Below are 57,671 nucleotides of genomic sequence, written 5' to 3'. Positions count from 1 at the left end.
CATCTTTTTCTGTAATGGCATCGCTTAAGAAACTTTTTAATTGTTCAATTCTTGGACGTAACTGCTCAAGATTTGCACCTGCAGATTTTTCAAAACCTGTGTTCATAGCTTTTGTCAATTTGTTTGAAGAAACCATAGAAGAAGTAATTTCTATTCGAACAGCCATTTCAGTATCACTGTCAATAATGAATTGTGGGTCTTGAGTCAATTGAGATAAGTACAATGCCTGAACATAAACTTCCAACCACATTTTTGATCTTCCGCCTGCTCCGTTTAATTGTAATGACTTACCTTGAAATTCTATTTTTCTTGGTACAGTTACACCATTAACATCAATTTGCGTTTGCGCTGAAACAGTCGAAAATTGCAAGCTTAAAAGCATTGTCAGCAAAAGTAAAATCTTTTTCATGTTCTATCAATTATTTATTTTTTGGTCAAAAATAATGTTAATTTCTTAATATTTGGCTCATATTGGTAATGTTTTTTTCTTCTCAATTTGATGTTTAATTTTTGTATTACATTAGAAATCACTTTAGTAAGACTAAGTTTACGTAGTTTTACTCATTTTAAGAATTGTTTAATTTTTTTTAGATTTAATTGCCTTCATTTTTTAAATTAATAATGAAAATTCAAGCTAATTCGAATCTTAAATTTTAGAAAATTTGTTGCTAAATTGACGCTCTTTTGAAAAAAAAGCTAAACAATAGCGAAAACGTTATCGTAATCTTTGCTGATCTACTAATTTTATATGCGTGCATTGTAATTTACACATTTAAAAAGTATCTTTGGAAGCCTTTGAACTGAAAAGTTTAGGCACTGAAAAAAACAAAAACATAAAAAACCATCAACTAAAAAGCTCTGTTTGAAATTTGGTTGAAAAAACTTTAAAGAATACTACTATGGATTTTAATCTTACCGAGGAACATTTAATGATTCAGCAGGCAGCAAGAGATTTTGCTCAAAATGAATTATTGCCGGGAGTTATTGAACGAGACGAAAAACAAATTTTTCCAACTGAGCAAGTCAAAAAAATGGGCGAGCTTGGGTTTATGGGAATGATGGTTGATCCTAAATACGGAGGAAGTGGTTTAGACGCCATTTCTTACGTTATTGCAATGGAAGAAATTTCTAAAGTAGATGCTTCCGCTTCTGTTGTCATGTCGGTAAACAATTCACTAGTTTGCTGGGGATTACAAGAATATGGTACTGAAGAGCAAAAACAAAAATACTTGCCAGGTTTAGCTTCTGGAGAAATTCACGGAGCATTCTGTTTAAGTGAACCTGAAGCAGGAAGTGATGCTACTTCGCAAAAAACTACTGCAATTGATATGGGAGACCATTATTTAGTGAACGGTACCAAAAACTGGATTACAAACGGAAACACAGCTTCTGTATATTTAGTAATTGCACAAACTCATCCAGAATTAAAGCATAAAGGAATCAATGCTTTGATTATGACGAAAGATATGCCAGGTTTCTCAGTTGGCCCGAAAGAACAAAAAATGGGAATTCGTGGTTCTGATACACATTCTTTAATGTTTTCTGATGTTAAAGTTCCAAAAGAAAACAGAATCGGAGAAGATGGTTTCGGATTTAAATTTGCTATGAAAACTTTGGCTGGCGGTAGAATAGGAATTGCATCTCAAGCATTAGGAATTGCTTCTGGAGCTTATGAAATGGCTTTGAAATATTCTAAAGAGCGTAAAGCTTTTGGAACTGAAATCTGCAATCATCAGGCAATTGCTTTTAAATTGGCAGATATGGCTGTAAACATCGAAGCGGCGCGTCATTTATGTATGAAAGCAGCTTGGGATAAAGACAATCATAAAAATTACGATGTGAGTGGTGCAATGGCAAAATTATTTGCTTCGCAAGTTGCTATGGATACTTCAGTTGAAGCTGTCCAAATTCACGGAGGAAATGGATACGTGAAAGAATACCATGTAGAGCGTTTAATGCGTGATGCTAAAATCACTCAGATCTACGAAGGAACTTCTGAAATTCAAAAAATTGTAATTTCTAGAGCAGTTATTGCAGGATAAATAAATTTCAAAATAAATTTTAAAACCCTTTCAGCTTTTAGTTTGAAAGGGTTTTTTTATGAATATTCTATTACTTTTCATAAGTTTATGCCTTCAAGTAAATTTTTGTTTTTTACTCAGTATTAAATCAAACCAAACATTATGAAAAAGCTATACTTTCTGCTTCCTCTTGTTTTTCTAGCATGCAAATCGGGAACTTCAACAACAAAAGAGAATGAAATAAAAGGAGTTTCAAAACCCATAGAAATCAGTTATAAAGTAAAGGAATCTGAAATTTCAGATTTTCTAAAATATCTTTCTTCTGATGAATTAGAAGGACGTGAGACTGGAACGAAAGGAATTGAAAAAGCGGCCGTTTTCTTGGAAGACTTTTTAAAGAAAAATAAAATTAAACCGTATTTTAAAACTTATCGTGATACTTTAACCAATTTCGAAAAACCAGCGTTTAATATTGTTGGAGTTATTGAGGGAACAGATCCCGAACTAAAAAAAGAATTTGTTGTATTGAGCGCGCATTACGATCATATTGGTTTGGAGACAAAAGATCAGGCTGATAAAATTAATAATGGTGCCAATGATGATGCTTCGGGAGTAACTTCTGTAGCTGCAATGGCAAAATATTTTAGCACAACTAAAGCTAATAAACGAAGTATATTAATTGTATTTTTTGCTGGAGAAGAAAAAGGATTATTAGGGTCTAAAAGTTTAGTTGAGAAATTGAAAAAGCAAAATTTCAATCTTTACACGCAATTAAATATCGAAATGATCGGTGTTCCAATGAAACGCGATTATCTAGCTTATATAACAGGTTTTGATAAATCGAACATGGCGCAAAAAATAAATGAATATACAGGGAAAAACACCATAGGATTTTTACCGAAAGAAGCAGAGTATAAGCTGTTTTATAGATCTGATAATTATTCATTTTTTCAAGCTTTCGGAAAACCATGTCAATCTCTAAGTACTTTTGATTTTGAAAATTTTGATTTTTATCATCATGTTTCAGATGAATTCAAATTAATGGACATTCCACATATTACGGCTTTCACGCAGGAATTATTGCCAGCGGTAACAAAAATTGCCGATTCTCCAACGCAAGAAATAACCATGAACAAATAAGAGGCTGTTTTACACCATTTGATTATTTTTGCTCCATGAAAAATATTATTGTTACCGGAACGAGTAGAGGAATTGGTTATGAATTGGCATTGCAGTTTGCAAATGCAGGAAATCAAGTATTGGCCATTTCGAGAAAAATACCAAAAACACTTTTACAACATCAAAATGTAACTTGTCTGTCGGTTGATTTAGCAGACGAAACCGCTTTGCATGAAGTAGAAAGTTTTCTTTCTTCAACATGGAAAAAAGTAGATGCAGTAGTTCATAATGCAGGTGCATTACTTTTAAAACCTTTTGCAGAAACTACACAGGCAGATTTTGAAAGCATTTATAAAGTGAATGTTTTTGCTGTTGCTAATTTGACTAGAATTTGTCTTCCGTATTTAGGAAAAGGAAGTCACGTAGTTACAATTAGTTCGATTGGTGGAGTTCGCGGAAGTTTGAAGTTTGCTGGATTGGCAGCGTATAGTTCGAGTAAAGGAGCTGTAATTACTTTAACTGAATTATTAGCAGAAGAATATAAAGAAAAAGGAATCTCATTTAATGTTTTGGCTTTGGGTTCTGTTCAAACAGAAATGCTAAACGAAGCATTTCCAGGATATCAAGCACCGATTTCAGCGGAAGGAATGGCAAATTATATTTATGATTTTACGCTTAACGGTAATAAATACTTTAACGGAAAGGTACTTGAAGTTTCATCAACTAATCCGTAAGTTAAATTTCAAATTCCAATTTTAAAACGTTTAACATCTAACAAATAACATTTAACTTAAAATTGAGCGATACTTTAGCTAAATATATTCCAGAACATGCGGTAAAACCCGTTTTTGATTTGATAGTGGCCAATCAGGTTCACTTGAAGATTGTAAACGAACGTCAGACGCGTCACGGTGATTATAGACGCGGACCAAGCGGTAAGCATGAAATTACGGTTAATGCAAGTTTAAATAAATACAGATTTTTAATTACACTGATTCACGAAATTGCACATTTAGTTGCTTTTGAAAAGTTTGGACGAAATATAAAGCCACATGGAAATGAATGGAAGTATACTTTTCAGCGTTTAATGGTTCCGTTTATTCGACCAGAAATATTTCCGGGTCATATTTTACCTTTGTTAGCAAGACATTTTAAAAATCCTTCTGCAAGTAGTGATACAGATACTACTTTGTCTTTGGCATTAAAGCAATACGATAAAGAAAATGATAAAAATTACGTTTTCGAAATTCCTTACGGAAGTATTTTTAGAATTAAGAATGGCAAGGTCTTTAAAAAAATAGCCGTTAGAACAAAGCGCTTTGAGTGCTTAGAAATCAGTTCTGGGAAAACGTATCTTTTTAATCCGAATGCTGAGGTTGAATTAATTACTTTAAAAAATTCCAATACCTAAATTCCAATATCTAAATTCCAAATTCCGATTACTGGAGAAGTCAATAAAAAAATCCCAAATTCCAATAAGCAACTTGGAGTTTGGGATTTTTAATATTTTCGAATTTAAAGTCTATAATCCTTTCAGATATGCTTCACGTACTTTCTTAAATAGGTTAGAAGAATATACGAATTTAACTATTGCTTCATTATCGGTTTTAAAGATTTCTTCTTTAGTTCCCTGCCAAGCTTTTAAGCCTTTCTTTAGAAAAACAATATTTTCGCCGATTTCCATCACAGAGTTCATATCGTGTGTGTTGATTACGGTTGTAATATTATATTCTTTTGTAATTTCCTGAATCAGGTTATCAATCAAAGTCGAAGTATTTGGATCTAATCCAGAGTTTGGTTCATCACAAAACAAATATTTCGGATTGTTTACAATAGCTCGTGCAATAGCCACACGTTTTTGCATACCTCCAGAAATCTCAGAAGGTAATTTTTTGTGAGCATCAACAAGATTTACTCTTTCTAAAACAAAGTCAACTCTTTCTTTAATTTGTGCTTTGCTATTATTGGTGAACATTTTTAGCGGAAAAGCTACATTTTCTTCAACTGTCATCGAGTCAAATAAAGCAGAACCCTGAAATACCATTCCGATTTCAGTTCTTAATTCACGTTTTTCATCTTTATCTAAATCAGAATAAACTCTACCGTCAAATTCGATTGTTCCTGAATCTGGCGTATGAATTCCCAATAACGTTTTTAATAAAACTGTTTTTCCAGATCCACTTTGTCCAATAATCAAGTTGGTTTTTCCAGTTTCAAATACCGTCGAAACGCCTTTTAAAACTTTACTGTCGCCAAATGATTTTTCTATATTTTTTACTTCTATCATTATCCTAATAATAATTGAGTTAATATATAATTTAGAAGGATAATAGTAACAGATGTCCATACAAACGATGTTGTACTTGCCTTACCAACTTCTAATGCACCACCTTTCATATAATAACCATGAAAAGATGGAATTGTTGCCAATAACATCGCAAATATTAAAGTCTTGATAAATGCATAAGTAATATGAAACGGTATGAAATCTTTTTGAGCTCCCATAATAAAATCTGCACCAGTTGAAAATCCTCCATAAGCACAAGCAAGCCATCCTCCAAAAATTCCTAAAAACATACTAATTCCAATAACAAAAGGGTACATTAATAAAGCTATAATTTTTGGGAAAACAAGATAGTTAACAGAATTAACTCCCATAACTTCTAACGCATCAATTTGCTCTGTAACGCGCATTGTTCCGATACTTGAAGTGATGTAAGATCCCATTTTACCAGCCATAATTACCGAAATAAAAGTCGGAGCAAATTCCAAAACTACAGATTGACGTGTAGCAAAACCAATAAGATATTTAGGAATTAATGGGTTAGTTAAGTTTAAAGCTGTTTGAATGGCAACAACTCCTCCAATGAAAAAAGATATAAAGCAGACAATTCCAAGGGAGTCAATAATCAAATCATCGATTTCTTTGAAAATTAAATTTTTCATAACAGGCCATTTGGTCTGTTTATTGAAAATTTCTTTCAGCATTAAAAAATATTTTCCTATTTGGGATAAATAACGAATTAGCATCATAAGTTTTAAATATTGGCTAAGGTAAAAAGAAGTTATGAGTTATGAGTTATGAGTTCAGTTTTTTCGAGTGTTTTACTGATCAAATTAACTTTTCTTTCATTTTTTTTAAACGATAATTTCTAATAAACTTAGCTTGTTCGGGAGTTACTAATAAAGGAGTTTTGGCGCTTTTCGCTTTCATAAATCCTTTAATGTAATCTAAAAATAGAAATGGTTTTTTCTTCATCATTGCTAGTTTTGCCGAAGCAATCGCCGTGATCCAAAAACCATAACCTAAAGTATAAAAAGCTTCGCCTTGTTTGTAACGAGCTGTTTTGTTATAGTTTGCACCTGTCGGTTTTAGATGTTTTACATGTAAAGATTCGTCGGTAACTATTTTCCAATCGTAATACTTGCAAAGCAATTCGTCTACAGTATCCCATCCCATTGCAGGTCGCAAACCTCCAATTTGCTGAAAAGTTTCTTTTCGATACGCTTTCAAAGCACCACGAATATGATCTTTATCGGTTAGGTTTTCTAAAACCCATTCGCCGTTTTTATCAATATAGCAGAATCCGCCAGCCATTCCGATTTTAGGATCGGATTCAAAATGTTTGATTATGGTTTCAAAATAGTTTGGAGGAAAAATTAAGTCGCCGTCTATTTTCACAATAATATCATAATCAGAATCCAGAGTTTCAAAGCCTTTCTGAAAAGCCTGAATTACTTTACTTCCTGGTAAATGAATCGCATCTGAAGTCTTGTTTACAACAGAGATGTATGGGTTTTCTTTTGCAAAACCCAGTACAACTTCTTCTGTTTTATCTGTAGAATTGTCATTTACAACCACAACTTTTGTAGGCACAACAGTTTGAGTAATTAGAGACTGCAATGTCAATCCAATTAAATCTTGTTCGTTATGTGCGGGAATGACGATGTAATATTTCATTTTAAGAATTTTAGATTTTAGATTTTAGATTTTAGATTGTATGGAAATCATCTAAAAATCAAAAATCAAAAATCGTTAATCTGCAATCTTAGTTCTTAACTTTTTCCGCGACAACAATATAATATCTCGGAGTGAAGTATCTTAATAATGGTCTGATTCCAAGTTTTTTTACTGGATGTGTAAATTGAAGACGATCTGTGATTTTCCATCCTGTTTTTTCTAAAAGCCAGTCCAATTGCCAATCTTCAAATTCATGATAATGTCTGTCCCACATATCGGTTTTAGAACGATAAGCAGGCGAAAACCATAAACGTAACGGAATTGAAATTAACAATTTATCACACTTTACATTTTGCAAAATAGTGTACGGATTTAGTAAATGTTCGAAAATTTCAAAAGCTGTAAAAACGGTATAATCTTCTGTTTGTAAAGCCGTTTGGTCGTTGTCTAAATCTTCTCCTTTTGTATTTTTTACAGTATAACCGTTTTCTTCCATTATTTTTGAAAATGGATTTGGAACACCAAAATCAAAAATGGTTTCAGATGTGCTAACGTGCTTTTTTAAAAACTCTAAAGTAAGTTTGAATCTTTTATTCGGAAACGTTTTTTCGTACATATTCATTGTGAACGAATTAATCTCTCGTTCATGATTTGTTAATTAGGTCGCAAATATACTAAAAAAGTCCGCATCTTATAGTGCGGACTTTTTTAGTTTTCAGTCTCAATCACAGTTTACAGTTAGTTAAACTGAATACTGTAAACTGCGACTAGTATCGGTAAACAAAGGCATTAATATTCATTCCGGCTCCAACTGAAGCAAAAATAAGAACATCACCTTTATTTATTTCATGATTTTCAACTTTTCCCTGAAGTATTAAATCATATAATGTAGGAACAGTTGCAACACTACTATTTCCTAAATCGTGAATACTCATTGGCATGATATCTTTAGGAGCCGTTTTGTCGTATAGTTTGTAGAAACGTTCGATGATTGCTTCGTCCATTTTTTCGTTTGCTTGATGAATCAGGATTTTTTTCACTTCATCTATTGCAATTCCGCTTTTATCTAAACAGCTTTTCATCGCACACGGTACATTGCTTAAAGCAAATTCGTAGATTTTGCGTCCATACATTTTAATATATTTCGTATCTGGATCTAAATCTTTATTGTATGATTTTCCGAAGAAAAGGTAATTGGCTTCATCAGTTGCATAAGTCGCGCTTTCATAAGCTAATAATCCAGCTTCATCAGTTGAGGCTTCTAAAATTGAAGCACCAGCACCATCAGAATAAATCATTGAATCACGATCGTGATCATCAACAACTCTTGATAGCGTTTCAGCTCCAATGACCATAACCCTTTTTGCCATTCCAGATTTGATGAAAGCATTGGCTTGTAAAACACCTTCGATCCATCCTGGACATCCAAAAATAATATCGTAAGCCACACACTTAGGATTTTTGATGCCTAGTTTGTTTTTAACACGTGTTGCTAAACTCGGTAAAATATCTGATTGAGTAGTTCCTGGTTTTACATCTCCAAAATTATGAGCGATGATAATATAGTCTAAAGTTTCTGCATCAATGGCAGCATTTGCAATGGCTTTTTCAGCAGCAAAGAAAGCTAAATCAGAAGCATTGTATTGCGGTTCAGCATAACGACGATTTTCAATTCCCGTAATACCTTTAAATTTTTTAATAACAACTTCGTTCGGATAACCAAAAGGAGTTCCATCCTCATTTAAAAAAACATGTTTATCAAAATCTGTGTTTTTTACTTCTAGATTAGGAATATAGCTCCCAATACCAATAATTTTTATTTTCATTTTTCCCTTTAATTATCCGATAAATTTAATGCTAATGTATAAATAATATTATGATAACTATCATAAAAAATACTATGCACGCATATAATTGTCAAAAAACGATTTTTCGGTTGATATATTGTTTTTTTTCTAATGATTTTTTAATATTTCCTAGATTTCAAACGATTGAAGACGATTTGGAGATCAATGTTTTTTGACTATTATTTCAATTTTATTGAAATAATTTCACAAAAGATTAGCAGAAAGTTATGTTTCTTTAAATCAGATTTCTTCTTTGCTATTTGGTTTAAAAAAGTTTCAGGTTTCGGGTTTCAAGTTATGCTGAAACCTGAAACTTGAAACTTGAAACCTGAAACAAAAATAAAACCCGACAAGTTTTTAAATCTGTCGGGTTTGGATATTTATAAGAAAACTAAATTTTAGCTTTCCATGTAAGCTTCAATAGGAGCACAGCTACAAACTAAGTTTCTGTCACCATAAGCATCGTCAACACGACGAACTGATGGCCAGAATTTATTGTCAGCGATATAATCTAAAGGATAAGCCGCCGTTTCTCTTGAATAAGGGAAATCCCAAGAATCAGCAGTTAACATTGCTAATGTATGAGGTGCATTTTTCAATACGTTGTTTTTGTCATCAGCAGTTGCTGCTTCAATCTCTTTTCTGATTGAGATAAGCGCATCACAAAAACGATCTAATTCTGCTAAATCTTCAGATTCAGTCGGTTCGATCATTAAAGTTCCAGCTACTGGGAAAGAAACCGTTGGAGCGTGGAAACCGTAATCCATTAAACGTTTTGCGATATCACCTACTTCAATTCCGTTTTCTTTAAATGAACGGCAATCTAAGATCATTTCGTGAGCCGCTCTTCCACATTCTCCAGTATAAAGAATTGGGTAGTGGCCTTCAAAACGAGATTTCATATAGTTCGCATTCAAGATTGCGTGTTCTGTAGCGCTTTTTAATCCTTCAGCACCCATCATTGTGATGTAACCATAAGAGATCAAACATACTAAAGCAGATCCGTAAGGTGCAGATGAAATAGCAGTAATTGCTTGTTCGCCTCCAACTTTTAAGATTGGATTTGTTGGCAAGAACGGAACTAATTTTTCATTCACACAGATTGGTCCAACTCCAGGTCCACCGCCACCGTGAGGAATAGCGAATGTTTTGTGCAAGTTCAAGTGACAAACGTCAGCGCCAATTGTAGCAGGATTTGTTAATCCAACTTGTGCGTTCATGTTTGCACCATCCATATATACTAATCCGCCGTTATCGTGGATTAATTTAGTGATTTCAATAATTGAAGATTCGAAAACTCCGTGAGTAGAAGGATACGTTACCATTAAGCAAGATAAATCATCTTTGTGCTCAATCGCTTTTTCTCTTAAATCTTCTACGTCAATATTTCCTTCTGGAGTCGTTTTCGTAACAATGATTTTCATTCCCGCCATCGCTGCAGAAGCAGGATTTGTTCCGTGAGCTGATGAAGGAATCAAACATACATTACGGTGACCTTCGTTTCTTGACATGTGGTAAGCACGAATCGCCATTAATCCAGCATATTCTCCTTGCGCTCCTGAGTTTGGCTGTAAAGTTGTTCCAGCAAATCCAGTAATTACATTTAACTGCTGCTCTAATTTTTTAAGCATTGTTAGGTAGCCTTCAACTTGGTCAACTGGTGCAAACGGGTGAATGCTGTTCCAGTTTGGCATTGAAAGAGGCAACATTTCAGAAGCTGCGTTTAATTTCATCGTACAAGAACCTAATGAAATCATCGAGTGATTCAATGATAAATCTTTACGCTCTAATTTTTTGATGTAACGCATCAACTGACTTTCTGAATGATGATTGTTGAATACATCATGAGTCAAGAAAGAAGAAGTTCTTTCTAATGAAGCCGGTAATTGACTTGCAGCAGTTAATTCAGAAACTGTCACAGCTTCTTTTCCTAAAGCTTCAGCAAAAATCGCAACGATTTGGTTGATGTCTGCAACTGAAGTAGTTTCGTTTAACGAAATTGAAACTGATTCAGCATCAGGGTAGAAGAAGTTTACTTTGTTGTTTTCTGCAACTGTTTTTACTTTTTGAGCATCAGCTTTTACTAAAATCGTGTCAAAGTAAGCAGTATTTGTTTGGTAAACTCCTAATTTATTTAAAGCTTCGGCAGTAGTGACTGCAGAGGCGTGAACTTTTTTTGCAATGTATTTTAATCCTTCTGGACCGTGGTAAACGGCATACATTCCAGCCATAACAGCCAATAAAACCTGAGCAGTACAAATGTTAGAAGTTGCTTTTTCGCGTTTAATGTGCTGCTCACGAGTTCCTAAAGCCATACGTAAAGCACGGTTTCCATTAACATCAATAGAAACTCCGATGATACGGCCCGGCATAGAACGTTTGTATTCTTCTTTAGTTGCAAAAAAAGCAGCGTGAGGACCACCATAACCCATTGGTACACCAAAACGTTGTGAAGTTCCAACCACTACTGCAGCGCCCATTTCTCCTGGAGAAGTTAAGGTTGCTAATGATAAAATATCAGCAGCAAAGGCAACTTTGATTTCATTTTCTTTTGCTTTAGCAACAAAAGCACTGTAATCATTTACTTGACCATATTTCCCTGGATATTGTAAAATCGCTCCAAAAAACTCATTTGAAAAATCAAATGTTTCGTGGTTTCCAACAACTAATTCAATTCCAATTGGAGTCGAACGCGTTTGTAAAACAGATAAAGTTTGAGGTAAAATTTCTTCAGAAACGAAGAATTTATGTGTATTGTTTTTCTTTTGATCTCTCGTACGAACGTCAAATAATAACGCCATAGCTTCTGCAGCAGCAGTTCCTTCATCTAGTAAAGAGGCATTGGCAATTTCCATTCCTGTTAACTCAATAACAGTAGTCTGAAAATTTAAAATAGCTTCTAGACGACCTTGAGCAATTTCTGCTTGGTAAGGCGTGTAAGCTGTATACCATCCTGGGTTTTCGAAAATATTTCTCTGAATTGGAGCCGGAACGATAGTTGGGTGATAACCCAAACCAATGTATGATTTAAATGTTCTGTTTTTCTTTCCTAATTCGCGAATATGATTTGCATATTCGAATTCTGTCATAGCAGGATCTAAATTCAAAGGTGCTTTTAAACGAATGTCATCTGGAAGGGTTTCGTAAACAAGTCGCTCGATTGAGTCAACTCCAATAGTTTTCAGCATATGCTGAAGATCAGTTTCTCTTGGACCAATGTGTCTTAAAGCAAAAGCATCTGTTTTCATGTAGCTATCTAAGTTTTTTTAATTAATGTGTTCGTACACCATTTTATGGTACGAATCACATTTAAAAGTAAATGTGTTGTTTTTTTGTGGCGCAAAATTAAGTATTATTACTAATTTAATAGGTATTTTTAACTTCATTTTTTATCAAATTTATAATCAAAGACTTGGTTTGTTAATAAAATATTAGATTTGAGGTATGATAGTATCAAAACGCATCTTAGATTTTTATCTAAATAGCAGTATTCATGTGGCTTTATCGTGTTACGCTCTTGTGCGAATTACGTTTCATGTATTTCATATTCAATATGATGAGCCGATGGCACTTTTTGTTTTTTTTGGCACAATTGTAGGATATAATTTCGTAAAATATGATGCCCTGGTTCGCGTAAAGAAAAATCAAATAGGAACGCAGCTAAAAATTATAGCCGTTTTGAGTTTTATTTCGCTGATTTTGGTTGGGTATTATTTTTTCCATTTAAAGCGAATTACGCAAATTGTCTCCGTTGGAATTTTTGCCATAACGGCGCTTTATACATTACCATTTTTTCCAAACCGAAAAAATGCCAGGAATTGGGCTGGTGTAAAAATTTACATTGTAGCGCTTTGTTGGGTTGGTGCAACTTTGGTTTTGCCTCTCATAAATGCCGAAATTCCATTTACAACAGATTTCTTTATCAAATGTATTCAGCGATTTATATTGGTTTTTGTGTTGATTTTGGTTTTTGAGATTCTGGATCTCGCAAATGATGATCCGCATCTTCAAACCGTTCCGCAGACAATTGGCGTTAAGAAAACCAAACTTTTAGGATTTCTATTATTGATTCCGTTTTGGTTTTTAGAAGTTTTTATTACAACATTCAATTATCACGATGCAATTATAAATCTTATCATGGTTATTATGCTGATGTTGTTTATTGCATTTGCCAATCCAAATCGGTCCAAATATTATACTTCTTTTTGGGTAGAAAGTGTACCGATTTTTTGGTGGCTGATGATTCTTTTTTTATAAAAATATTTAGGGCGTGCCCCCGATAATACAGGCGTGCAAAATTACTTTGCGCTTATTCGCCCGCCTGCATTATCGGGGTCGGGCTATCCGCGCTACTTCGGTAGCCAGCTCCTATCCCTCACGCAACCGTAAAACGAGGAAAATTCATTTTTAAAATATATTTAGAGAAACAACATATTAAGAATATTGCAAATAATTTTAACCATTGAAACCACGGGCTATGTTTAAAATCAGAATTTGAAAAATAAATTTTAATTTAATTGTTTTGAATTGCCTCCAGCTTTAGCTGGAGGTAAAAGAAGTTTTTAAACTGGGCTTTAGCCAAATGACAAAGTTCGGCTAAAGCCAAGACAATCTATCATAATTTATCCTCCAGCTAAAGCGGTAGGCAATTGAAATTAGCTTTTTTTATCTGCCCAATCTGTTAAATCTGCAAGAGAAAACTATTTCGTTTTCTGTTCTGCCAAAGCTTTATTCAAATCAGCTTTCGCTTCATTTAGTTTTTTCCTTTTTTTGTCGATTTTTTCTTTGCTTTCATTGTCTTTAATAGCTTTGTTCAACTCGGCTGTTCTTTCATTTACTTTTTGCTGTTTCTCTTGTACCTTTTTGTCAAGATCTTTATTTACTGTTTTAGTAGTGCAGTTTTTCTTGGTTTGCGCAATAGCCTCTTCAAGACCTTTTATCTGATTTTGATTTCCGGCTTTTTTCGCAGCAGCTAATTTTGTGTTTAATTCACATAATTTTCTTTCGCATCCTTTTAAAGCGGCGCAATTACTTTGAGAAAATCCAACAAAAGAAATGGTAAAAAGAAGTATAATTAATATCGTTTTCACTTTCATAAGTATATTTTTTGATTTGTAATTAATTCTTTTTGAGAATAATACTTATAAAGTTAAATAAATTATCTAAACGTACTTCTCTGAAACCAATTTTAAAATTTTATTTCTTTCCAAAAGAAAATTCGTCAAATGTTTTTTCAAAAACAAAACATCAAACAATTTTCCAAATATCCCAAACGGAGTTTCATATTGCAATTTATCTTTCATGATTGTAATGCCATTTTCTTCTTCAAAAAAATGTTCATGTTTGAAGGTTTTGAATTTGCCTTTTTCCATTTCATCTACAAAACAATCATAAAAATTCATTGCAGTAATTCGGCTTTCGTGAATGATGTAAAATCCAAAATGTTTGCCGCGCCAAGTTACCGTTTCTCCAAAATTTATTAAACCAGATGTTATTCCAGCAATCGCTTTTTCTTTTGAAGGACTAGCAGATTGCTGGTGAACATCGATATTTCGAGATGCATCAAAAACGATTTTTTTTGATGCTTTTATTTTGGTTGTGAGGTTTATTGTTGTCATGATTTTCTTGTTTGTGCGTTGTTTTGTCATTTCGACGAAGGAGAAATCCTCGCAAGAAGCTCGACAAAGATTGGCTTATTGGCGCGGAGTTACTTGTGAAGATTTGCTTCGCCTATTCGCTATCGCTCGTGTCTCCTTCGTCGAAATGACAAAACTATGTGAATTTGGGTTTTAAATTAAATCTCGAAAAGCCTCATCAATATCCCCAAACTTAAATAGAAACCCATTTTCTAAAAGTCGTTTCGGAATCACATTTCTGCTTTTTAAAACCAATTCAGTTTCTGTTCGAATAAAGAAAGATCCAATTTCAAGAAAGAATTTGTTCAACGGAATTCCAAAAGGAAAACCAACAGCTTTTCGAAGTTTTTCCATGAAATCAACATTTCTAATTGGAGTAGGAGAAACGATATTGATAACGCCAATAATTTCTTTTTCAATTATAAAATCAACAGCATTCGCAAAATCTTCTTCGTGAATCCAGCTTACAAACTGATTGCCACTTCCTTGTTTTCCTCCAAAACCTATTTTTGTCAAAGTCTTTAACGGAACAAAAGCACCGCCATTTTTACCTAAAACAATTGAAGTTCGCAAAGCTGTTTTTAAAGTCTTTGGAGTTTCGGTTTTAAAGAATGCTTTTTCCCAAGAAAGCGCCACATTTATAGAAAAATCATTTCCAATTTCGCCGTCTATTTCATTCATTTGTTTGTCAAGTGAAAAGCGGTAAATAGTTGCTGTTGAAGAATTCAGCCAATGTTTAGGAGGATTTTTACAATTCAAAACCGCTTTATTTAAGACTTTTGTACTGTCAATTCGTGACCAAAGAATCTCTTTTTTGTTCTCTTTCGTATAACGGCAATCAACAGATTTTCCTGCGAGATTGATTAAAACGGTTGCATTTTCTAATTCCTTTTCCCAACCAGTAAAAGTTCTGGCATTCCAGTTTACATATTTAATTCCGTTTAAGGTTTGAGATTTTCCTCGAGTCAGAATTACAATTTCTTCAAATTTATCTTTGAAATGATTCACTAAAACTTGTCCTAAAAAACCTGTTCCGGCCGCGATTATGAGTTTTTTCATTTGAGTTTTTTTTTTAGCCACGAATCACACGAATTTTCACGAATTTAAAAATGTATAAAAGCAATTTGAAAATTAATTCGTGAAAATTTGTGTAATTCGTGGCAAACTATTTTAAGCTTTAAAAACCAATCTTTCTTCTCTTTGAGCTTCTTTTGCTTTTCTTTTTCCTCTAAAAAAGAAATACAAATTAAAGAACAACATAATACCAAGATAAATAGAAAATCCGCCGATTTTATAACTCAGTCTTTCAATTAATTCCTGATAGCTATCTTGATTTAATTGAAGTTCCAAAATCATTAATGCAAAACCAATATTTAAAAGATAGAATCCAGTTTCAAAAAGTTTGTTCGTCGCTTCAGCAATTTCTTCACGGCCTTTAAATATGTCGAGCATAAAGATTTTTCCATTTTTGAAAAGGGTTTTAGAAACGTAATAAGTTAAAAATAAAGCGACTGGTAAATAAATTCCGTAACCGATTAAGATTTTTGTAGTTTCCATAATATTTGAATTTTAGTTGTTGTGAATTAGTTTTTGAACGTATTTGGTTATAATCAAAATGTTGAGGTAATGCAGAATTGAGATAATAAAAATTATAACAGATGTTTTGATACAGAGTATTTCGACCAATTGAGATGAAGAAATAATTTTTTGCCAGGAAATTAAAGTCATTGCACAATAGCCAATGTTTAAAAGGCAATAGGCTAAAAGTAAAACCTGATTAATTTTTTGGCAGAGATCGGCGTGATTTGGAATTAGTTCTAAAACAAAAATATTCCCGTTTTTGTAGCAGATTTTCCCAACTTTTAGGATAATGAAAATGGTTATGCTGAGGTAAACAAAATACCCAATGATATTAAAATTCATGATTTCCCAATTTATGAGGTTAATACATCTCTTTCAGAGCAGGAAGCATTTGCAATTTTCTTTTGTTATTCACTGTAATTTTTGAGCCTTGAGCTAAGAAAACCGAAGTTGGTTTTTGAGTTTGAAGGAATCCAAAATCACTTCCATAATTTTTTTCGAAATCAATATCAATTTTATGATTTACAACTTCAAATTGTTCCCATCTCGGATGTGTCACTTCATATTCAAAAGTGGTTTCTTCATCGATTTTTGTATACCCGAAGTAATGCTCTGTAATGAATTCAGCTTCAGAATCGATTTCGATTTTGCTTAAGTCTTTTTTGGTTTCAATTTCAATTGTATTCCATTCCTTGTCATTCTTCCATTGATATATAAAAGTATTCGTGTTTTGATTTTCTATTATTTCATGTCTCATTTTCTGAGTTTCATAATGTTCTTGATACAAAGTATTGGCGATAAAAGTGATGGCTTTTTTAGGAACAATTTCTTTAATGAAAACTACACCACGTTTCCATTCACCGTTTTCAAAACGTTTTACATAAAATCTCAGATTCACTTCTTCAAAATCGATATGAAACGGAACTTTCAATCCTAAAACTCTGGTATTTTTAAACATAAATCCAACTAGACTGACATAACATTTGTTGTCCCAAATATCGATATCAGTTCCTGCAGGAAGATATTTTTCTAAGATTTCAGCATCAATTTCATAATTGGCAAGTGCTAAGTTTTTCCATTCTGCTTTTAAGAAGTTCATATCAATTGTTTTTAAGATTTTAAACTTTCAGAAAAAAATGAAAGTTTAGGTTAAATTTTTTTACTTCATCATTTTCATGACCAATTTACCTAACCAGTTATCATTGAATTCAGTCATTTTGTCTAACATATTATCTGCTTTCAAAACAAAATCGTATAATTTGGTGGTTTGATCTACAAAGTGTTTTTCTTCTGCTGAATCTTTCGCTTCAATTGTCGAAACTTCTTTTAAGATTTTAAGCGTTGGTTTAATTTCTCTTTTACTTCTTTCTCTGGAAATTTTAACTGCTAATTCGTCTAAATCTTTTTCTGCGGTGAAAAATTCTTTTCTTTCTCCTGCTTTAAATTCTTTATAGACAATTCCCCAATCCATTAAACTTCTTAAATTCATGCTTGCATTTCCGCGAGAAATTTGCAATTCTTCCATAATGTCTTCCATAGAAATAGGTTCGTTTGAAACCATCAATAAAGCGTGGATCTGTGCCATTGTTTTATTAATGCCCCATTGAGAACCTAATGCTCCCCAAGTTTGAACGAACTTATTTTTTGCTTCTTTGAATTCCATGAAACAAATGTATGTAAAAGTTTTTAAACTTTCAAAAATAATTGAAACATATTTAACGAATAATAAAGTTATGTTAATTCAACGCAAGAAATTTTTGATTAAATAATGGTACAGTTATTTTTGTAAAAATCACAATTTATGGAATTATACTACACATTTTCGGTGCTAATTGTATTGGCATCTTTCTTCGCCTATTTGAATTTAAGATTTTTAAAACTTCCTGGAACCATCGGAATCATGATTATTGCCATGTTGGTTTCAGTCGGAATTCGTCTTTTGGGAGATTCTTATTTTCCCGCAACTACCAAGCATTTTTTCGATCTGATAAAAGAATTCGACTTCAACGAAATCCTAATGGGAGCCATGTTGAATTTTCTTTTATTCGCTGGAGCATTGCACGTAAATATGGCTGATCTGAAAGAACAAAAAGTGCCTATTATGATTTATTCTACAGTAAGTGTTGTCTTATCAGCTTTGATAATTTCGATGCTTCTTTTTTATATCGCGCCACTTTTAGGGATAAAAATACCTTACATATTTTGTTTAGTTTTTGGAACTCTAATTTCTCCAACTGATCCAATTGTGGTTTTAGGAGTTTTAAAAGAAGCGAAAGTTCCAAAAAGAATAGAAACTAAAATTGTTGGTGAGTCATTGTTTAATGATGGAGTGGCAGTAGTAATGTTTGCTGTTGTTCTAAAAATGGCAACCGATCCAACATTTGATGCGACTTTTGGCTCAATCTCTTTGCTGTTTATAGAAGAAGGAGTCGGCGGACTTTTATTAGGAGCGGTTTTTGGATTCACAGCTTCAAGAGTCATGAAAAAAGTTGATGACTATAAAGTTTCGGTTTTAATTACTCTCTCTATAGTAACGGGCGGATTTTTAGTTGCCCAAGCATTACACGTTTCTAGTCCGCTGGCGATGGTAGTTGCAGGATTGATTATTGGAAATTACGGTAAAAAAGTTGCTATGAGCGAAGTCACTAAAGATTATCTTGGGAAGTTTTGGGAGCTTATCGACGAAATCTTAAATGCGGTTTTATTCCTGTTTATTGGTTTTGAATTGTTGTTGCTGCCAGATTTAAACAAACAATTATTAACAGGTTTTGTAGCTATTTTTATCGTTCTTTTTTCAAGATTAACGGCTATCGTTTTACCTTGGAAGTTCTTTGATATCTTTAAGTTTTTCGGAATAAGGTCTGCATATAACAAAGGTTCTCTTATGGTTTTGGTTTGGGGCGGAATTCGCGGAGGAGTTTCTATTGCATTAGTACTTTCTATGCCCGAAGGAGAATACAAAAACCTTTTACTTGAAGTAACTTATATCGTAGTATTATTTTCAATTGTAGTGCAAGGTTTGACAGTTGGAAAGCTTGCAAAACGAGTTTTGGAGAAAGAGTAGAGAAAAAATATAGAATAAAGAGTAAAGAAAATAGATGCTAGAATAAAGATTTTATTTTTAAACTATTTAAAAAAAAGACTTGCAAATATTCTTGCAAGTCTTTTTTTATGAATTGTTTTCGTTAGATATTTTAACTTTAGGATATTTCGGTTTTGAAAGGCATTTCTTATTTTTGTAGCATGATTCGATTTGCGACTAAATTATAGTTGCAAATTAAAGATATAATGATAAATTTGTATGAGTAAGGTTGAAAAACTTATTGAAAGATTAAAATCAAAACCAAAAGATTTTTCTTGGGATGAAATGCTGAAAGTTTTAAATCACTTTGGTTATAAACAAATCTCACAAGGAAAAACTGGTGGTTCAAGAAGAAAATTTGTGAATGAAAATAAACAGATTATTAGCTTGCACGAACCACATCCGCAAAAAGTCTTGAAAGGATATCAACTTGATATAATTATTGAATATTTAGAATTGTAAGATGAAAAACTACTTAGAATATAATGGGTATATTGGTACATTAGAATTTTCTGCAGATGATAAAATGTTCTTTGGAAAAATTCAAGGTATAAACGATTTAATAACTTTTGAAGGTTCTTCGGTTATAGAATTGGAAGAAGCTTTTAAAGAAGCAATTGATGATTATTTGGAGACATGCAAATTATTGAATAAAGCCCCGGATAAAACTTATAAAGGTTCTTTTAATGTGAGGGTGTCTCAAGAGTTACATCAAAAAATAGCACTTTTAGCCTCCAGAAAAGGATTAAACTTAAATGAAATTGTAAAAGAAGCATTGTCTTACGTTGTCAAACATGAAGAAATTTTAAATTAAGAAAACCCGAAACATTTCTGTTTCGGGTTTTCTTTATCGCTTATCTTCTTTAGAATAATTAGATTCTCCATTAATATTAATTTCTCCGCCTAGAAAATGAGGTTCACGATTTCGCAAAACATCAAAAAAGGATTTGAAAGTCGAAAGATATTCTCTAAAACGAACATAATTATATCCAAGATATTCTCCTTTATTGGCAGAATATCCAGAAGATTTAATGCCTAGTTTTTGTCCAATATAAATGGCGCGATTTAAATGATATTCTTGTGAAATTAAAGTTGCTTTTTTAATCTTAAAAATATGTTTGGCACGATACATTGTTGAATACGTATCAAATCCTGCGTAATCAATAAAAATTTTTGTGGTGTCAACGCCATGATTGTAACAATAATTTTTCATTACTGTCAATTCATCGTATTCGTCACGGCCATTATCTCCAGAAAGCAGAATTTTATTGATGCGTTTTGCTTTCCAAAGCATAATTCCTGCATCTAAACGATCTTTTAAATATTTGCTTGGCTGATTTCCATTAATTCCTGCGCCAAAAATAATTCCGACATCATTTTTAGGAAATTTTTTTATGGAATAATAAATGTTCTTTTTAGTCGAAGATTTAACATAATAGTTTACCGAAACAATGGCAATCAATCCGATAATTGAAAGATAAAGCACTATTTTAAAATATTTTTTCATGGCTTGTATTTGTAAGATAAGATTTAAAAATACGAAGGTAGTTAAAGTAAAATCAAATAAAAAACCGAAGTATTTCTACTTCGGTTTTAAAATTTAATTCTGTAAGAAGCTTAGCAACTTAGGAGCTTAGTATCTTAGAAGCTTTATAACAATCCAGCTCTTTTCAATAAAGCCTCTGGTTTCGGTTCTTGACCTCTAAAGCGTTTGTATAAAATCATTGGGTGTTCTGTTCCTCCTTTTGAAAGAACGTTATCTTTAAATTTCTTAGCAATATCTTCGTTAAAGATTCCATTTTCATGGAAATATTCAAAAGCATCTGCATCTAAAACTTCAGCCCATTTGTAGCTGTAATATCCAGAAGAATATCCACCTTGAAAAATATGAGAAAATGCTGTACTCATTGCATTTTCTTTTACATCAGGATATAGTTGTGTATTAGCAAATTGTTCGGTTTCAAAATCTTTAAGATTTGTGATATTTGTTGGATCTTGTCCGTGCCAAGCCATGTCTAATAATCCAAAACTTAACTGACGCAATGTTGCTAAACCTTCTTGGAAACTAGCACTTTCTTTAATTTTCTGAACATACTCAATCGGAATAATTTCTCCCGTTTCATAATGATTCGCAAACAAAGCCAAAGCTTCTGGTTCGTAACACCAGTTTTCCATAATCTGACTTGGTAATTCTACAAAATCCCAATAAACTGAAGTTCCAGATAAACTTGGGTAAACTGTGTCAGCCAACATTCCGTGCAAACCGTGCCCGAATTCGTGGAATAAAGTTGTTACTTCATTAAAAGTCAATAATGAAGGTTTTGTTTCGGTTGGTTTTGTAAAATTACAAACGTTTGAAATGTGTGGTCTTTCGTTTACGCCGTCTTTTACATATTGTGATTTGAATGAAGTCATCCATGCACCGTTTCTTTTTCCTTTTCTTGGGAAGAAATCAGCGTAGAAAATCGAAACTAGATTATTATCAGCATCTCGAACTTCATATGTGGTTACTTCTTCGTGGTATTTATCTATGTCAAAAACCTCTGTAAAAGTTAAACCGTATAATTTTTTGGCAACTGTGAATGCACCGTCTAAAACTTTTTCTAATTGAAAATAAGGTTTCAATTTTTCATCATCTAAATTAAAAAGTTGTTGTTTTAATTTTTCAGAATAATACGCGCCGTCCCATTTTTCTAATTGCTCAATTCCGTCTAGTTCTTTCGCGAAAGCAGTTAATTCAGCAAACTCTTTTTGCGCGGCTGGTTTTGCTTTTGCCAATAAATCATTCAAGAAAGAGAAAACTTTCTCCGGACTTTCGGCCATTCTTTCTTCCAGAACAAAATGTGCGTGCGTTTTGTAGCCTAATAAATTGGCTCTTTCATGACGAAGTTTAGCAATTTTCAGAACGTTTTCTTCATTGTTGAATTCGTTTTTCTGAAAACCTTTTGCGCCAAAAGCAATTGCCATTTTTTTACGCAATTCGCGATTGTCAGCATAAGTTAAAAATGGAATATAACTTGGATAATCTAAAGTAAAAATCCAGCCTTCTTTTTCCTGATTTTTTGCCAATAATCTTGCCGCTTCAATTGTGCCTTCTGGTAAACCGGCTAAATCTTTTTCATCAGTTAAATGCAATTCGAAGTTGTTGGTTTCAGCCAAAACATTTTCGCCAAATTGTAAACTCAATTTCGATAATTCTTTGTCGATTTCTCTTAACTGATTTTTCTTGTCTTCTGGCAAATTGGCTCCGTTTCTCGAAAAGCTTTTGTATTTTTTATCTAATAAAGTAGTTTGTTCCGGATTCAGATTTAAACTTTCTTTCTGGTCATAAACCGCTTTTACTTTTGCAAATAATTCAGCATTTAAGCGAATGTCATTTCCAAATTCTGAAAGTAAAGGCGAAACTTCCTGTGCAATTTTCTGCATTTCGTCATTCGTTTCAGCCGAATTCAAATTGAAGAAAATGCTAGAAAGACGATCTAAAATATCACCTGAATAATCCATCGCCACAATGGTGTTTTCAAAAGTAGGCGCTTCCGGATTATTTACAATTGCATCAATTTCGGCTTTAGCCAAAGCAATTCCTTCTGTAAAAGCAGGAACGTAATCTTCGGTTTTAATTTGCGAAAAAGGTGCTGTGTTATGTTTGGTATTGAAATATTGTGTTAATACGCTCATATTTGTAGTTTTCAGTCTCAGTCTCAGTTTTCAGTGCAACTGAGACTAAAGAGTTAATTTTTTTGAGTTTTCAGTCGCAGTCTCAGTTTTCACTGTGACTGAAAACTGAGACTGCGACTTGCGAACTATTTAAGACTTTCAGCCGCTTTATTAACCGCCGCTTTCAATTCTTCTTTATAAGAAATAATAGTATCTAAAACTTTTTTGTCGTGACTTCCGATGATTTGCGCCGCTAAGATTCCAGCATTTTTTGCTCCGTTTAAAGCAACAGTCGCAACTGGAACGCCCCCTGGCATTTGCAGAATCGATAATACTGAATCCCAGCCATCAATTGAATTGCTTGATTTTACAGGAACTCCAATTACTGGAAGCGGCGACATTGAAGCCACCATTCCTGGTAAATGTGCTGCACCACCCGCACCGGCAATAATTACAGAGATTCCACGATTGTGTGCATTTTTGCTGAAATCGAATAATTTCTCCGGTGTTCTGTGTGCTGAAACAATATCTACTTCAACTTCTACATTAAATTGTTTTAATATGTCGATTGCATCTTGCATAACTGGCATGTCTGAGATGCTTCCCATTATAATAGCTACTTTGCTCATGTTTTTTATTTAAAGATTAAATGATTGAAAGATTTAAAAATTATCGCATGAATCTTTAAATTTTTCAATCTTTAAATTTTTTAATTATTGTGAAATCACTCTAATCGTGTTCTTAACTTCCTGCGCAATTCTTCTGGCTTCTGCCATATCTTCATTTACGATTGTAACGTGACCCATTTTTCTGAACGGACGAGTTTGTTTTTTACCGTAGATATGTGGCGTAACGCCATCCCATCCTAAAATAGTTTCGATGTTTTCATAGACTACATTTCCAGAATGACCTTCGGCACCCACTAAATTTACCATAATTCCGGCAACTTTACTGTCGGTATTTCCTAATGGAAGATCTAAAATCGCACGTAAGTGATTTTCGAATTGTGAAGTATAACTCGCTTCAATAGAATAATGTCCTGAATTGTGTGGGCGAGGCGCAACTTCGTTTACTAAAATCTCGTCGTCTTGAGTCTGGAACATTTCAACAGCCAAAAGACCAACGTGGTTGAAGTTCTCTGAAACTTGTAAAGCAATCGCTCTAGCTTTTTCAGCTACTTTTTTGTCAATTCTTGCTGGACAAATTACATATTCAACTTGGTTTGCTTCTGGATGAAATTCCATTTCCACAACCGGATAGGTTTTCATTTCTCCCGATGGATTTCTTACCACAATTACCGCCAATTCGTTTTTGAACGGAACCATAGTTTCTGCAATACATTCAACATTTGGTAATGTATCTAAATCCGATGCTTGGCGAACTATTTTTACACCATTTCCATCATAACCAAATTCGGTACATTTCCATACAAAAGGCAATTTGATTGTTGATTGTTGATTAACGAGTGCAGATTTTAGATTTTCTAAATTTTCAAATCTTTTGAATGGTGCAGTTGGGATATTGTTTTTAGCGTAAAATTCTTTTTGAACGCCTTTATTCTGAATTCCTTTTAAGGTTTTTGGAGATGGATATATTTTTAGCCCTTCGTTTTCTAATTGCGTTAAAGCTTCAAGGTTTACCAATTCGATTTCGAAAGTCAAAACATCGACTTGTTTCCCAAAATTGTAAACCGTTTCATAATCCATTAAATCGCCTTGAAAAAATTTGTTGCAGGCAATTTTACTCGGTGCTTCGTCGCTTGGATCAAGAACGTAAGTTTGTATGTCAAATTTTCGGGTATCAAACAAAAGCATTTTGCCTAATTGTCCGCCACCTAATATTCCTAATTTAAAATCAGAAGAAAAATAATTCATTTTGTGTTGTGTTTTTGCAAAGATACCTTTTAATCTTTTTTTAGCCAAAATTTAGTTTTTCTGTCACAAATTGATAAAGTTTTGCCACAGATTAAAAGGATTAAAAAGATTCTTCTCTATGTGTTTTTTTGGTTGCCACGAATAGCACAAATTTTCGCGAATTATTTTTTTAAGTTCAGCTTAAAAAATTAGTGTGAATTTGTGTAATTAGTGGTAAAATGACAAAATAGAAAATTCTTTTTAATCCTTTTAATCTGTGGCTAACCGAAAACTATTTTATTTTTTTCAACACTTCTTTGGCGACGGCTTTGTAGGCTGCTGAATGATCTCCGAAATCTTTATCAATAATCACTTTGAGTTCGGGGTGAATCCAGTCGTAATGATTTCCTAAAACATACAAAGTTCTTATAGAATACGCTTTTGTTGCCACTTTGACATCGTTTATCAACCAATCAAAAGAAGCTTCAATAATATCTTGTAAGTTGTTTTCGGAAAGAGAAATACTATTTTCGTTTTTTTTGTAATGAGATTTTACTAAAAGCTGCGTCACTTTTGCGATTGGACGCATGGAACTTTCGTCTTTTAAAATTTTCAAATTCGAACAGAAAAAATCAAGATGTGGTTGTAGCCAAAGCAATTCTTCGTACGAAACAAATTCTAAAATCCAGCAGGCTTTATGATTGTTTTTGTCTTCGGGTGAAAAGCAAATTGAAACTAATTCACTAAAAAGGGAAGGATTTTCTAAAACATCCTGCGCTGCTTTTAGACGGTTTTCTCTATAAGCATTGACATAATCCAGTTTTTTCTGCAGTTCGGAAATCATCATTTGATAATTAAATACTAGGCTAAAATACGTAATTTAATGCGATAATTCCGTAGTAATTTATTGGTAAGCCCGGATAATAAAATCTTGGTTGTGCATTTCCTACTGCAGTCGCGTTGGTCAAAATCATTGAGGCATATTTTTCATTTGTTACATTATTTATTCCTGCGTCAAAATGTGCTTTTAAACCTGAGAGAATTTCTAGCTGATAACCTGTTTTTAAATTCAAAAGTGAATAAGAATCTGAAAAATCTGCATTCGAATCGTTCATCGGAATTTTATCGGTGAACTGAAAATCGGCTGAGAAGTAAAAGCCAGAATTAATATTTAAGACAAAACCTGCACTTGCTGTATTGGCTGGAACTCCAGTTAATTTGTTTCCTGAATAATCATTTCCGCTGTCAACAAATTCTTTAAATTCATAATTCCCGATTGAAACTCCGACATAAGAATTTAAATTGAAAATCCGATTGATCGGCCAATTATGGTTTAATGAGATTTCGATTCCTTCGTGAAACGTTTTTCCAGCATTTATACCTTCATATTGATCATCTCCGATTCTTTTAGCGACTAGTAAATCTTTAATTTCCATTCGGTAAACCGCAATCTGGGTGTACAATTTTTTGTTGAGGAAATGTAGTTTTCCGCTCAATTCAAAATTATAACCTGTTTCGGGTTTAATGTCTGAATTGATATTTCCCGTGCTGGTTAAAGTTTCTTCGGTTGCGGGGAGAGAAAATCCTCGGCTTACCGAAAAGTAAAAGGTTCGGATTTCATTTGGCTTAAATAAAAAAGAAAGTTGTGGCGAAAAAATGCCGTCATAACTATAATGTTCCGTTGGATTATTCGCGGAAGCGGGAAAATCATTTTGAAGTTCAAATTTAGTTTTGTTGTAATTTAAACCGGCCTGAATTTCAAAATGTTCCGAAAGTAAAGTTCTGATTTGAGAAAAAATGTTGTAAAAACGCCTTTTCTGATTGGTTGCTGTAAGTTGATTACCTTGTAAACTTCCGTTTCCATTATTTTGCTGATAGAGATTTTGAAAAGTATTTCCGCTGTAATTGTCTGCAAAATATTCAATTCCGCTAATAAATTTATTGTTGATTTTTCCGATATTAAAATCTCCCGAAAATTGTGTTCGTATGCCCGAAGCAAAAGTATATTGATGTAAAATATCAAAAGGACGCGGTTCATTGCTGTCTTTGTAATTGATGAAAACTGAAGTTGAATTGTTGAGGTGATCGTTTATTTTGAAATCATAAGCCAATCCGCCTAAAGTCGATTTGTATTCCTTAAATCCTTTTGAAGCCACCCAAGTTGGCGCACCAGCCTGTGGATTATTTTCAAAAACCGTTTTACTGATCGAACTCGGAATATAAGCTTTCAAATAAGTATAATTGGAGAAATACGTCAATTTGCTGTTTTTCTTTCTGAATAATTCTCCGCCAAGCGTAATTCCTTCACGATTGTAAGCGCTGTTTTGACGCCAGCCGTCAGTCTTTAAATTATGATAACTAAGATTTAAAGAAGAACTTTTTTCATTCAAATCAAAACTGATTCTGTTTTTCAATAATCCATAAGAACCAAAAACAGAACTTATTTCAGCCTGATAATTTCCTTTTTTTAATGTTTGAGGTGAAATTAAAATCGCTCCGCCCAAACCTGCGCCATAAATACTCGAAAGCGGACCTTTTATAACTTCAATTTGATTGATATTTTGAAGATCAATATCATCAATTACGGTTTCACTGTTTCCAGACGTCAACGGAATAGTTCCGTAAAAAGCCCTAATTTTATTGGTTCCGTATGGAGTTCTCGCGCCAATTCCGCGAATCGAAATTCGGGTTGTCGTAATGTTTGACGATTGCATAAAAACACCCGGAATCGTATTGATGACATTGCTGATATCAGTTGTATTATTTCGAAGTAATTCTTTTTCAGATAAAATACCAATTGAAGCGGGGCTGTTCTGCAAATCTCGATTAATATGAAGCGGACTTATTAAAACTTCGTTTAGTTTTTGAGTTTTGGTAGAATCAATATTTTCTTGTGCTGAAATATTTTTAGAAATAAAAAGAATCAAAAGAAGAAGAAAACATTTTTGAAAAGGCATAAATGAGCGGAGTTAAAAGTGCGTTTTTATTTTTAACACATAGAAACATAGCATTGATTGAGGCAAAAAAGGCGTTTTACTTGTCAAAAGCCACATAGAAAAACCATGTGTGAAAACGAGTTTTCTTAATAACATCTTTTAAACAAAAATCTATGTCTCTATGTGTTTAAAATTTTCTTTTTATAATTTGTTCCGATAATTTACGGAATTGGAATTTATTTCTTTGCTGTAACCTTCCAAATCGTATTTCCGCTATCATCATTTACCAAAAGAGATCCGTCATTCATAACCGTTACAGCAACTGGGCGTCCGTAGACTTCAGCTTTATTTTCATCAGATATAAAACCAGTTAAAAAATCTTCTGGTTTTTCTGAAGGTTTTCCATCTTTAAAAGGAACAAATAACACTTTATAGCCTGAAATTATAGATCGATTCCAAGAGCCATGTTGGCCTACAAAAGCGCCATTTCTGTATTTTGCAGGAAAAGCATCTTTTGTGTAAAATGCCAATCCTAAAGAAGCAGTATGAGCGCCAACAGGAACATCGGGAACAATAGCTTTTTTTATCAAATCTTTTCGTTCACCTTTCCCTTCCCATCTTGGATCAGGAATACTTCCAAAATAGGAGTAAGGCCATCCATAAAAACCGCCTCTTTTTACACTCGTAATATAATCTGGAACTAAATCATCTCCAAGTTCATCTCTTTCATTTACCGCTGTCCAAAGTTCTTTTTTGTTGGCTGGATTCCAATCCATTCCCATTGGATTTCTAAGTCCGTCAGCGTAGATTTTTTCGCCGGTTCCATCAGGGTTAATTTCTAAAATTGCTGCACGACGAACTTCTTTATCCATTCCGTTTTCTCCAACATTGCTTCCAGAACCAACACCAATGTAAATTTTTGTTCCTTCGGGATTAGCAAGCAAACTTCTTGTCCAGTGATTGTTGTATCCGCCAGCTGGGAGTTCAACGATTTTAGTTCCTTGAGTTTCTAATTTTAATGGTGCATTTTTATAAGGATAACGGTAAAGTCCGTCAGTATTGGCAATATAAAAAAAGTCTTTTAGGATTAACATTCCTAAAGGCCTGTTTAAACCAGAAATAAAAACTTCGCGAGTTTCATATTTTCCGTCTTTATCATTGTCACGCAAAACTATAATTTGGTTTTTGCTTGTTCTGGTGCCACTTTCAACAACAAAAATATCATTGTTTGGACCTATATAACTCCAACGCGGATTCTGAAAACCGTCGGCAAATTTTGTAACGATGAAACCTTCTGGTGCTTTTGGTGTTTTGCCTTCTGCCCAGCCAATTACTTTGCTATTTTTGGTTTTAGATTCGGTTGCGTAGGGTGGAGGAAGCGTAATATCTCCAATGGCAGTTTTTACAACATTTGCTGGCTGTTTGGCAAGAGTTTCTTTTTCTTCTTTTTTAACTTGTCCGTTACAGGCAGTCATTAAGGCTAATAGGGGTATAGAAAACAGGGTTAAGGATTTTTTCATTGGTTTTTTGGAGTTAAATAATTATATCACAACAATTTACTTAAAATTCCTATAGTGTCAAAAAATGATTTGTAAACATTAACTGATATTTAACATTCACAAAAAATATCTCGATACAGTTTATTTTGATAGAAGCAGTTAAGTTGTAATTCTGTATCTTTGTCCATTATTTTAAAAAGAAAAATAATGATACAACTTCACGATAAACAATTTGTTCCGTTTATTTCGGCTAAAGAAATTGATTTTGCTTTAACTAAAATAGTTGCTCAGGTAGAAGACGATTTTGGAGATGACACGCCAATTTTTATTGGAGTTTTGAATGGTGCTTTTATGGTGGTGTCAGATTTTCTAAAAAAATATAAAAAACCGTGTGAGGTTTCGTTTGTTAAAATGGCATCGTATGAAGGAACTGAGACAACCAATGCCGTTAAGGAACTAATTGGAATTAACCAAGATTTGTCTGGAAGAACGGTAATTATCATCGAAGATATTATTGATACCGGAAACACAATCGAAGAATTAAAGCACTTGTTTAAAGCTCAGAATGTAAAGCATTTTAAAATTGCGACATTGTTTTTTAAACCAGAAGCTTATAAAAAAGATATAAAAATAGATTATATCGGAATTAGAATTCCGAACAAGTTTATTGTGGGTTACGGGTTAGACTATGATGGTTTAGGAAGAAACTTAACCGAAATTTACAAATTAGCAGAATAACAAAACACAACTATATATTCATTTAAAGACTTCTCAAAAAATAAGAAGTAACAACACTCATTTCAATTATGATTAACATCGTTTTATTTGGAAAGCCTGGTGCAGGAAAAGGAACTCAGGCAGAATTTTTAAAAGAAAAATACAATTTAACGCACCTTTCAACAGGAGATATTTTTCGTTTCAATTTAAAAAATGATACTGAACTAGGAAAAAAAGCAAGAGTTTTTATGGACAATGGAGAATTGGTTCCTTGCGAAGTAACAACTGCAATGTTAATTGATGAGGTAAAAAAACACCCAGATACAGCAGGGTTTTTGTTTGACGGTTATCCAAGAACAATCAATCAGGCTGAAGCTTTAGATAAATTTTTGCCAACAATTGGATCAAGCGTGACAGCAACAATTGCTTTAGAAGCAGATGACGAAATTTTGGTTGCACGTTTACTTGAAAGAGGAAAAACAAGCGGAAGAGCTGATGATCAGGACGAAGAAAAAATTCGTGTAAGATATCAGGAATACAATGAAAAAACAGCTCCGCTTATTGGATATTACAAAGAACAAAATAAATTTCATGCCGTAGACGGTATCGGAACTATTGAACAAATTACAGAGCGCTTAACGTCAGTTATAGATAATTTGTAGAAGCTTTTTTAAGCTGTACGTTACAACCTGATACATTATCGGGATGCAAAAAAACTATTTTTCTAACTCTAAAACGGGCTTTTCAAATGTTTTTGACAATCAAAGTTTTTGGGTTAGAAAAATTAGTTTTTTAATTGACAGCCATTAATATTTGAGATTACAAATTACGTTTAACGAGACTATTTTATAACGAATCCCCTATCAATTGGAAATACTAATAATATTTTTTCTAATTCTATTAAACGGAGTTTTCTCCATGTCTGAAATCGCCTTGATTTCGGCCCGTAAAAACAGGCTTGAAACAGCGGCAAAAAAAGGCAACAAAAGTGCTAAAACGGCACTCGATTTAGCCAATTCCCCAAATAAGTTTTTATCGACAGTACAAATCGGAATTACCTTAATCGGAATTTTGACTGGTATTTATTCTGGTGACAAAATCACGGCAGATGTTGAGCTTTTTGTGGCAGGAATTGCAGTTTTTAAACCTTACGCACATTCAATTGCTGTTGGGATTGTAGTTGTAGTTTTAACTTTTTTCTCATTGGTTTTGGGAGAATTACTTCCAAAACGAATTGGATTAAATTATCCAGAAGCTATTGCTAAAATGGTTGCAATGCCTATGAAAGTGATTTCGATTATTACGGCACCATTTATTTGGCTGTTAACTTCTTCAACAGATTTTTTACTGAATGTTCTTCAGATAAAACCAACTGCTGACGGAAAAGTGACGGAAGAAGAGATTAAAGCCATTATTAAAGAAGGAACAGAAGTAGGAGAAGTTCAGGAAATTGAGCAAGATATTGTGGAGCGTGTTTTTCATATCGGAGATAGAAAAGTAAATTCTTTAATGACACACCGCAAGTCGGTAGATATGCTGCCATTAAAAGCAGATAAAGAAAAAATCAAAGAATTAGTAGTTCAGGATTTGCATGCGGTTTATCCTGTTTACAATGATAATTATGATGATATTGTTGGAGTTGTAACACTTAAAAATATTTTTGCTAACATCGAAAGCGATAATTTTGATTTAGCGGCAATTATGTCTGACGCGCCCTATTTAATGGAGCAGACAACGGCATATAAAGCTTTAGAGAATTTCAAAAAAACAGGTGTCCACTATGCTTTAGTTTCAGATGAATATGGAGTTTTTCAGGGAATGATTACTCTTAATGATATTTTGGAAGCTTTAGTTGGTGATGCAGCAGAATTCTATAAAGATGAATTTCAGCTAATAGAAAGAGAAGATGGTTCTTGGTTGGTTGACGGACATTATTCGTTACATGATTTCTTAACTTATTTCGAGTTAGATGAATTAACAAACGATTACGAAGTAAACACTGTAAGCGGAATGATTATGACTGAACTTTCTCATATTCCAAAAGAAGGAGAAAAATTAGTTTGGCAGAAATTCGTCCTAGAAGTTATCGACATGGACGGCGTTAAGATTGATAAAGTTTTGGTAAAAGCTTTAAAAGAGTAGAGAGAAAATTTGTTTCAATCCCGATAGCTATCGGGAATGAAACTTTACATAAACAAAGAAAATGACAGAAGGAAATTTTGTAGATTACGTTAAGATATATGTTTCTTCCGGAAAAGGAGGGAAAGGTTCTACGCATTTACATAGAGAGAAATTTATTGAAAAAGGTGGTCCAGATGGAGGAGATGGAGGCCGTGGAGGTCATGTTTATTTAGTTGGAAATAAAGGGCTTTGGACATTATTTCATTTAAAGTTTGCACGTCACATTAAAGCTGGACACGGTGGAGATGGTGGAGGCGATCGCAGTACTGGTGCAGATGGAGAAGATAAAATTATTGAAGTGCCATTAGGAACTGTTGTAAAAGACAAAGAAACTGGAGAAACACTTTTTGAAATTACAGAGCACGGAGAAAAACAAATTCTGGCAAGAGGAGGAAAGGGAGGTTTAGGAAACTGGCATTTTAGAAGTTCGACAAATCAAACACCTCGTTACGCACAGCCAGGTTTGCTTGGTGTAGAAATGGATGTTATTCTAGAACTTAAAGTTTTGGCCGATGTTGGTTTAGTTGGTTTTCCAAATGCTGGAAAATCTACTTTATTGTCTGTATTAACTTCGGCAAAACCAAAAATCGCAGATTACCCATTTACAACTTTAAAACCAAATTTAGGAATTGTTGCTTATAGAGATTTTCAATCTTTTGTAATTGCCGATATCCCTGGAATTATTGAAGGCGCTGCAGAAGGAAAAGGTTTAGGGCATTATTTCTTGCGTCACATTGAACGTAATTCGACTTTGTTGTTTTTAATACCAGTTGATACAGCGGACATAAAAGGAGAGTACGATATTTTGGTTAACGAATTAACGAAATACAATCCTGAAATGCTAGACAAGGAACGTCTTGTCGTGATTTCAAAATGCGATATGCTTGATGATGAATTGAAAGCTGAACTGAAAGCTGAATTAGATGTTTCTTTCAAAGGTGTTCCATACATGTTTATATCTTCTGTTGCGCAGCAAGGTTTGACAGATTTGAAAGACAGACTTTGGAAAATGCTTAACGAATAGTAAAGCTTACTCAGATATTAAAAAGGTGTTCTGTTTTAAGGACACCTTTTTTGTTTTATAATGTTAAATTCGTAATAAACTGCTAAAAATCTAATGTCATTTTTAATTTTAAGATTGCTTAGGTTGAGATAATTGCTAAAATGACTTATATTCGCATCACTTAAACAAAATAACATGAAAAAAGTAATTTTATTCTTGACCATGTGCCTTATGGCTTTCCCAATGAGAGCCGATGAAGGGATGTGGTTTTTGATGTTTATCGAAAGATTGAACCATAGAGATATGGAAAAGATGGGCTTGCAATTGACAGCCGAAGAAATTTACAGTATCAATCATCATAGCTTAAAAGATGCAATTGTTCAGTTCAATGGAGGTTGTACTGCAGAAATTGTTTCAAACAGCGGATTGGTCCTTACAAATCACCACTGTGGATATAGCGCGATTGCAGAACTTTCGACTGCAGAACAAAATCATTTGAAAAATGGTTTTTGGGCAAAAAATCGTTCTGAAGAATTAAAACCTAAATCTTTGTTTGTTCGTTTCTTCGTTCGTATGGATGATGTTTCTAAAAGAATCTTATCTAAAGTAAACGATCAAATGACAGAAACTGAAAGAAACAAAATCATTCAGCAAGAAATCGCTTTGATTGAAAAAGAAAACAGCGAAAACGGAAAATACACTGTTTCTGTTCGTCCTTTCTTTCAAGGAAATGAATATTACTATTTTGTTTACCAAGATTACACAGACGTACGTTTAGTAGGAACTCCTCCTGAAAGTGTTGGTAAATTTGGTGGAGATACAGACAACTGGGAATGGCCTCGTCAAACAGGAGATTTCTCTATGTTTAGAGTTTATGCAGATAAAGATGGAAATCCGGCAGCATATTCTAAAGACAATGTGCCATTACAGCCAAAACACCATTTGCCTGTAAGTTTAAAAGGAGTAAAAGAAAATGATTTTGCCATGATCTTAGGTTATCCAGGAAGAACAAACCGTTGGATGCCAGCTGGAGGAATTGAGCAAAACATTAAATATGCTTATCCTGCATGGGTTGAAGGTGCAAAAACAGGAATGGATGTAATGAAAAAGTATATGGATAAAGATGCAACTGTTCGTTTACAGTATGCTTCTAAATATGCTTCGACTGCAAACTACTGGAAAAACCGTCAAGGTATGATTGATGCTTTAACAAAAGCGGGTACAGTTGATACTAAAACGGAACAAGAAGATAAATTCTATGAGTGGGCTACTAAACCTGCAAACAAAGAGAAATACGAAAATGTAATTCCGACTATCAACGATTATTACAGAGAGACAAACTTAAAAGCACGTCATGATAATTATTTGATGCAACTTTTACGTACTTCTAGTTATGCTACAGGGCCTGCTAATTTAGGAAATGCATTAATTGCTTACTATAAAGAAAATGATGCAAAGAAAGCTGAAATGCTTCCTAAAATCAACGCAATGGTTGAGAATATTTATGGTGAGTTTTATGCTCCATTGGAAAAAGATATTTTAACAGCTCAGTTGAATTTATATGCTTCTAAAGCTGCTGAATATGGACTTGCTCCAGAAATCGCAAAAATGAAAACAGCTAATAGTGGTGATTTTACTGCAGATGTAGCAAAAGCAACTGAGATTAGCTATTTTACAAGCAAAGAAAAAGTATTAGCTTTCTTGGCTGATCCAAAACCATTAGCGATTGTACATGATCCGTTGTATATTATTTCTAATGATTTATTGACAAAATATCGTGCTAAAACAGACGATCAAGCAAAAGCTGATGATGGTTTTGCTGCTGCTTACCGTAAATTGGTTGAAGGTTTGAGAGAATCTAAATTGAACGCAATTAAATATCCAGATGCAAACTCTACTTTGAGATTGACTTATGGAAAAGTTCGCGCTTTACCTGCAGATCCTCGTAATGATGCTAAAATCAATAACTATACTACAATGGAAAGTATGGTTAAAAAATATAAAGCAGGAGATCAGGAATTTGATTTGCCAGCTCGTTTATTAGAATTGAACAAGAAAAAAGATTTCGGACAATATGCTGATAAAGCAGGTTACATGCCAGTAAACTTCTTGACAGATAACGATATTACTGGAGGAAATTCTGGTTCGCCAGTTCTTAACGGAAAAGGAGAATTAATCGGTATTGCTTTTGACGGTAACATCGAAGCAATGGCTGGAGACGTTATTTTTGATTCTAAATTACAAAGAACTATCAACGTTGATATTCGTTATGTCCTTTGGATTATCGACAAATACGCTGGAGCTAAAAATATTATCGACGAATTGACGATTGCAAAATAATCTTCATTTCTTTATATAAAAATAAACCCGACAAGTTTTTGAAACCTGTCGGGTTTTTTAATTTTTCTGGATTAATTTATCTCCAAAAGCAAAGGAGGCATTCTAAAATATTTCCTTATTTTTGAAGAATAATTACAGCGTTTTATTAGTTATTTGCTATTTCGATTAACCGATGAAACAGTTTAACGATTAAACATTTTAAATGAAAACACATTTCATCGCAATTGGCGGAAGCGCTATGCACAATCTGGCATTAGCATTACATAATAAAGGATATCAAGTTACAGGAAGTGACGATGCTATTTTTGAACCTTCAAAATCAAGATTAGAAAAGAAAGGAATTCTTCCTGCAGAAATGGGTTGGTTTCCAGAAAAAATTACTTCAGACATTGATGCGATTATTTTAGGAATGCACGCAAAAGCAGATAATCCTGAATTATTAAAAGCGCAGGAATTAGGATTAAAAATCTACTCTTATCCTGAATTTTTATATGAGCAATCTAAAAATAAAACACGTGTTGTCATTGGTGGTTCTCACGGGAAAACAACAATTACTTCGATGATTCTTCATGTAATGCATTATCATAATATTGCGGTTGATTATATGGTTGGTGCACAGCTGGAAGGTTTTGATACAATGGTGCATCTTACAGAAGAAAATGATTTTATGGTTTTGGAAGGCGATGAATATTTATCTTCACCAATTGACAGACGTCCGAAATTTCATTTGTACCAGCCAAATATTGCTTTGATTTCTGGAATTGCTTGGGATCATATTAATGTTTTTCCAACGTATGAAAACTATGTGGAGCAGTTTGAGATTTTCATCGAAAAAATTACAAATGGCGGAATTTTGGTTTATAACGAAAATGATCCAGAGGTAAAACGTGTTTCTGAAGCAGCAACTAATCCGATTCGAAAAATTGCTTATTCAACACCAGAATATTCGGTTAGTGATGGAGTAACGTTATTAAAAACTCCTGAAGGCGATATGCCGATTGAAGTTTTTGGAGCACATAACTTAAACAATCTTGCAGGTGCAAAATGGATCTGTCAAAATATGGGTGTAGACGAAGCTGATTTCTACGAAGCAATTGCTAGCTTTAAAGGAGCTTCTAAACGTTTAGAAAAAATCGCTGAAGGAAAAGGAAAAGTCGCTTATAAAGATTTCGCACATTCACCAAGTAAAGTAGCAGCAACAACAAAAGCTGTAAAAGAGCAATATCCGAACAGAACTTTGGTTGCTTGTTTAGAGTTGCATACTTATAGTAGTCTAAATGCTGAGTTTTTAAAGGAGTATGAAGGTGCCTTAGAATATGCTGATGTTGCTGTTGTTTTCTATTCGCCAGATGCGGTAAAAATTAAGCAATTGGAAGAAGTGACTTATGAGCAAATAGCGACCGCATTTAATAGAAAAGATTTAATCATTTATACCAATCCAGCTGAATTTAAAGAATATTTATTCAATTTGAATTTAGATAATTCTGCGCTTTTATTAATGAGTTCTGGAAACTACGGAGGTTTGAATTTTGATGAGGTAAAAGGTTTGATTGATTAGAAAATTAGTCAATGAGATAATTTGCCGACTGTTTATACAGTCGGCTTTTTTTTTGAATTATTGTAAATAATCAATGTATAATTTTGAAAGATTTTTCTTCTTTTTTAAATATCTTCGCATCTTAAAATTATAAGTATGGAAGGTGGGCATTTTGCTATAAAAAATTGGTCAGATGATGACAAACCTCGTGAAAAATTAATCCTCAAAGGAAAAGATGCTTTAAGTGACGCCGAATTATTAGCTATTCTAATTGGCTCGGGAAGCCGTAATGAATCTGCCGTTGCTTTAAGTAAGCGAATTTTAGCTACAGCTAAAATCTAACTGCCTTGGGGAAAATGACCATTTCTCAGTTAATGCAATTTAAAGGTATTGGAGAAGCAAAAGCTGTTTCGATTGTATCGGCTTTAGAATTGGGTAGGAGGCAAAGAATAGAAGATGTTTTAAAATTAAAAAAAATAACTTCGAGTAAAGCTGTTTTTGATATTATGCAACCCATCATTGGAGAACTTCCGCATGAAGAATTTTGGGTGCTTTTTCTTAATAATTCAAATAAAGTGATTTCTAAATCTCAATTAAGTAAAGGAGGTATTGCTGGTACTGTGGTTGATATACGATTGGTTTTTAAATTAGCGCTAGAAAATGGAGCTACAGCCTTGATTTTGTGTCATAATCACCCTTCCGGTAGTTTAAATCCGAGTACTGCTGATAAACAAATTACAAAGAAAATTAAAACTGCGGGAGAAATATTAGATGTTAAAGTTTTAGATCATGTTATTATTACTGAATCAAAATATTATAGTTTTGTAGATGAAGGAATTTTTTAATACATGAACACCAATATTACCGACATCTTTTTTGATTTAGATCATACGCTTTGGGATTTTGATAAAAACTCAGAAATGGCTTTTGATCGTATTTTTAAAAGCAAATATCAAGAAATCGCTACTCAGGATTTTATTAAAGAATATATTCCGATCAATCAAGAATGCTGGAGATTGTATCAGAATGATAAAATTACACATCAGGAATTACGCTTTAATCGTTTGAAGTATTCTTTTGATGCTTTGAATTATAGTATTTCAGAAGAAAATATTCTTGAAATTGCCAATGATTACATAGAGTTCCTTACTGATAATAATTATTTATTTGACGGGGCAATTGAAGTTTTGGAGTATTTAAAGCCAAAATATAAACTTCATATTATTACAAACGGATTTGCTCAAGTACAGGAAAAGAAAATTAATAATGCTTCGCTTGGAGGGTATTTCAGTACGATTACAAATTCGGAATTAGCAGGTGTAAAAAAGCCAAATAGTATTATATTTGATTATGCATTAAATTTGGCAAAAACTTCAAAAGAAAACAGTATTATGATTGGCGACGATTTTGAAGCAGATGTAAACGGAGCTTTGAATGCTGGTCTAGATGCTATTTTCTTCAATGAGAAAAAAAAGGCCGTTTCTGGAAATTATAAACAAATTAACCATTTATTAGAACTAAAAAAATATTTATAATGATGAGAATTAAATTTTTACTTGCTGCAATTTTATGTTCAGTTGTTGGATTTGCACAGACTATTAATGATTACAAAGCTGTAATTATTCCTTTGAAATATGAGTTTATGAAGACTGATAATCAATATCGTTTGGCAACTTTGAGTAAACAAAATTTGACTAAAGCAGGTTTTGAAGCTTTTTATTCAAACGAGCAGCTTCCTGACGGTTATACAGATCGTTGTCAGGTTTTGTATATTGATGTTATAAAAGATAGTGCTTTCTTGGTAACTAAGCTTATAATAAACTTCAAAGATTGTTTCGGTCAGGTTGTTTATACTTCAGAAGTAGGAAGAAGTAAAGAGAAGGATTATGAGGTAGCTTACAAAGAAGCATTAGATAATGCTTTTAAGTCAGTTATTGCTTTACATTATAAATATAGTGGTAATCCAGTTGCAACTTCAAAAACACCAGCTCTTGCAAGAACTGCTGTAGCAGCAACTGCAGTTACAACTGTAGCAGCAACTCAAGTAGCTACTGCATCTTCGCCAGATTTGAAAGATCCAAATTTATTGTACGCTCAGCCAACAGAATCAGGTTATCAGTTGATCGATAAAACTCCAAAAGTGGTAATGAAGCTTTTTAAAACTTCACAACCAAACGTTTACATTGCGAGCAAAGATAATGTTCAGGGCTCTTTAATCTTAAAAGAAGACGGACAATGGTATTTTGAATCTTATCAGAATGATAAATTGGTTTCAGAAAAAATTGTAGTTAAATTTTAAATATAAAATAGGGTTTAATAACCGTATTTATCTTTCCAACGGTTCTTTAAAAATTCGCGGGTACTGTTCTCTCTAGAATTGTTTCCAGGATTGTAAAGAACCGTTTTTTTTATGGCATCTGGTAAAAACTCTTGTTCTGCAAAATTATTTGCATAATCGTGCGAGTATTTGTATTCATCTCCATATCCTAGTTCTTTCATTAATTTGGTAGGTGCATTTCGCAAGTGGAGCGGAACAGGCAAATCGCCAGTTTGTTTTACCAATTGCTGTGCAGTTCCAATAGCCATATAAGACGCATTGCTTTTTGGCGATGTCGCAAGATAAATTGCACATTGGCTTAATATGATGCGGCTTTCCGGATATCCAATAGTAGTAACGGCTTGAAAAGTATTATTGGCCATTATTAGCGCAGTTGGATTGGCATTGCCAATGTCTTCGCTTGCAAGAATTAGCATTCTTCTAGCAATAAATTTTACATCTTCACCGCCTTCAATCATTCTTGCCAACCAATAAACAGCTCCATTGGGATCACTTCCACGAATAGATTTTATAAATGCAGAAACAATGTCGTAATGTTGTTCGCCAGTTTTGTCATAAAGAACAGTGTTTTGCTGTACAAGTTCTAAAACGCGATCGTTGGTAATTGTAATTTCGTCACCTGCCGAAGCGTTAATAACAAGTTCAAATACATTTAGAAGTTTTCTGCCGTCACCGCCTGAAATACGTATTAAAGCTTCTGTTTCTTTTAAATTTATTTTTTTTGTTAGTAAATAAGCATCGGTTTTCATTGCACGCTCTAAAAGCGCTTCTAAATCGGCTTTTGTAAATGCATTTAGTATATAAACCTGGCAGCGTGACAATAATGCAGGAATCACTTCAAAACTTGGGTTTTCGGTTGTAGCGCCAACCAATGTTATCCAACCTTTTTCGACAGCGGCCAAAAGTGAATCTTGTTGTGACTTACTAAATCGATGAATCTCATCAATAAACAGAATTGGATTTTTAGCAGTAAAAAGTCCACCGCTTTGTTTGGCTTTATCAATAACATCACGAATGTCTTTTACACCAGAATTTATTGCACTTAGAATGTAAAAAGGTCTTTTTGATTCTTGAGCAATAATTTGGGCTAATGTTGTTTTTCCCGTGCCAGGAGGTCCCCAGAAAATCAATGAAGGAATTATTCCTTTTGAGATTTGCTGTGTTAAAGAACCAGTTGGCCCAACCAAATGCTCTTGGCTTATATAATCTTCTAATTTCTGCGGACGAATACGCTCTGCTAAAGGTGCTTCCATAATTACAAAATTAATATTTTAAGATTTAAATATCGTTCATTCAAAAGTTAAAACAGTTTGAAGAGATAAGGATTGTTATGATTTGAGACATTTTATTAACTTGGTATGACAAAATATCAGTAAAATATTTTTGGATAGTTTTTTGAGTTCTTCTAAAAGTTATTTTGTAAAGATATGAGCGATACTAACTTTAAGTTTTCAAATTCGGTTATTGGACTCCCATTATTTTTTGTCCTTTTTTTATGGGTCGTATATTGGCTTCAAATCCGTTTTGATTTTGATTTTTATCGGTACGGAATTTATCCAAGAGACTTAATTGGTTTACGAGGTGTCTTGTTTAGTCCCTTTATTCACGAAAATTTAGATCATTTATATAATAACAGTATTCCACTTTTAATACTATTGGCTGCTATGCAGTTCTTTTATCCGAAACAGACTTTGGGTGTCATTGGATATGGAATTTTATTTTCAGGATTAATTACTTGGATTGTCGGACGTGAGAATTTCCATATTGGGGCAAGCGGGTTGATTTATGTTTTGGTGAGCTTTATTTTTTTTAAAGGAATTCAAACTAAATATTATAGATTGGTTGCTCTTTCCTTGACAGTTATTTTACTTTATGGCGGAATGATATGGTATGTTTTTCCAGATGTTGATCAGTCTATTTCTTGGGAAGGACATTTGGCTGGACTTATTACAGGATTTGTTTTAAGCTTATTCTATAAAGCTCCCGAATATGCAAAACCAATTGTTTACGATTGGCAGCGTCCCGATTTTAATCCCGACAGCGATCCTTTTATGAAGCATTTTGATGAGAATGGAAATTTTGTTGTTTTTTCGAATGAGGAAGAAGAAGACGATTTAGGATATTTTTTGTCTAGTCATCCAGTAAATTATATTGTGACCAAAAAAGAAGCTCCTGAAGAAGATGTCACTCAATAATTTTCTTTAAGATAAAAAGATTAAATTTGTTAGGTAACATTTTAATTATTGGGCATTATGAGAAAAATCAGTTTTTTAGTTTTGTTCTTGTGTTTTGTATTTAATGCAAAAAGTATTGCTCAATGTGAAATAAAAAATAGGGTACAGGCGGACGGCAGTATGATATACTTTTTTGAGCCTGCCGTATTTTATACTACGAAATCAAAATCGTTAAAAATTAATATAGTCACTGACAAAGAGCATTATTTTGTTGCATTACAGCCTACGCCATTTCCCGAAAAGAAAGTTGGGAAAAAGATAAAGGAAGATTTAGTAATGCATCTTGCCGATAACAAAACCTACACTTTAGCGCATTACGATACACAATATCGACGCAACGATTCTATAATGCAAGTTCTTTATTTGATTGATGATAAAGATCTTGATGCATTTTCTAATTACGAAGCTGTTAGTGCAGAAATCAATATGCAGGGTACTGAATTTGTTAGAAGCTATAATTTTAAACTTCATAAAAATGCTATTGTCGAACAGCTTAAATGTTTTTTGAAGAAAGAGGAAAACTAACTTTAATCTTCGTCTTTTACTGGAGGATTTTTTTTAGCATCAATTTTCTTTTTAAGGTTTCGAAAAAGATTATTGAAACTTATGGTAAGCGATGCTGCATTAGTTGTTTGATTTCCGCTGTTTCGTGGAAGATATTCGTTGCAATAAGTTAATTCTACTTGAAAGTCATCTGAAAACAAATAGCCTGCTCCAATATTGAAACGATTTCGGTCAAAGAAACTTTCTCCCGTAACATTGGCTCCAGATTTAAAATAAACTTCGTCTGATGCAATCGCATATACAACTCCGCTTCTTAAGAATTTACTGTTAAGAGGCTGTATATACTTAATTTGTTGACGATATCTAAAAACATTTTCATAATCGTCATCTTTATTTTTCATATGACGGAATTCAGTACGCATTCTTGTACTTAAAGTATATCCAGTTTTATGAAAATAGTAAATTCCTTGAAGAGCAAATCGTGTCTCGGGAGACTCAAATTGACCTATTTCAGGAACATCTCTATTGTTGAAATATGCTATAAAAGCAGAAAATTTCCATCTTGGAGAAAAATAATAATGTCCCCAGCCTCTAATTGATCTTTGTATGGTATTTTCGAATAAGTTTGGTGATGATTCGGTACTACTATAAGCAGCCGCAAAATCTATTTCAGTGGCCCATTTTTTACTTAAAGTTTGGTTAAACTGAATTTCATTCCAAAACTGATTATATGTAGTATTTTGTCCGTAGCTGTTTGTAATTAGTAAAATTACAAACAGACATCGGAGGACTATGATATTTAAATTAGATTTTGAAAGCATTAATTAAAGGTATTTAATTATTCATTCTAATCTTAATCTCAATGTGTTTTTTAGGTTCTTTGTCGAACAGCTTCATATAGAAAAGCACCACAGGCAACAGACACGTTTAATGACCCGATTGATCCAAACATTGGCAGTTTTGCTTTTTCATCTACTATTTTTAAAACGGAAGGATTTATTCCGCGATCTTCAGATCCCATAATAATGGCTAATGGTTCTGAAAGTGATACATCGTATATGTTTTGATCTGTTTTTTCGGTCGCAGCAACCGTTTTTATTCCAGAACCTTGTAGATAAAAGATAGCATCTTTGATGTGTTCAACTTTGCAAATAGGCACATTAAAAACAGCGCCAGCAGAAGTTTTAACTGTATCGCCATTTACAGGGGCAGATCCTGCTTTTTGTACAATGATTCCGTTTACACCTGTACATTCCGCAGTTCTAATAATAGCGCCAAAATTTCTAGCATCTGATATTTGGTCCAAGATAAGAAAAAGAGGTTTTTTACCCGACTCCATTGTAGATTCAACTAGATGTTCTAAATCTATAAAGCCAATAGGAGAGATCGTAGCTACAGCTCCTTGATGATTATTTGGAGTAAGACGGTTTAGTTTTTCTACAGGCACATAAGAAAAGTTAACGTTTGCACGTTTCATTACCTTCATTAAATCTTTCATAAGCTCACTAGAAATTTCTTTCTGTATGAAAACTTTGTCTACTTCTTTTCCTGCCTGAATTGCTTCTATGATGGCTCTAATGCCAAATATTTGATGTTCTTTTTCCATGAGACAAATATAGGTAATATGTTTATATAAAAAAACCACCCCAAATTAATGGAGTGGTTTAATATTTAGACTACTTGAATAAAAATTCTAGTATTCGTCTTCGTAGAAACCAGTTCTTTTGTGACCTTCATAAAGAATATCATATCCAGCTGGGTCATAATCAAAATGAGCTCTGAATGAGATTTTGTCTACTTTATGTCCACCTTTTGATGTTGCAGCTCCCTTTTCAATTTTTCCATTTGTAATAGTAACTTTAGATCCATCTAATAGGTTGTCTGCAGAAGTAGCTGTGAAAGTACCTGCCTTAACATCAACAGTTACTTTACATTTAATCCAATATCCGTGTTTTACATCATCAATCCACATTGTATTGTCATTAGCTGCAGTATTATAAGTTTCATGTATTGCGTTAGCTACAACCAATTTTCCATCACTATCTGTAAGTGTTATGAACCAGTCACCTGACATAGATTCTACAGATGTTCCTCCTGGATCTGTATCTCCAACTTCATCACAAGCTACAAATGACGTAAGTACAAGCATTGCTACAAGTACACGTGTTATATTTAGTTTTAATTTTTTCATTGTAATGTGTTTTTATTATCGTTTAAATATTCTGTCTGCTGTTCCAAATACTGCTGAAGCATAGATAACCCATTTCCAGTTGTTTTTGTCAGTAATAGTTCCTATGTTGCTTTCTGCAGATATTCCCGATTGAGAAGCACTTGGATTGTAAGGAGCATAAACCTGTTTGTCATCTATATTGTAGAATTCCATAGTTAAATTATCTGCAGCAACATTGTAACCTGTTGCATTATCGCAGATATATTTTCTTCCCGCGTATCCGTCTAGTTTAGTTACCACGTTAGGGTTACTATTTCTAAAGAAAGTACCAGTCAAATCAATTGTAGTTGGTTTGTTACTCAAAACTACTATTGTACGAGTTAAGGAAGCAGGGAAACCATCACTATTTGTAGCAGAGTATTTAATTTTGTAAACAGTTGGTTTACTAGTATCTACTGCACCATCGATTTTTACTTCAAGAGCTTTTCCGTCAGCTTCAGCTTCTACTCCAGCTTCTGTGTATGTATCTCCTTGAGTAAGAACAACAAGAGCATCTCCATGCATAGTCAGGTTAGCATAAGCTGTTACTCTTGAAACATTGTCAGTAGAATCTGTTTCGCATGAAGTAAACAATAGTCCTGAGACTATCATTAGGGATATATATATTTTTTTCATTGTTTATTTTTTTTTAGTTAACATCCCACCAAACTGGCGCAGTTATTTTTGCTAAAGCCGGAGCATTTGGATTACGTGTTTTTACAGTATTTGGTAAAACAAGTCTTCTAGGGAAAACATCACTTGTAACGTTCTCAACAGATATTGCAAATTGTCCTGGGATATAATCTTCATCTGTCTGAGGAACAGCTGATTCTTTAGGGAAACCAGTTCTGTTTTGTTCGAAGAAAGATTCGTAACCGTTTCCAGGGAAACTAGCAATCCATTTTTGAGTGATAATTGCTTCAATTTGAGCAGTAGTTCCTGTTGCTGGAAATTCATATTTTCCTCCTGCAGCTAAGAAAGCAGCAGGGCTTCCAACTGGACCAGTAATTGGAGCAACAGAAGTAGTGTTGTCGTATTTCTTGAAGTTTGCAGCTACCCCTAAATCGTATTTTTCTTTAGCTCCTGCACCTCCATAATATCTAACAAGAGCTTCTGCTTGCAAGAAGTAGCTTTCTTCTGCACTCATGAAATATAAAGGAGTTTTTGCATATAACGTTACTAATGAAAGTCCAGTAGCTCCATTTTCGAAATCACCTTGATTATTAGGTACTCCTGCTCCGTAATACTTATTCAAACGAGGATCTCCATTTGTTTGTAAATAAAGATATAAAGTTTTACTAGCTCTAAGATTTAATGTTGTATTTAACTGTCTTCTGTCAGTTTCATACAATGGATTACTTCTGTCAGCAGCATCTTCAAATTGAGTCATTGCAGCATCAACATCTAAGAATTGTGCACCAGAATCAATTAAAGTTTTAATACCTGATTGAGCCAATGTAGGATCTACTTGTGTTAATCTAAGATGTAATTTTAACAGTAAAGAGTTACCAAATTTTGTCCAATTAGACATTGTACCATTAAAGATAAAATCATCTTTTCCTGGCGCAGCTCCAACAGAAGAACTTAGATCTTTAGATAAAGCTAATTTTAAATCAGCAATCATTAAAGCGTAAGTTTCTTTACCTGTATTGAATTTAGGTTGCAAGAAAGTTGGATTATTTGCTTCAGTATATGGAATTGCATCATACCAGTCTGTTAAAATTTGCGAAGCTTCAACTTCAAGAACAGTAGCAATTAAGTAATAGTTCCAGTTTCCTTCAGTTTCAGCTTGTTTTTTTACAGTTCTAATATCATTAAGGGCATCATACATTGCAGTCCATGCAGTTTGGAAATCATTTGTTCCAAGGCTGTACTGGTCAATGTTTTTATATTGATTTGAAGTAGTGTTTTGTGTCCAGAATTGAGACCAAAACCCTCCAATTAGAGCATAGTATGATCCTTGTGCACCAGCAAGACCAGCAATACCTGCAGGCAAAATAGTGCTATTAGCTTGTCCAGGAGGCAAAGCATCCGGGTCTCTATTAATGTCAAATGTTTCATCACATGACACTAATAAGAAAAGTGCTGTTATTATTGTTGCTATTTTTTTCATTTTCTATGAATTATATTTTTAGAATGATAATTTTAAAACTCCACCTACTGATCTTTGTGATGGGTTAGCTCCAAATTCTCCAAACTCAGAGAGTACTCCAGTTCCGTAAGTACTTACTTCAGGGTCAACATATGGATTTTCTCCAGGAGTCCACATGAAAAGGTTTCTTCCGTAAATACCAACTGTGATTTTGTTTAATCCCATGTTTTTAGTAAGTGTAGAAGGGAAGTCATAATTTAAAGCAATTTCTCTTAATCTTACAAAAGTTTTGTCAATTACATGTGTTCTTTCAATACCAGGGTTGTTTCCTGTGTTGTAGAAGTTTGTATAAGTACTAAATGTAAGAGGTGTTGTGTTTTCTGTATATGTAACAGCTCCAGTTGTTGCATCTACGTGCTCATTAACAGAATTAGGAACAATAAATGCATTTCTATCATTAAATGTAGTTTCAATACCATTACCTACGAAATGAGAAAGTCTTTTAGTGTAAGAGTAGAATTCTCCTCCTTGTTTCCAGTCTAATGAGAATGATAAGTTAAAGTTTTTGTATTTGAAAGAGTTTTGTAATCCCATAACAAAATCACGTTGTGCGTTTCCAACTTTTTGGATATCATCACTCACTTCGTACATTCCAGTAGATGCATTTACAATATATTGACCTGCAGCATTTGTTTTTGGAACTTGTGAATAGAAACTACCAATTGGATCACCTTTAGTTGCTCTCATAGTTACACCATAAGCAGGAAGTAAATCAATATAATTTCCACCTGTGTTTAATTGTGTTACTTCGTTTAAGTTTTTAGTAAATGTGTAAGTTACGTTCCATGTAAAGTCCTGATTTTTAATTGGACTACCTGAAAGAGAAAGCTCAATACCTTTGTTCACAACATCTCCAGCGTTGATAGCTTTGATAGTATAACCTGTTGATGGGTCTAATGGTAGGTCTACAATAAGGTCAGAAGTCGTTTTGTGATACAATGCGATATCATAGCTAATTCTGTTTTTGAAGAAAGATCCTTCAGCTCCAACTTCATATTCTACTGTACTTTCAGGTTTTAACTCTGGATTACCAAGTCTTCCTGATGCTTCGAAGAAACTTACTCCTCCAATTGGAGATGCAATTATACCAAAGTTCGCGTTAGCAGAACCAGAGATATATGAGTCTTCTGTTGTGTATACCCTTGTATCATTTGCAATTTTTGAAGCAGCTGCTCTTAATTTAAGGAAAGTATTTCCGTTATCAATTGCAATAGCACCTAATGATAAAGATGGGTAGAAATATGAGTTATTTCCTATTGGTAATGTTGATGTAAGATCTTGTCTAGCTGTAGCCGTTGCAAAATATCTGTTTTTAAATGCAAACTCAGCAGATGCGTAAACAGCTCCTGTTTTTCTAAGGCTGTTTGATTGATCAATTACTGGTCTTAAAGCTGAGTTTGAAAGCTCATAAAATCCTGGAAGACCTAAATTTGTTACAGTGTTTTTCAATATATCAGTCTCTCTTTTGTTGTAGTTAAAACCTCCTAAAAGATTTAATGTCCAATCTTCACTTAAGTTTGTGTTATAATTAATATTGAAGAAAGTATCAAACTCACTGAATTCTGATCTTGATTCTGTTACACCTCCTACTACTGGATTAGCACCAGCAATTGCCTGAGGAGTACCTGGAGCATAATTTACAATTGCACCGTAGCTCTTAAGTCTTTCTGTTCTAACGTTACCACCAATTTGCCATGAAGCTGTAATTTTGTCAGTTATTTTGTAACTTAAATTAACGTTTCCGAAAAGGTTGTGTCCGTATACTTTTGTGCTGTTCTCATTAATTGAAAAATATGGATTAGCAGCGTATGGAGTAAAATAGTAATCTGGAGTATTGAAGACATTGTTTTTGTAATCTCTTAAATCTACAATACTAACGTCTCTAGGAATTTGTAATAAATCCTGTTGCAAAGTTGAACCTTGTCCTGCATCATCACCCTGACCTGTGTTAACTACACTTTGGTCTTTGTAAACATAATTAAGAGAAGTTCTTAATGTGAATTTTTTACCTTTTAATCCACCATTAAATCCTAATGATTGTTTTTTGTATAAATCTGCATCAGTTGGTACAACACCATCACTGTTTACATTTGAAAAAACTAAAGAGAAATCAGAATTGTCTCCACCACCACTTAGAGTTGCAGATTGTGTAGCTAGTGTACCTGTGTTGTAAAAATCTCTTACGTTATTTTTTAAACCAACATAAGGTTTGATTTGTTGAGTATTGTTGTAAACTGTTCCCCATGGTCTAACCTCTCCATTGAAAGCAGGTCCCCATGAACCATTTTCGTTACTGTAAGAATTAGATCCTGAGAATCCTAGTCCATTCCAACCTTCACCAAATTGATTTTGTAAATGAGGAACTCTTGCTACTTCGCTGAATTCTGTTGAAGCTAATAAATCAACTTTAATTCCAGAGTTAGCTTTACCTTTTTTAGTAGTAATGATGATTACACCACCACCAGCTCTTGAACCATATAATGCTGATGCAGCCGCTCCTTTAAGAACAGTCATGCTCTCGATGTTATTTGGGTCAATGTCACTGATTCCGTTACCAGTATCATACGATCTTGTTGATGTAGCAACTCCGTTATTACTAGTACCAGTTGGGGTATTGTTAATCGGTGTTCCGTCAACAACATAAAGTGGACCACCACTGTTTGTGATACTGTTTAAACCACGGATAACAACTTTAGTTGAAGCCCCTGGTTGAGAAGGTGCAGTAATGTCAACCCCTGCGATTTTACCAGAAAGAGTTTCAAATGGGTTAGTATTAACTACTTGTGTAAGTGCGTCCGCTTTTAAAGTTGTTGTTGCGTAACCAAGAGATTTTTTCTCTCTTTTGATACCAAAGGCAGTTACAACAACACCTTCTAGTTCTTGCGCACCAGCGTCTGCTAGTTTTACATTAACATTTGCAGATGTAGCAGCTACTTCTTGAGTTTTCATTCCGATGTAGCTAAATACCAATACTTGGCTTGAAGAAGCTTTGATCGAGAATTTACCATCAAAGTCTGTTTGCGTTCCCGTTTTAGTTCCTTTAACTAATACACTAACACCTGGTAAAGGTATTCCTGCATTGTCAGAAACTGTTCCCGAAACAGCTCTTTCTTGCGCAAAAGAAAGTTGCGCAACTAGTACTAATAAAAGCACTAAGAATCCATTGAACTTTAGTTTCATTTTTAAATATTTTGAATTAGTCCGACAAAAATCTTAATAATTTGTTAATCTACCTAATTTAAAAAGCTTTTTTTTTAGTTAAATAATAAATTTAGGGTGCGATTTTATCTTTTTATAGATTAAAACCTCCTTAAAATTACAAATCCGCAATTTTTAGTGTTAAATTTGAGGATAATTAAAAATTTTGTCAAACGACGAAATGTTAAATTTATAGATGAAGGGTGATTAATTGTTTTTTTTATAACTTTTATCTTAAAAAAAACAGTCGGTCGAAGTGCTAAATTTTGTTAAAATAGTCGTGAATCTTTAATAGTCAGCGTTAATACGTGTGTAAACTATTTGTTTTGTAGTATTGCTTTTTGAAATTTAGCAAATTTTTTATCCTATGAAAAGATTAGAAATATGGCTTATTTCTAGTGTCTTTTTTTTGATTTAGGACTCTGATAAATAGGTTTAATGTAAAATTACGGTTAACTGATTTCTGGAAAAAAAACGGTTGCAGGTATTTTGTAGCTACTTTCGGTTTTTAATAAACTAAAAAAAATCCTAATATTTTGTTGGTTTATTTTTTGTGCTAGACTAAAATTTAACATTATAGGAGATAGTAAGGATGCTGTTGTAGAATTTTATTTCTGAGTCATTTGTGCTTCCATTGGCTATTATTACTTTTAATAATCCGTTTTTTGTTAGTAGTCCTAAGCCTACTCCGGCACTGATTAAATTATTGAATTTTGTGCTGTTTTTTATTGTAGTCTGATCTTGATAAATTCCGTAATCAAGAATGGTGTGTATGTATAAATTTGGAGAAAGTAGGTATCTGTATTCAGTAATAAATAAATTTGCAATATTTCCTTGGAGGCTATTTTCTGAAAATCCTCTAATTGAATTTAATCCTCCAAATCTAAAAAGTTCATTTATTATATAATTGTCGCTTTTTAGATATAGAATTTGAGGGTTGATGAAAACAAAGTTTTTTTTATTTAATTCGAAAGTATAAGACAGATTTAGGTTAGCGTAAAATTGATTAGTTGTTTCTGTAGTTTCGGAAGAGTTGTTTGTGCTTCTTTTTCCATAACCAAATAATAGATTTGCATACGATTTTCTTGGGAACAGATAGTTAGAGTAATTATTTTTTTTGTATTCTAGTGTGGTAGTAATGTAGGAGTTTTTGAAATCGCTGAGTGTGGTATTGTTGGTGTTTTGGATGTCGCTTGATTCTGTTGATTGGTATCCAACATATATTTTAGAATTGTAATTTAAATAATAGCCGAGATCGATTGCTGTTTTTGTGTTTTGAAATGTGCTGTCCTGTTTGAAGATATTTAGCTGAGCTTTTATTCCTAGTGCGGTTTTGAAAATATAAGGAATTTCAAGTTTTGTATTAAAGGTTGTTTGTTTGTTGCCGTCAGTTTTCCAGTATAATGAAAATTGTTCACCTGCATGGAGTGTATTTATTAATGAAATATCTAAATATCCATTAAGTCGTATTTTTTTACTGTCATCATTTGAAAAACCTATGTAGCCATCAAAAGTATTGGCTTTCCTTTTTTCTATATAAGCATAGATTTTAGTTGAGTCGTTTGTGAATAAAATTTCTGGATATTTTAACTGATTTGCAAATTCGTAATTGTTGATGTCTTGATAAAGTTCTTTTGTAATTTCTTGATTAAAGGTTTTGTTTAAATATTTTTTACGAAGTTGTTTTAGATGGCTATCTGGAAAAAAGTTTCTCTCATTTTGATTTCCATAATTTAGAATAATTGAATTTATACTGCGTTTTTTTTCGGTTTTAAAGCTTAAATCGGCATAAAGGATGGTGTCTTTTTTCTGAATATTTTCGAGTTTAATCTTGCTCAGTGCAAAACCAGATTTTTCAGCCTCTAATATTTTTTGATTTAAGTAGTTTTCCACTTCGCTATAAGGAATTATTAGGCTGTCATTTTTTGTTTTTTCAGTTTTGAAAAGAAGATTGTTTGTTCTTATATATATATGTATGTATTTTATTTTTTTATTTAATGATATAATGGCTGTATAGGAGCTGTCGTTTATTTTGTCGGTTTGTAGTATTTTGCTGTTGATGTATCCGATTTTAGAAAGCTTTTCGGTAGTGTTTTTTGTTTCGTTTAAAAGCGACTTTAGATTTGGATGTAGGTGATTGTAGTTTAATGAATCGATGATTTTACTTTCGGTATTGTTGGTGCCATTTATTTTTAGGTAAAAGTTTTGGGCATAACCAGAAATGCTTAAAAATAGAAAAAGAAATATTTGTATTAAGTGTTTCAAGGGCAGCTGTTTCATTTATTAAAATATTGCAAATATCTATTGTTTGTTTGTAAAATCATAAGCCTAAATAATCTTATTGAAAATTAATGGTTTAACGTTTGTATAGTGAAAAATATTTTATACATTTGCAACCCCGTAAAAAGCGGGAATTTAATAAACATAATAATTTTTAGTATTAATTATGCCAACAATTCAACAATTAGTAAGAACAGGAAGAACTCAGATCACTAAGAAGAGTAAATCGGTTGCTTTAGATTCTTGTCCTCAAAGAAGAGGGGTTTGTACGCGTGTTTACACTACTACACCAAAAAAACCAAACTCTGCAATGCGTAAAGTTGCGCGTGTACGTTTGACAAATGGTAATGAGGTGAATGCTTACATCCCAGGAGAAGGACATAATCTACAAGAGCACTCGATAGTATTAGTGCGAGGTGGAAGGGTAAAAGATTTACCAGGTGTTAGATATCATATCGTTCGTGGAGCGCTTGATACGTCAGGTGTTGCGGGAAGAACGCAAAGAAGATCTAAGTACGGTGCTAAACGCCCAAAAGAAGCAAAAAAGTAATTTAAAAACTTTTAAGAAAAAGACATGAGAAAAAGAGCGGCAAAGAAAAGACCACTTTTACCGGATCCAAGGTTTAATGACCAATTAGTTACACGTTTTGTGAACAACTTAATGTGGGATGGTAAGAAATCTACAGCTTTTAAAGTATTTTATGATGCAATTGATATCATTGAAACTAAAAAGCAAAATGATGAGAAAACTTCATTAGAGATCTGGAAAGATGCTTTAACAAACGTTATGCCTCACGTAGAAGTACGTAGCCGTAGAGTTGGTGGAGCTACATTTCAAATCCCAATGCAAATTCGTCCAGACAGAAAAATTTCTATGGCAATGAAGTGGTTAATACTTTATTCAAGAAGAAGAAATGAAAAATCTATGGCACAGCGTTTAGCTTCTGAGTGTTTAGCAGCTGCTAAAGAAGAAGGTGCTGCGGTTAAGAAAAGAATGGATACTCACAAAATGGCAGAAGCTAACAAAGCATTCTCTCACTTTAGATTTTAATTCGTAAGAAATGGCTAGAGATTTAAAATATACAAGAAATATCGGAATCGCTGCTCACATTGATGCTGGTAAAACAACAACGACAGAGCGTATTCTTTTTTATACTGGAAAGTCACACAAAATTGGTGAGGTGCACGATGGTGCTGCAACAATGGACTGGATGGCTCAAGAGCAAGAAAGAGGTATTACAATTACTTCTGCTGCTACAACTTGTACTTGGAACTTTCCAACTGTACAAGGTAAAGTTATTCCAGAATCATTACCATACCACTTTAATATTATTGATACTCCTGGGCACGTTGACTTTACTGTAGAGGTAAACCGTTCTTTACGTGTGCTTGATGGTTTGGTTTTCTTATTTAGCGCTGTTGATGGTGTTGAGCCTCAATCAGAAACTAACTGGAGACTTGCGGATCAATATAGAGTTCCTCGTATGGGATTCGTAAACAAAATGGACCGTCAAGGTGCTAACTTTTTAGCTGTATGTGGGCAGGTTAAAGATATGTTGAAATCGAATGCGGTTGCAATTACTTTGCCTATTGGTGATGAGGCAGATTTTAAAGGTATTGTTGACTTAGTGAAAAATCAAGCTATTGTATGGCATGATGAAACTCAAGGAGCTACTTTTGATATCGTTGATATCCCAGCTGATATGGTTGATGATGTAAAACACTACCGTTCTATCCTTATCGAAGAGATTGCTACTTATGATGAGAATCTTTTAGATAAATACATGGAAGATGAAAACTCTATTACAGAGGAAGAAATCAACAATGCTTTAAGAGCTGCAACTATCGATATGGCAATCATTCCTATGCTTGCTGGTTCTTCTTTCAAAAACAAAGGAGTTCAATTTATGTTAGATGCTGTTTGCAAGTATTTACCATCTCCATTAGATAAAGAAGGTATTGAAGGAATTCATCCTGATGATGCTGAATTATTAGAAGAAGATCAAACTAAAATCTTACGTCGCCCAGATGTAAAAGAGCCGTTTGCTGCTTTAGCATTTAAAATTGCTACTGACCCATTCGTAGGTCGTTTAGCTTTCTTCCGTGCTTACTCTGGACGTTTAGATGCTGGTTCTTATGTTTTAAATACTCGTTCTGGTAACAAAGAGAGAATCTCTCGTATTTACCAAATGCACGCTAACAAACAAAATCCAATCGAATTTATTGAGGCTGGAGATATTGGAGCTGCTGTAGGATTTAAAGATATCAAAACTGGAGATACTTTGTGTGATGAAAAGAATCCGATTATTTTGGAATCTATGAAATTCCCAGAGCCGGTAATCGGTATCGCTATTGAGCCTAAAACTAAAGCTGACGTTGATAAAATGGGTATGGCTTTAGCTAAATTAGCTGAAGAGGATCCAACGTTTACTGTAAGAACTGATGAGGCTTCAGGTCAAACTATTATTTCTGGTATGGGTGAGCTTCACTTAGATATCTTAGTTGATCGTATGAAACGTGAGTTTAAGGTAGAGGTTAATCAAGGTGAGCCACAAGTAGAATATAAAGAGGCGTTTACTAAATCTGCTCAACATAGAGAAACTTACAAGAAACAATCTGGAGGTCGTGGTAAATTCGGTGATATCGTATTTAGAATCGAGCCTGCTGATGAAGTTGATGGTAAAGTTCCAGTTGGATTACAGTTTGTAAATGAGGTAAAAGGTGGTAACGTACCTAAAGAGTATATTCCTGCTGTTGAAAAAGGTTTCCGTGAGGCTATGAAAACAGGTCCATTAGCTGGATACGCTGTTGATAGTTTAAAAGTGACTTTATTAGACGGGTCTTTCCACCCTGTGGATTCTGATGCTCTTTCTTTTGAATTAGCTGCTAGAATGGGTTATAAAGAGTCAGGACGTGCTGCTGGAGCTGTTATTCTTGAGCCAATCATGAAAATCGAAGTTATTACTCCAGAAGAAAATATGGGTGATATCGTAGGTGACTTGAACCGTCGTAGAGGTCAAGTTAATGACATGGGTGATAGAAATGGTGCTAAAACTATTAAAGCTGATGTGCCTTTGTCAGAAATGTTTGGTTATGTAACTACATTAAGAACATTATCTTCTGGTAGAGCTACTTCAACAATGGAGTTTTCTCACTATGCAGAAACACCTTCTAATATTTCAGAAGAGGTAATCAAAAAAGCAAAAGGTAACGCTTAATTTTAAGAAAATGAGTCAAAAAATCAGAATAAAACTAAAATCTTACGATCACATGTTGGTAGATAAATCTGCTGAAAAGATCGTAAAAACAGTAAAAACTACTGGAGCAGTTGTAACAGGTCCAATTCCGTTGCCAACTCACAAAAAACTTTTCACTGTATTGCGTTCTCCGCACGTTAACAAAAAAGCGAGAGAGCAATTTGAAGTAATGTCATACAAGAGATTGATTGATATTTATTCATCTTCATCTAAAACTATTGATGCTTTAATGAAACTTGAATTGCCAAGTGGAGTTGAAGTTGAGATTAAAGTATAATTTTATTATATTTTTTCATATAAAAAGCGAGGTAGAAATACTTCGCTTTTTTTGTTTGTGAAATATGATTTTGAGATGTGTGTTTTGTGATTTTTTTATTTTTTTAAAATCTTGGATATTTTTGTAAAAGCCTTTGTTTAAAGGTAGTGTGGAGGATTAGTGTCGCGATTCTGTTATTTAATTGTTAAGTAAAAAGTCTTTTTGGGTGATGAAAAAGGAATTGGGTTTTGGTGGTAAAAAAGTTTCTTTTATTGGTATTTTGAGGCTTGGATTTTGATAATGAGCGATTTAATTTTTCTAACTGTTTGGTTTATTCAATTTTAATATCTACTTTTGCACTCCCTGTTTGGAAATTTCTGTTATTTTCAAATTGAAGGGAATTTTAGTAATTAATAATTAATATTTATGTCTGGGTTAATTGGTAAGAAAATCGGCATGACTAGTATCTTCGACGAAAACGGGAAAAATATTCCTTGTACAGTAATCGAAGCTGGACCATGCGTTGTTACCCAAGTCAGAACCAACGAGGTTGACGGGTATGAAGCGTTGCAACTTGGTTTCGATGACAAAAACGAGAAACATTCTACTAAAGCGGCTTTAGGTCACTTTAAAAAAGCTGGAACTGTTGCTAAGAAAAAAGTCGTTGAATTCCAAGATTTTGCAACTGAACAAAAATTAGGAGATCTTATTGATGTTACTATTTTTGAAGAAGGAGAATTTGTAGATGTACAAGGTGTATCTAAAGGTAAAGGTTTCCAAGGTGTTGTTAAACGTCACGGTTTTGGTGGTGTTGGACAAGCTACTCATGGTCAGCACAACCGTTTAAGAGCGCCAGGTTCTGTAGGAGCTTCTTCTTATCCATCTAGAGTATTCAAAGGAATGCGTATGGCTGGAAGAATGGGAGGAGAAAATGTAAAAGTTCAAAACCTTAGAGTTTTAAAAGTAGTTGCTGATAAGAATCTACTTGTTGTTAAAGGATGTGTTCCTGGGCACAAAAACTCTTATGTAATCATTCAGAAGTAATGGAAGTAAAAGTATTAGATTTCAACGGAAAAGATACTGGAAGAAAAGTTCAACTTTCTGATTCAGTATTCGCAATTGAACCAAACAATCACGCTGTATATCTTGATGTTAAGCAATATCTTGCTAATCAAAGACAAGGTACTCATAAAGCTAAAGAAAGAGCTGAAGTAACTGGAAGTACGCGTAAGATTAAAAAACAAAAAGGAACTGGTACTGCTCGTGCAGGAAGTGTTAAGAATCCTTTGTTTAAAGGTGGTGGAACAGTTTTCGGGCCAAGACCAAGAAGTTATTCATTTAAATTGAATAAAGGCTTAAAGAGATTAGCTAGAAAATCAGCTTTCTCAATCAAAGCAAAAGAGTCAAATATTGTGGTTTTAGAAGACTTTAATTTTGAAGTGCCAAACACTAAAAATTTCATTAACGTTTTGAAAGCTTTAGGGTTAGAAAATAAAAAATCTCTATTTGTGTTGGGTGAGTCGAATAAAAACGTATATTTGTCGTCACGCAATTTAAAGGCTTCAAATGTCGTAACTAGCTCGGAATTAAGCACTTACGCAATATTAAACGCTAATAATTTAGTGCTTTTGGAAGGTTCTTTAGAGTTAATTGAAGAAAATTTAAGTAAATAATAGGAATATGAGCATCATTATTAGACCTATAGTAACGGAAAAAGTAACCAAAGAAAGTGAAGTTCTAAACCGCTTCGGATTCGTTGTTAACAAAAAAGCAAACAAAGTTGAGATTAAGAAAGCTGTTGAAGCTGCTTATGGAGTAACTATCGTTTCTGTTAACACAATGAATGTGAGACCAGATAGATCTACTAAATACACTAAAAGTGGTTTAATCAGTGGAAAGACAAATGCATATAAAAAAGCAATTGTTCAAGTACAAGAAGGAGAAACAATTGATTTTTACAACAATATCTAAGATAGAAAAATGTCAGTAAGAAAATTAAAACCTATTACCCCGGGTCAGCGATTTAGAGTTGTGAATGGTTATGACGCTATTACAACTGATAAGCCGGAACGCTCTTTGATAGCGCCGATAAAAAACTCAGGAGGTAGAAATAGTCAAGGAAAGATGACCATGCGTTATACGGGTGGTGGTCACAAGCAGAGATATCGTATTATTGATTTCAAAAGAACTAAAGATGGAATTCCAGCTACAGTGAAATCAATTGAATACGATCCAAATCGTACTGCATTCATCGCTTTGTTAGCTTATGCTGA

55 protein-coding genes and 1 pseudogene (2 of these 56 cut by a window edge) are annotated in these 57,671 nt (G+C 33.5%); 27 read left to right on the top strand and 29 right to left on the bottom strand.

Annotated elements, in window-relative coordinates:
• Positions 1-409, bottom strand: partial view of a chalcone isomerase family protein gene (locus AC5ZCW_RS12780; protein ID WP_343544766.1) — the 5' portion only. The gene continues 167 nt to the left of window position 1, outside the view; 409 of the gene's 576 nt are visible here — the first part of the coding sequence; it begins with the start codon at positions 407-409; its stop codon lies beyond the left edge, outside the window.
• 490 nt (positions 410-899) lie between these two features.
• Between AC5ZCW_RS12780 and AC5ZCW_RS12775 the strand changes: the two genes are divergently transcribed.
• From AC5ZCW_RS12775 to AC5ZCW_RS12760, 4 genes are all read left to right on the top strand, one after another.
• A complete protein-coding gene (locus AC5ZCW_RS12775) occupies positions 900-2,042 on the top strand; it encodes an acyl-CoA dehydrogenase (RefSeq protein WP_496120194.1) in 1,143 nt (380 codons plus the stop codon).
• Between the two features lie 141 nt (positions 2,043-2,183).
• The gene (locus AC5ZCW_RS12770) at positions 2,184-3,161 is read left to right on the top strand and encodes a M28 family peptidase (protein ID WP_496120192.1); all 978 of its coding nucleotides are present in this window, start codon (positions 2,184-2,186) and stop codon (positions 3,159-3,161) included.
• 35 nt (positions 3,162-3,196) lie between these two features.
• Complete coding sequence (locus tag AC5ZCW_RS12765) at positions 3,197-3,874, top strand: SDR family NAD(P)-dependent oxidoreductase (protein ID WP_496120190.1); 678 nt, start codon at positions 3,197-3,199, stop codon at positions 3,872-3,874.
• A gap of 62 nt (positions 3,875-3,936) precedes the next feature.
• Positions 3,937-4,551, top strand: a complete 615-nt coding sequence (locus AC5ZCW_RS12760; protein WP_496120188.1) for a SprT-like domain-containing protein — start codon at positions 3,937-3,939, stop codon at positions 4,549-4,551.
• Positions 4,552-4,662: 111 nt separating this feature from the next.
• Here AC5ZCW_RS12760 and AC5ZCW_RS12755 read toward each other — a convergent pair whose 3' ends face one another.
• The 6 genes from AC5ZCW_RS12755 to gcvP all read right to left on the bottom strand — a co-directional run bounded on the left by AC5ZCW_RS12755 (position 4,663) and on the right by gcvP (position 12,196).
• The gene (locus tag AC5ZCW_RS12755) at positions 4,663-5,427 is read right to left on the bottom strand and encodes an ABC transporter ATP-binding protein (protein ID WP_177211981.1); all 765 of its coding nucleotides are present in this window, start codon (positions 5,425-5,427) and stop codon (positions 4,663-4,665) included.
• Positions 5,427-6,173 (bottom strand): MlaE family ABC transporter permease, encoded by a 747-nt coding sequence (locus AC5ZCW_RS12750; protein WP_012022541.1) that lies wholly within the window; start codon positions 6,171-6,173, stop codon positions 5,427-5,429. Before AC5ZCW_RS12750 ends, AC5ZCW_RS12755 begins: the two co-directional genes overlap by 1 nt.
• A 79-nt stretch (positions 6,174-6,252) precedes the next feature.
• Positions 6,253-7,101 (bottom strand): glycosyltransferase family 2 protein, encoded by an 849-nt coding sequence (locus tag AC5ZCW_RS12745; protein WP_496120185.1) that lies wholly within the window; start codon positions 7,099-7,101, stop codon positions 6,253-6,255.
• An 88-nt stretch (positions 7,102-7,189) separates the two neighbouring features.
• Complete coding sequence (locus tag AC5ZCW_RS12740; RefSeq protein ID WP_177212549.1) at positions 7,190-7,717, bottom strand: methyltransferase; 528 nt, start codon at positions 7,715-7,717, stop codon at positions 7,190-7,192.
• Between the two features lie 151 nt (positions 7,718-7,868).
• Positions 7,869-8,927, bottom strand: a complete 1,059-nt coding sequence (locus AC5ZCW_RS12735) for a 3-oxoacyl-ACP synthase III family protein (protein ID WP_496120183.1) — start codon at positions 8,925-8,927, stop codon at positions 7,869-7,871.
• 419 nt (positions 8,928-9,346) lie between these two features.
• Positions 9,347-12,196: an aminomethyl-transferring glycine dehydrogenase gene (gcvP, locus tag AC5ZCW_RS12730; RefSeq protein WP_496120181.1), complete on the bottom strand. Its 2,850-nt coding sequence runs from the start codon at positions 12,194-12,196 to the stop codon at positions 9,347-9,349.
• Positions 12,197-12,392: 196 nt separating this feature from the next.
• Between gcvP and AC5ZCW_RS12725 the strand changes: the two genes are divergently transcribed.
• The gene (locus AC5ZCW_RS12725) at positions 12,393-13,205 is read left to right on the top strand and encodes a UbiA prenyltransferase family protein (RefSeq protein WP_496120179.1); all 813 of its coding nucleotides are present in this window, start codon (positions 12,393-12,395) and stop codon (positions 13,203-13,205) included.
• A 443-nt stretch (positions 13,206-13,648) separates the two neighbouring features.
• Here AC5ZCW_RS12725 and AC5ZCW_RS12720 read toward each other — a convergent pair whose 3' ends face one another.
• The 7 genes from AC5ZCW_RS12720 to AC5ZCW_RS12690 all read right to left on the bottom strand — a co-directional run bounded on the left by AC5ZCW_RS12720 (position 13,649) and on the right by AC5ZCW_RS12690 (position 17,828).
• Positions 13,649-14,044: a DUF1090 family protein gene (locus AC5ZCW_RS12720; RefSeq protein WP_496120177.1), complete on the bottom strand. Its 396-nt coding sequence runs from the start codon at positions 14,042-14,044 to the stop codon at positions 13,649-13,651.
• A gap of 66 nt (positions 14,045-14,110) precedes the next feature.
• A complete protein-coding gene (locus tag AC5ZCW_RS12715) occupies positions 14,111-14,566 on the bottom strand; it encodes an SRPBCC family protein (RefSeq protein WP_496120175.1) in 456 nt (151 codons plus the stop codon).
• 171 nt (positions 14,567-14,737) lie between these two features.
• Positions 14,738-15,643, bottom strand: a complete 906-nt coding sequence (locus AC5ZCW_RS12710; protein WP_343544777.1) for a TIGR01777 family oxidoreductase — start codon at positions 15,641-15,643, stop codon at positions 14,738-14,740.
• Between the two features lie 111 nt (positions 15,644-15,754).
• Entirely contained in the window at positions 15,755-16,141 is a 387-nt protein-coding gene (locus AC5ZCW_RS12705) for a hypothetical protein (protein ID WP_066033505.1), read from the bottom strand.
• 12 nt (positions 16,142-16,153) lie between these two features.
• The gene (locus AC5ZCW_RS12700) at positions 16,154-16,507 is read right to left on the bottom strand and encodes a hypothetical protein (protein ID WP_343544778.1); all 354 of its coding nucleotides are present in this window, start codon (positions 16,505-16,507) and stop codon (positions 16,154-16,156) included.
• Between the two features lie 19 nt (positions 16,508-16,526).
• Positions 16,527-17,264 carry a YqjF family protein gene (locus tag AC5ZCW_RS12695; protein ID WP_496120172.1) on the bottom strand — a complete coding sequence of 246 codons (738 nt, stop codon included), beginning with the start codon at positions 17,262-17,264 and terminating at the stop codon, positions 16,527-16,529.
• A gap of 60 nt (positions 17,265-17,324) precedes the next feature.
• Positions 17,325-17,828 carry a GbsR/MarR family transcriptional regulator gene (locus AC5ZCW_RS12690; protein WP_177211992.1) on the bottom strand — a complete coding sequence of 168 codons (504 nt, stop codon included), beginning with the start codon at positions 17,826-17,828 and terminating at the stop codon, positions 17,325-17,327.
• 138 nt (positions 17,829-17,966) lie between these two features.
• Between AC5ZCW_RS12690 and AC5ZCW_RS12685 the strand changes: the two genes are divergently transcribed.
• From AC5ZCW_RS12685 to AC5ZCW_RS12675, 3 genes are all read left to right on the top strand, one after another.
• Complete coding sequence (locus tag AC5ZCW_RS12685) at positions 17,967-19,229, top strand: cation:proton antiporter (protein WP_343544780.1); 1,263 nt, start codon at positions 17,967-17,969, stop codon at positions 19,227-19,229.
• Positions 19,230-19,466: 237 nt separating this feature from the next.
• Positions 19,467-19,709, top strand: a complete 243-nt coding sequence (locus AC5ZCW_RS12680; RefSeq protein ID WP_343544781.1) for a type II toxin-antitoxin system HicA family toxin — start codon at positions 19,467-19,469, stop codon at positions 19,707-19,709.
• A gap of 1 nt (position 19,710) precedes the next feature.
• Positions 19,711-20,061 carry a type II toxin-antitoxin system HicB family antitoxin gene (locus AC5ZCW_RS12675; RefSeq protein WP_496120169.1) on the top strand — a complete coding sequence of 117 codons (351 nt, stop codon included), beginning with the start codon at positions 19,711-19,713 and terminating at the stop codon, positions 20,059-20,061.
• A 33-nt stretch (positions 20,062-20,094) separates the two neighbouring features.
• Here AC5ZCW_RS12675 and AC5ZCW_RS12670 read toward each other — a convergent pair whose 3' ends face one another.
• From AC5ZCW_RS12670 to AC5ZCW_RS12640, 7 genes are all read right to left on the bottom strand, one after another.
• A complete protein-coding gene (locus AC5ZCW_RS12670; protein WP_496120167.1) occupies positions 20,095-20,754 on the bottom strand; it encodes a SanA/YdcF family protein in 660 nt (219 codons plus the stop codon).
• Between the two features lie 143 nt (positions 20,755-20,897).
• Positions 20,898-22,925 carry a M3 family metallopeptidase gene (locus AC5ZCW_RS12665; RefSeq protein WP_496120165.1) on the bottom strand — a complete coding sequence of 676 codons (2,028 nt, stop codon included), beginning with the start codon at positions 22,923-22,925 and terminating at the stop codon, positions 20,898-20,900.
• Between the two features lie 125 nt (positions 22,926-23,050).
• The gene (gene purE / locus AC5ZCW_RS12660) at positions 23,051-23,533 is read right to left on the bottom strand and encodes a 5-(carboxyamino)imidazole ribonucleotide mutase (protein ID WP_008464237.1); all 483 of its coding nucleotides are present in this window, start codon (positions 23,531-23,533) and stop codon (positions 23,051-23,053) included.
• An 84-nt stretch (positions 23,534-23,617) separates the two neighbouring features.
• Positions 23,618-24,778, bottom strand: coding sequence for a 5-(carboxyamino)imidazole ribonucleotide synthase (locus tag AC5ZCW_RS12655; protein WP_496120163.1), 1,161 nt, complete (start codon positions 24,776-24,778; stop codon positions 23,618-23,620).
• 271 nt (positions 24,779-25,049) lie between these two features.
• On the bottom strand, positions 25,050-25,604 hold the full coding sequence (locus AC5ZCW_RS12650; RefSeq protein ID WP_496120161.1) for a HEAT-like fold family protein: 555 nt from the start codon (positions 25,602-25,604) through the stop codon (positions 25,050-25,052).
• A 19-nt stretch (positions 25,605-25,623) separates the two neighbouring features.
• Complete coding sequence (locus AC5ZCW_RS12645; protein ID WP_496120159.1) at positions 25,624-27,714, bottom strand: TonB-dependent receptor; 2,091 nt, start codon at positions 27,712-27,714, stop codon at positions 25,624-25,626.
• 215 nt (positions 27,715-27,929) lie between these two features.
• Positions 27,930-29,213 (bottom strand): PQQ-dependent sugar dehydrogenase, encoded by a 1,284-nt coding sequence (locus AC5ZCW_RS12640; RefSeq protein ID WP_496120157.1) that lies wholly within the window; start codon positions 29,211-29,213, stop codon positions 27,930-27,932.
• Positions 29,214-29,399: 186 nt separating this feature from the next.
• On the opposite strand from AC5ZCW_RS12640, the gene hpt reads away from it, so the two are divergent.
• The 9 genes and pseudogenes from hpt (at position 29,400) to AC5ZCW_RS12595 (ending at position 39,269) form a co-directional block, all read left to right on the top strand.
• The gene (gene hpt / locus AC5ZCW_RS12635; RefSeq protein WP_496120155.1) at positions 29,400-29,930 is read left to right on the top strand and encodes a hypoxanthine phosphoribosyltransferase; all 531 of its coding nucleotides are present in this window, start codon (positions 29,400-29,402) and stop codon (positions 29,928-29,930) included.
• Positions 29,931-29,998: 68 nt separating this feature from the next.
• Positions 29,999-30,571 carry an adenylate kinase gene (locus tag AC5ZCW_RS12630; RefSeq protein ID WP_057114947.1) on the top strand — a complete coding sequence of 191 codons (573 nt, stop codon included), beginning with the start codon at positions 29,999-30,001 and terminating at the stop codon, positions 30,569-30,571.
• Positions 30,572-30,776: 205 nt separating this feature from the next.
• A complete protein-coding gene (locus AC5ZCW_RS12625; protein WP_177212007.1) occupies positions 30,777-32,051 on the top strand; it encodes a hemolysin family protein in 1,275 nt (424 codons plus the stop codon).
• A gap of 61 nt (positions 32,052-32,112) precedes the next feature.
• The gene (gene obgE, locus AC5ZCW_RS12620) at positions 32,113-33,114 is read left to right on the top strand and encodes a GTPase ObgE (RefSeq protein ID WP_281633942.1); all 1,002 of its coding nucleotides are present in this window, start codon (positions 32,113-32,115) and stop codon (positions 33,112-33,114) included.
• A 174-nt stretch (positions 33,115-33,288) separates the two neighbouring features.
• Complete coding sequence (locus AC5ZCW_RS12615; RefSeq protein ID WP_496120152.1) at positions 33,289-35,433, top strand: S46 family peptidase; 2,145 nt, start codon at positions 33,289-33,291, stop codon at positions 35,431-35,433.
• Positions 35,434-35,635: 202 nt separating this feature from the next.
• Positions 35,636-36,991 carry a UDP-N-acetylmuramate--L-alanine ligase gene (locus AC5ZCW_RS12610; protein WP_496120150.1) on the top strand — a complete coding sequence of 452 codons (1,356 nt, stop codon included), beginning with the start codon at positions 35,636-35,638 and terminating at the stop codon, positions 36,989-36,991.
• 135 nt (positions 36,992-37,126) lie between these two features.
• Positions 37,127-37,815, top strand: a pseudogene (radC, locus tag AC5ZCW_RS12605) (RadC family protein).
• Positions 37,816-37,818: 3 nt separating this feature from the next.
• Positions 37,819-38,505: a YjjG family noncanonical pyrimidine nucleotidase gene (locus AC5ZCW_RS12600; protein ID WP_496120148.1), complete on the top strand. Its 687-nt coding sequence runs from the start codon at positions 37,819-37,821 to the stop codon at positions 38,503-38,505.
• Positions 38,505-39,269 (top strand): hypothetical protein, encoded by a 765-nt coding sequence (locus tag AC5ZCW_RS12595; RefSeq protein ID WP_496120146.1) that lies wholly within the window; start codon positions 38,505-38,507, stop codon positions 39,267-39,269. The genes AC5ZCW_RS12600 and AC5ZCW_RS12595 overlap by 1 nt, the downstream gene beginning before the upstream one ends.
• Positions 39,270-39,283: 14 nt before the next feature.
• Here the strand turns inward: AC5ZCW_RS12595 and AC5ZCW_RS12590 are convergent, their stop codons facing one another.
• On the bottom strand, positions 39,284-40,561 hold the full coding sequence (locus AC5ZCW_RS12590; RefSeq protein ID WP_496120144.1) for a replication-associated recombination protein A: 1,278 nt from the start codon (positions 40,559-40,561) through the stop codon (positions 39,284-39,286).
• A gap of 174 nt (positions 40,562-40,735) precedes the next feature.
• Here AC5ZCW_RS12590 and AC5ZCW_RS12585 point away from each other — a divergent pair, with 174 nt between their 5' ends.
• Complete coding sequence (locus AC5ZCW_RS12585; protein WP_496120142.1) at positions 40,736-41,503, top strand: rhomboid family intramembrane serine protease; 768 nt, start codon at positions 40,736-40,738, stop codon at positions 41,501-41,503.
• A 57-nt stretch (positions 41,504-41,560) separates the two neighbouring features.
• Positions 41,561-42,067, top strand: coding sequence for a hypothetical protein (locus AC5ZCW_RS12580; protein ID WP_343544799.1), 507 nt, complete (start codon positions 41,561-41,563; stop codon positions 42,065-42,067).
• 2 nt (positions 42,068-42,069) lie between these two features.
• On the opposite strand, the gene AC5ZCW_RS12575 is transcribed toward AC5ZCW_RS12580, so the two are convergent.
• The 7 genes from AC5ZCW_RS12575 to AC5ZCW_RS12545 form a co-directional block, all read right to left on the bottom strand.
• Positions 42,070-42,867 carry a DUF2490 domain-containing protein gene (locus tag AC5ZCW_RS12575; RefSeq protein WP_496120140.1) on the bottom strand — a complete coding sequence of 266 codons (798 nt, stop codon included), beginning with the start codon at positions 42,865-42,867 and terminating at the stop codon, positions 42,070-42,072.
• Positions 42,868-42,917: 50 nt separating this feature from the next.
• On the bottom strand, positions 42,918-43,652 hold the full coding sequence (rlmB, locus tag AC5ZCW_RS12570) for a 23S rRNA (guanosine(2251)-2'-O)-methyltransferase RlmB (RefSeq protein ID WP_496120138.1): 735 nt from the start codon (positions 43,650-43,652) through the stop codon (positions 42,918-42,920).
• 87 nt (positions 43,653-43,739) lie between these two features.
• Positions 43,740-44,237, bottom strand: a complete 498-nt coding sequence (locus AC5ZCW_RS12565) for a lipid-binding protein (RefSeq protein WP_281633933.1) — start codon at positions 44,235-44,237, stop codon at positions 43,740-43,742.
• 15 nt (positions 44,238-44,252) lie between these two features.
• The gene (locus AC5ZCW_RS12560) at positions 44,253-44,891 is read right to left on the bottom strand and encodes an immunoglobulin-like domain-containing protein (RefSeq protein WP_496120135.1); all 639 of its coding nucleotides are present in this window, start codon (positions 44,889-44,891) and stop codon (positions 44,253-44,255) included.
• A 13-nt stretch (positions 44,892-44,904) separates the two neighbouring features.
• Complete coding sequence (locus tag AC5ZCW_RS12555; RefSeq protein WP_496120133.1) at positions 44,905-46,368, bottom strand: SusD/RagB family nutrient-binding outer membrane lipoprotein; 1,464 nt, start codon at positions 46,366-46,368, stop codon at positions 44,905-44,907.
• 18 nt (positions 46,369-46,386) lie between these two features.
• Positions 46,387-49,587, bottom strand: coding sequence for a SusC/RagA family TonB-linked outer membrane protein (locus AC5ZCW_RS12550; protein ID WP_496120131.1), 3,201 nt, complete (start codon positions 49,585-49,587; stop codon positions 46,387-46,389).
• A gap of 579 nt (positions 49,588-50,166) precedes the next feature.
• Entirely contained in the window at positions 50,167-51,870 is a 1,704-nt protein-coding gene (locus tag AC5ZCW_RS12545) for a BamA/TamA family outer membrane protein (RefSeq protein ID WP_496120129.1), read from the bottom strand.
• Positions 51,871-52,051: 181 nt separating this feature from the next.
• On the opposite strand from AC5ZCW_RS12545, the gene rpsL reads away from it, so the two are divergent.
• From rpsL to rplB, 8 genes are all read left to right on the top strand, one after another.
• A complete protein-coding gene (rpsL, locus tag AC5ZCW_RS12540; RefSeq protein WP_007136570.1) occupies positions 52,052-52,435 on the top strand; it encodes a 30S ribosomal protein S12 in 384 nt (127 codons plus the stop codon).
• A gap of 24 nt (positions 52,436-52,459) precedes the next feature.
• Positions 52,460-52,936 (top strand): 30S ribosomal protein S7, encoded by a 477-nt coding sequence (rpsG, locus tag AC5ZCW_RS12535; protein ID WP_026727879.1) that lies wholly within the window; start codon positions 52,460-52,462, stop codon positions 52,934-52,936.
• A gap of 10 nt (positions 52,937-52,946) precedes the next feature.
• On the top strand, positions 52,947-55,103 hold the full coding sequence (gene fusA, locus AC5ZCW_RS12530) for an elongation factor G (protein WP_343544806.1): 2,157 nt from the start codon (positions 52,947-52,949) through the stop codon (positions 55,101-55,103).
• A 10-nt stretch (positions 55,104-55,113) separates the two neighbouring features.
• Positions 55,114-55,419: a 30S ribosomal protein S10 gene (gene rpsJ / locus AC5ZCW_RS12525; protein ID WP_007803605.1), complete on the top strand. Its 306-nt coding sequence runs from the start codon at positions 55,114-55,116 to the stop codon at positions 55,417-55,419.
• Positions 55,420-55,824: 405 nt separating this feature from the next.
• Positions 55,825-56,442 carry a 50S ribosomal protein L3 gene (gene rplC, locus AC5ZCW_RS12520; protein ID WP_111379743.1) on the top strand — a complete coding sequence of 206 codons (618 nt, stop codon included), beginning with the start codon at positions 55,825-55,827 and terminating at the stop codon, positions 56,440-56,442.
• A complete protein-coding gene (rplD, locus tag AC5ZCW_RS12515; protein WP_163407835.1) occupies positions 56,442-57,071 on the top strand; it encodes a 50S ribosomal protein L4 in 630 nt (209 codons plus the stop codon). The genes rplC and rplD overlap by 1 nt, the downstream gene beginning before the upstream one ends.
• A 7-nt stretch (positions 57,072-57,078) precedes the next feature.
• Complete coding sequence (gene rplW / locus AC5ZCW_RS12510; protein ID WP_008464286.1) at positions 57,079-57,369, top strand: 50S ribosomal protein L23; 291 nt, start codon at positions 57,079-57,081, stop codon at positions 57,367-57,369.
• Positions 57,370-57,378: 9 nt separating this feature from the next.
• Positions 57,379-57,671 carry the beginning of a 50S ribosomal protein L2 gene (gene rplB, locus AC5ZCW_RS12505; protein ID WP_008464287.1) on the top strand. 532 nt of this gene lie beyond the right edge of the window, so 293 of the gene's 825 nt are visible here — the first part of the coding sequence; it begins with the start codon at positions 57,379-57,381; its stop codon lies beyond the right edge, outside the window.

Source organism: Flavobacterium sp. PLA-DH12 (assembly GCF_059511845.1).
The sequence above is the reverse complement of the archived record's forward strand: the minus strand, read 5'-3'. Positions and strand labels throughout refer to the sequence as shown.

Bases quoted from the DNA above. Each gene is read 5' to 3' on its own strand.
- AC5ZCW_RS12775 (WP_496120194.1), top strand. From the start codon at position 900: ATGGATTTTAATCTTACCGAGGAACATTTAATGATTCAGCAGGCAGCA.
- AC5ZCW_RS12770 (WP_496120192.1), top strand. From the start codon at position 2,184: ATGAAAAAGCTATACTTTCTGCTTCCTCTTGTTTTTCTAGCATGCAAA.
- AC5ZCW_RS12765 (WP_496120190.1), top strand. From the start codon at position 3,197: ATGAAAAATATTATTGTTACCGGAACGAGTAGAGGAATTGGTTATGAA.
- AC5ZCW_RS12755 (WP_177211981.1), bottom strand. From the start codon at position 5,427: ATGATAGAAGTAAAAAATATAGAAAAATCATTTGGCGACAGTAAAGTT.
- AC5ZCW_RS12750 (WP_012022541.1), bottom strand. From the start codon at position 6,173: ATGATGCTAATTCGTTATTTATCCCAAATAGGAAAATATTTTTTAATG.
- AC5ZCW_RS12745 (WP_496120185.1), bottom strand. From the start codon at position 7,101: ATGAAATATTACATCGTCATTCCCGCACATAACGAACAAGATTTAATT.
- AC5ZCW_RS12740 (WP_177212549.1), bottom strand. From the start codon at position 7,717: ATGTACGAAAAAACGTTTCCGAATAAAAGATTCAAACTTACTTTAGAG.
- AC5ZCW_RS12735 (WP_496120183.1), bottom strand. From the start codon at position 8,927: ATGAAAATAAAAATTATTGGTATTGGGAGCTATATTCCTAATCTAGAA.
- gcvP (WP_496120181.1), bottom strand. From the start codon at position 12,196: ATGAAAACAGATGCTTTTGCTTTAAGACACATTGGTCCAAGAGAAACT.
- AC5ZCW_RS12725 (WP_496120179.1), top strand. From the start codon at position 12,393: ATGATAGTATCAAAACGCATCTTAGATTTTTATCTAAATAGCAGTATT.
- AC5ZCW_RS12720 (WP_496120177.1), bottom strand. From the start codon at position 14,044: ATGAAAGTGAAAACGATATTAATTATACTTCTTTTTACCATTTCTTTT.
- AC5ZCW_RS12715 (WP_496120175.1), bottom strand. From the start codon at position 14,566: ATGACAACAATAAACCTCACAACCAAAATAAAAGCATCAAAAAAAATC.
- AC5ZCW_RS12710 (WP_343544777.1), bottom strand. From the start codon at position 15,643: ATGAAAAAACTCATAATCGCGGCCGGAACAGGTTTTTTAGGACAAGTT.
- AC5ZCW_RS12705 (WP_066033505.1), bottom strand. From the start codon at position 16,141: ATGGAAACTACAAAAATCTTAATCGGTTACGGAATTTATTTACCAGTC.
- AC5ZCW_RS12700 (WP_343544778.1), bottom strand. From the start codon at position 16,507: ATGAATTTTAATATCATTGGGTATTTTGTTTACCTCAGCATAACCATT.
- AC5ZCW_RS12695 (WP_496120172.1), bottom strand. From the start codon at position 17,264: ATGAACTTCTTAAAAGCAGAATGGAAAAACTTAGCACTTGCCAATTAT.
- AC5ZCW_RS12690 (WP_177211992.1), bottom strand. From the start codon at position 17,828: ATGGAATTCAAAGAAGCAAAAAATAAGTTCGTTCAAACTTGGGGAGCA.
- AC5ZCW_RS12685 (WP_343544780.1), top strand. From the start codon at position 17,967: ATGGAATTATACTACACATTTTCGGTGCTAATTGTATTGGCATCTTTC.
- AC5ZCW_RS12680 (WP_343544781.1), top strand. From the start codon at position 19,467: ATGAGTAAGGTTGAAAAACTTATTGAAAGATTAAAATCAAAACCAAAA.
- AC5ZCW_RS12675 (WP_496120169.1), top strand. From the start codon at position 19,711: ATGAAAAACTACTTAGAATATAATGGGTATATTGGTACATTAGAATTT.
- AC5ZCW_RS12670 (WP_496120167.1), bottom strand. From the start codon at position 20,754: ATGAAAAAATATTTTAAAATAGTGCTTTATCTTTCAATTATCGGATTG.
- AC5ZCW_RS12665 (WP_496120165.1), bottom strand. From the start codon at position 22,925: ATGAGCGTATTAACACAATATTTCAATACCAAACATAACACAGCACCT.
- purE (WP_008464237.1), bottom strand. From the start codon at position 23,533: ATGAGCAAAGTAGCTATTATAATGGGAAGCATCTCAGACATGCCAGTT.
- AC5ZCW_RS12655 (WP_496120163.1), bottom strand. From the start codon at position 24,778: ATGAATTATTTTTCTTCTGATTTTAAATTAGGAATATTAGGTGGCGGA.
- AC5ZCW_RS12650 (WP_496120161.1), bottom strand. From the start codon at position 25,604: ATGATGATTTCCGAACTGCAGAAAAAACTGGATTATGTCAATGCTTAT.
- AC5ZCW_RS12645 (WP_496120159.1), bottom strand. From the start codon at position 27,714: ATGCCTTTTCAAAAATGTTTTCTTCTTCTTTTGATTCTTTTTATTTCT.
- AC5ZCW_RS12640 (WP_496120157.1), bottom strand. From the start codon at position 29,213: ATGAAAAAATCCTTAACCCTGTTTTCTATACCCCTATTAGCCTTAATG.
- hpt (WP_496120155.1), top strand. From the start codon at position 29,400: ATGATACAACTTCACGATAAACAATTTGTTCCGTTTATTTCGGCTAAA.
- AC5ZCW_RS12630 (WP_057114947.1), top strand. From the start codon at position 29,999: ATGATTAACATCGTTTTATTTGGAAAGCCTGGTGCAGGAAAAGGAACT.
- obgE (WP_281633942.1), top strand. From the start codon at position 32,113: ATGACAGAAGGAAATTTTGTAGATTACGTTAAGATATATGTTTCTTCC.
- AC5ZCW_RS12615 (WP_496120152.1), top strand. From the start codon at position 33,289: ATGAAAAAAGTAATTTTATTCTTGACCATGTGCCTTATGGCTTTCCCA.
- AC5ZCW_RS12610 (WP_496120150.1), top strand. From the start codon at position 35,636: ATGAAAACACATTTCATCGCAATTGGCGGAAGCGCTATGCACAATCTG.
- AC5ZCW_RS12600 (WP_496120148.1), top strand. From the start codon at position 37,819: ATGAACACCAATATTACCGACATCTTTTTTGATTTAGATCATACGCTT.
- AC5ZCW_RS12595 (WP_496120146.1), top strand. From the start codon at position 38,505: ATGATGAGAATTAAATTTTTACTTGCTGCAATTTTATGTTCAGTTGTT.
- AC5ZCW_RS12590 (WP_496120144.1), bottom strand. From the start codon at position 40,561: ATGGAAGCACCTTTAGCAGAGCGTATTCGTCCGCAGAAATTAGAAGAT.
- AC5ZCW_RS12585 (WP_496120142.1), top strand. From the start codon at position 40,736: ATGAGCGATACTAACTTTAAGTTTTCAAATTCGGTTATTGGACTCCCA.
- AC5ZCW_RS12580 (WP_343544799.1), top strand. From the start codon at position 41,561: ATGAGAAAAATCAGTTTTTTAGTTTTGTTCTTGTGTTTTGTATTTAAT.
- AC5ZCW_RS12575 (WP_496120140.1), bottom strand. From the start codon at position 42,867: ATGCTTTCAAAATCTAATTTAAATATCATAGTCCTCCGATGTCTGTTT.
- rlmB (WP_496120138.1), bottom strand. From the start codon at position 43,652: ATGGAAAAAGAACATCAAATATTTGGCATTAGAGCCATCATAGAAGCA.
- AC5ZCW_RS12565 (WP_281633933.1), bottom strand. From the start codon at position 44,237: ATGAAAAAATTAAAACTAAATATAACACGTGTACTTGTAGCAATGCTT.
- AC5ZCW_RS12560 (WP_496120135.1), bottom strand. From the start codon at position 44,891: ATGAAAAAAATATATATATCCCTAATGATAGTCTCAGGACTATTGTTT.
- AC5ZCW_RS12555 (WP_496120133.1), bottom strand. From the start codon at position 46,368: ATGAAAAAAATAGCAACAATAATAACAGCACTTTTCTTATTAGTGTCA.
- AC5ZCW_RS12550 (WP_496120131.1), bottom strand. From the start codon at position 49,587: ATGAAACTAAAGTTCAATGGATTCTTAGTGCTTTTATTAGTACTAGTT.
- rpsL (WP_007136570.1), top strand. From the start codon at position 52,052: ATGCCAACAATTCAACAATTAGTAAGAACAGGAAGAACTCAGATCACT.
- rpsG (WP_026727879.1), top strand. From the start codon at position 52,460: ATGAGAAAAAGAGCGGCAAAGAAAAGACCACTTTTACCGGATCCAAGG.
- fusA (WP_343544806.1), top strand. From the start codon at position 52,947: ATGGCTAGAGATTTAAAATATACAAGAAATATCGGAATCGCTGCTCAC.
- rpsJ (WP_007803605.1), top strand. From the start codon at position 55,114: ATGAGTCAAAAAATCAGAATAAAACTAAAATCTTACGATCACATGTTG.
- rplC (WP_111379743.1), top strand. From the start codon at position 55,825: ATGTCTGGGTTAATTGGTAAGAAAATCGGCATGACTAGTATCTTCGAC.
- rplD (WP_163407835.1), top strand. From the start codon at position 56,442: ATGGAAGTAAAAGTATTAGATTTCAACGGAAAAGATACTGGAAGAAAA.
- rplW (WP_008464286.1), top strand. From the start codon at position 57,079: ATGAGCATCATTATTAGACCTATAGTAACGGAAAAAGTAACCAAAGAA.